42 protein-coding genes are annotated in these 55907 nt (G+C 70.5%); 27 read left to right on the top strand and 15 right to left on the bottom strand.

Features of this window, described 5'->3' with window-relative positions; translation table 11 throughout:
- From D7V88_RS42875 to D7V88_RS42530, 22 genes are all read left to right on the top strand, one after another.
- The coding region (locus tag D7V88_RS42875; RefSeq protein WP_158624983.1) for a hypothetical protein at positions 1–664 on the top strand (664 nt) is incomplete at its 5' end.
- A gap of 16 nt (positions 665–680) precedes the next feature.
- Positions 681–3008, top strand: a complete 2328-nt coding sequence (locus D7V88_RS03520) for a phage tail sheath C-terminal domain-containing protein (protein WP_158624982.1) — start codon at positions 681–683, stop codon at positions 3006–3008.
- Positions 3008–3571 carry a phage tail protein gene (locus D7V88_RS03515; protein WP_120539165.1) on the top strand — a complete coding sequence of 188 codons (564 nt, stop codon included), beginning with the start codon at positions 3008–3010 and terminating at the stop codon, positions 3569–3571. The genes D7V88_RS03520 and D7V88_RS03515 overlap by 1 nt, the downstream gene beginning before the upstream one ends.
- A 29-nt stretch (positions 3572–3600) precedes the next feature.
- Positions 3601–4092 (top strand): phage tail protein, encoded by a 492-nt coding sequence (locus D7V88_RS03510; RefSeq protein WP_120539164.1) that lies wholly within the window; start codon positions 3601–3603, stop codon positions 4090–4092.
- Position 4093: 1 nt separating this feature from the next.
- Positions 4094–4969, top strand: coding sequence for a hypothetical protein (locus D7V88_RS03505; RefSeq protein WP_120539163.1), 876 nt, complete (start codon positions 4094–4096; stop codon positions 4967–4969).
- An 18-nt stretch (positions 4970–4987) separates the two neighbouring features.
- A complete protein-coding gene (locus D7V88_RS03500; protein WP_120539162.1) occupies positions 4988–5203 on the top strand; it encodes a hypothetical protein in 216 nt (71 codons plus the stop codon).
- Positions 5200–5928 (top strand): hypothetical protein, encoded by a 729-nt coding sequence (locus D7V88_RS03495; RefSeq protein WP_120539161.1) that lies wholly within the window; start codon positions 5200–5202, stop codon positions 5926–5928. Before D7V88_RS03500 ends, D7V88_RS03495 begins: the two co-directional genes overlap by 4 nt.
- Positions 5929–5933: 5 nt before the next feature.
- On the top strand, positions 5934–6212 hold the full coding sequence (locus D7V88_RS03490) for a LysM peptidoglycan-binding domain-containing protein (RefSeq protein WP_147448589.1): 279 nt from the start codon (positions 5934–5936) through the stop codon (positions 6210–6212).
- Positions 6212–7399 (top strand): phage late control D family protein, encoded by a 1188-nt coding sequence (locus D7V88_RS03485; protein ID WP_120539159.1) that lies wholly within the window; start codon positions 6212–6214, stop codon positions 7397–7399. The genes D7V88_RS03490 and D7V88_RS03485 overlap by 1 nt, the downstream gene beginning before the upstream one ends.
- Positions 7399–7773 (top strand): GPW/gp25 family protein, encoded by a 375-nt coding sequence (locus tag D7V88_RS03480; protein ID WP_120539158.1) that lies wholly within the window; start codon positions 7399–7401, stop codon positions 7771–7773. Before D7V88_RS03485 ends, D7V88_RS03480 begins: the two co-directional genes overlap by 1 nt.
- Entirely contained in the window at positions 7770–11543 is a 3774-nt protein-coding gene (locus tag D7V88_RS03475; RefSeq protein ID WP_120539157.1) for a baseplate J/gp47 family protein, read from the top strand. The genes D7V88_RS03480 and D7V88_RS03475 overlap by 4 nt, the downstream gene beginning before the upstream one ends.
- Positions 11540–14086, top strand: coding sequence for a baseplate J/gp47 family protein (locus D7V88_RS45050; protein WP_120539156.1), 2547 nt, complete (start codon positions 11540–11542; stop codon positions 14084–14086). Before D7V88_RS03475 ends, D7V88_RS45050 begins: the two co-directional genes overlap by 4 nt.
- Entirely contained in the window at positions 14083–17724 is a 3642-nt protein-coding gene (locus D7V88_RS03465) for a phage tail protein (RefSeq protein ID WP_120539155.1), read from the top strand. Before D7V88_RS45050 ends, D7V88_RS03465 begins: the two co-directional genes overlap by 4 nt.
- Complete coding sequence (locus D7V88_RS03460; RefSeq protein WP_120539154.1) at positions 17721–25376, top strand: right-handed parallel beta-helix repeat-containing protein; 7656 nt, start codon at positions 17721–17723, stop codon at positions 25374–25376. The genes D7V88_RS03465 and D7V88_RS03460 overlap by 4 nt, the downstream gene beginning before the upstream one ends.
- Positions 25377–25402: 26 nt before the next feature.
- The gene (locus D7V88_RS03455; RefSeq protein WP_120539153.1) at positions 25403–25744 is read left to right on the top strand and encodes a hypothetical protein; all 342 of its coding nucleotides are present in this window, start codon (positions 25403–25405) and stop codon (positions 25742–25744) included.
- Positions 25744–25953 (top strand): hypothetical protein, encoded by a 210-nt coding sequence (locus tag D7V88_RS03450; protein ID WP_120539152.1) that lies wholly within the window; start codon positions 25744–25746, stop codon positions 25951–25953. Before D7V88_RS03455 ends, D7V88_RS03450 begins: the two co-directional genes overlap by 1 nt.
- Positions 25950–27137, top strand: coding sequence for a phage baseplate assembly protein V (locus D7V88_RS03445; protein ID WP_120539151.1), 1188 nt, complete (start codon positions 25950–25952; stop codon positions 27135–27137). The genes D7V88_RS03450 and D7V88_RS03445 overlap by 4 nt, the downstream gene beginning before the upstream one ends.
- Positions 27138–27141: 4 nt before the next feature.
- A complete protein-coding gene (locus tag D7V88_RS03440; protein ID WP_120539150.1) occupies positions 27142–27336 on the top strand; it encodes a hypothetical protein in 195 nt (64 codons plus the stop codon).
- Positions 27305–28915: a hypothetical protein gene (locus D7V88_RS03435; RefSeq protein ID WP_120539149.1), complete on the top strand. Its 1611-nt coding sequence runs from the start codon at positions 27305–27307 to the stop codon at positions 28913–28915. Before D7V88_RS03440 ends, D7V88_RS03435 begins: the two co-directional genes overlap by 32 nt.
- Positions 28912–31083: a hypothetical protein gene (locus D7V88_RS03430; protein WP_120539148.1), complete on the top strand. Its 2172-nt coding sequence runs from the start codon at positions 28912–28914 to the stop codon at positions 31081–31083. Before D7V88_RS03435 ends, D7V88_RS03430 begins: the two co-directional genes overlap by 4 nt.
- A 1237-nt stretch (positions 31084–32320) precedes the next feature.
- Positions 32321–33052, top strand: a complete 732-nt coding sequence (locus tag D7V88_RS03425; protein WP_147448588.1) for a hypothetical protein — start codon at positions 32321–32323, stop codon at positions 33050–33052.
- A gap of 31 nt (positions 33053–33083) precedes the next feature.
- Positions 33084–33302, top strand: a complete 219-nt coding sequence (locus D7V88_RS42530; protein ID WP_147448587.1) for a hypothetical protein — start codon at positions 33084–33086, stop codon at positions 33300–33302.
- Positions 33303–33331: 29 nt separating this feature from the next.
- Here the strand turns inward: D7V88_RS42530 and D7V88_RS03420 are convergent, their stop codons facing one another.
- Positions 33332–33736 carry a RidA family protein gene (locus D7V88_RS03420; protein WP_120539146.1) on the bottom strand — a complete coding sequence of 135 codons (405 nt, stop codon included), beginning with the start codon at positions 33734–33736 and terminating at the stop codon, positions 33332–33334.
- Between D7V88_RS03420 and D7V88_RS03415 the strand changes: the two genes are divergently transcribed.
- Positions 33735–34742, top strand: coding sequence for a LysR family transcriptional regulator (locus D7V88_RS03415; RefSeq protein ID WP_244237954.1), 1008 nt, complete (start codon positions 33735–33737; stop codon positions 34740–34742). The two genes, D7V88_RS03420 and D7V88_RS03415, sit on opposite strands and share 2 nt — an antisense overlap.
- A gap of 138 nt (positions 34743–34880) precedes the next feature.
- Here D7V88_RS03415 and D7V88_RS03410 read toward each other — a convergent pair whose 3' ends face one another.
- From D7V88_RS03410 to D7V88_RS03400, 4 genes are all read right to left on the bottom strand, one after another.
- The gene (locus tag D7V88_RS03410; RefSeq protein WP_208726086.1) at positions 34881–36107 is read right to left on the bottom strand and encodes a hypothetical protein; all 1227 of its coding nucleotides are present in this window, start codon (positions 36105–36107) and stop codon (positions 34881–34883) included.
- Positions 36108–36425: 318 nt separating this feature from the next.
- Complete coding sequence (locus tag D7V88_RS42870; RefSeq protein WP_158624981.1) at positions 36426–36578, bottom strand: hypothetical protein; 153 nt, start codon at positions 36576–36578, stop codon at positions 36426–36428.
- Between the two features lie 480 nt (positions 36579–37058).
- Positions 37059–38570: an ABC transporter substrate-binding protein gene (locus D7V88_RS03405; protein WP_120539143.1), complete on the bottom strand. Its 1512-nt coding sequence runs from the start codon at positions 38568–38570 to the stop codon at positions 37059–37061.
- Between the two features lie 173 nt (positions 38571–38743).
- Entirely contained in the window at positions 38744–39103 is a 360-nt protein-coding gene (locus D7V88_RS03400) for a hypothetical protein (RefSeq protein WP_147448586.1), read from the bottom strand.
- A 264-nt stretch (positions 39104–39367) separates the two neighbouring features.
- On the opposite strand from D7V88_RS03400, the gene D7V88_RS03395 reads away from it, so the two are divergent.
- The 3 genes from D7V88_RS03395 to D7V88_RS03385 all read left to right on the top strand — a co-directional run bounded on the left by D7V88_RS03395 (position 39368) and on the right by D7V88_RS03385 (position 42786).
- Positions 39368–41653 (top strand): hypothetical protein, encoded by a 2286-nt coding sequence (locus tag D7V88_RS03395; RefSeq protein WP_120539141.1) that lies wholly within the window; start codon positions 39368–39370, stop codon positions 41651–41653.
- A gap of 151 nt (positions 41654–41804) precedes the next feature.
- Complete coding sequence (locus tag D7V88_RS03390; protein ID WP_120539140.1) at positions 41805–42089, top strand: hypothetical protein; 285 nt, start codon at positions 41805–41807, stop codon at positions 42087–42089.
- Positions 42090–42357: 268 nt separating this feature from the next.
- Entirely contained in the window at positions 42358–42786 is a 429-nt protein-coding gene (locus D7V88_RS03385; RefSeq protein WP_120539139.1) for a tellurite resistance TerB family protein, read from the top strand.
- Positions 42787–42826: 40 nt separating this feature from the next.
- Here the strand turns inward: D7V88_RS03385 and D7V88_RS03380 are convergent, their stop codons facing one another.
- From D7V88_RS03380 to D7V88_RS03350, 9 genes are all read right to left on the bottom strand, one after another.
- Positions 42827–43402 carry a redoxin domain-containing protein gene (locus D7V88_RS03380; protein WP_120539138.1) on the bottom strand — a complete coding sequence of 192 codons (576 nt, stop codon included), beginning with the start codon at positions 43400–43402 and terminating at the stop codon, positions 42827–42829.
- Entirely contained in the window at positions 43402–43989 is a 588-nt protein-coding gene (locus tag D7V88_RS03375) for a protoglobin domain-containing protein (RefSeq protein ID WP_120539137.1), read from the bottom strand. Before D7V88_RS03375 ends, D7V88_RS03380 begins: the two co-directional genes overlap by 1 nt.
- Positions 43990–44083: 94 nt before the next feature.
- Positions 44084–44743 (bottom strand): MarR family winged helix-turn-helix transcriptional regulator, encoded by a 660-nt coding sequence (locus D7V88_RS03370; RefSeq protein ID WP_120539136.1) that lies wholly within the window; start codon positions 44741–44743, stop codon positions 44084–44086.
- 145 nt (positions 44744–44888) lie between these two features.
- Positions 44889–47189: a DUF4082 domain-containing protein gene (locus D7V88_RS03365; RefSeq protein WP_244237953.1), complete on the bottom strand. Its 2301-nt coding sequence runs from the start codon at positions 47187–47189 to the stop codon at positions 44889–44891.
- A 196-nt stretch (positions 47190–47385) separates the two neighbouring features.
- Positions 47386–48900, bottom strand: coding sequence for an FAD-binding protein (locus tag D7V88_RS03360; protein ID WP_120539135.1), 1515 nt, complete (start codon positions 48898–48900; stop codon positions 47386–47388).
- A 2-nt stretch (positions 48901–48902) separates the two neighbouring features.
- Positions 48903–49037, bottom strand: coding sequence for a hypothetical protein (locus D7V88_RS45045; RefSeq protein ID WP_279635976.1), 135 nt, complete (start codon positions 49035–49037; stop codon positions 48903–48905).
- A gap of 75 nt (positions 49038–49112) precedes the next feature.
- Positions 49113–49262 carry a hypothetical protein gene (locus tag D7V88_RS42865; RefSeq protein ID WP_158624980.1) on the bottom strand — a complete coding sequence of 50 codons (150 nt, stop codon included), beginning with the start codon at positions 49260–49262 and terminating at the stop codon, positions 49113–49115.
- A gap of 44 nt (positions 49263–49306) precedes the next feature.
- Positions 49307–52420 (bottom strand): protein kinase domain-containing protein, encoded by a 3114-nt coding sequence (locus D7V88_RS03355; protein ID WP_120539134.1) that lies wholly within the window; start codon positions 52418–52420, stop codon positions 49307–49309.
- Positions 52417–53313: a transcriptional regulator gene (locus tag D7V88_RS03350; protein ID WP_120539133.1), complete on the bottom strand. Its 897-nt coding sequence runs from the start codon at positions 53311–53313 to the stop codon at positions 52417–52419. The genes D7V88_RS03355 and D7V88_RS03350 overlap by 4 nt, the downstream gene beginning before the upstream one ends.
- Before the next feature lie 217 nt (positions 53314–53530).
- Here D7V88_RS03350 and D7V88_RS03345 point away from each other — a divergent pair, with 217 nt between their 5' ends.
- Positions 53531–54061, top strand: coding sequence for a dihydrofolate reductase family protein (locus D7V88_RS03345; protein ID WP_120539132.1), 531 nt, complete (start codon positions 53531–53533; stop codon positions 54059–54061).
- A 59-nt stretch (positions 54062–54120) separates the two neighbouring features.
- Here the strand turns inward: D7V88_RS03345 and D7V88_RS03340 are convergent, their stop codons facing one another.
- Positions 54121–55893: a serine hydrolase domain-containing protein gene (locus D7V88_RS03340; protein ID WP_120539131.1), complete on the bottom strand. Its 1773-nt coding sequence runs from the start codon at positions 55891–55893 to the stop codon at positions 54121–54123.
- Between the last annotated feature and the right edge of the window lie 14 nt (positions 55894–55907).

The raw sequence follows: 55907 nt of genomic DNA, 5'->3' as shown, positions 1-55907 counted from the left end.
CGCGCGGCTGGAGGCGGGGGAGGGCGTGGTGTGGCTGTCGGTGGATGGCGAGCCGCAGCCCCTCCTGGATGTGGAGGCCACGCCCGCGTCCCCTGTCGCGGCGCCGGGGGCCCCCGTGGCCGGAAGCGACATGGTGCTGACGCTGGGTGCGGACACGGGGACGCCGCTGGCGTTCACGGTGGAGCACCTGCACCTGATGGCGGAGCCCGTGGGGCCGTTGGATCCCGCGCTGCGCCGCTCCGTCACCGCCCCCTCGCGGCTGCGGCCCGGGGACGTGGTGGTGCTGGGCGACTGCGAGGACGGCTACCGCATTGGCAAGCGGCGCTTCCAGGCGCTGGCGCTGGCGGTGGACGGCGACGAGGTGACGCTCAGCCGTCCCGTGGAGGGCGGCTGGACGCGGGGCCGCACGCTGGTGTTCCAGGAGGAGTGCTTCTTCTTCCAGACCCAGTTGCGCCGCAGGGACGACCTGCTGAACCACCTGTACCGCTGCAGCGTGGACTACCGGGTGTCCGCGCTGATGGAGGAGCTGAACGCGCGCACCAGCGCCCGGCTCGTGGAGAAGCCACAGGTGGAGCTTGTCCCGCGGGGCGCTTCACGCGCCGCTGGCGGCCACCCGGGAACGTCGGTCACCGAAGTCGACACCGCCAAGCGCGGGGCCATCTGAAACCAGGAGGACGAACGTGCCAGAGCGATTGCATCCGGGCGTGTATGTCGAAGAGAAGAGTGCCGGTGCACGCCCCATCGAAGGGGTGGGCACCTCCACGGCGGCGTTCATCGGGCAGGCGGCGCGCGGCATCCCGGGAATGGCCTGGTTCCTCACCGGCTTCGCGGAATACGAGCGCGCGTTCGGTGGACACCAGCCCGGGGAGGCGGGGCTGCTCGCCCAGGCGGTGGAGGCGTTCTTCGATTCGGGCGGCCGGCGTGCCTACGTCGTGCGCGTGCTGCCGTCGGACGCGGTGACCGGCGCCTCCACGGCCCTGGCCTCGCGCGCGGGTGGCGGCCTCAACGCGCTCACCTTCCTGGCCCGGGGCGCGGGGGAGTGGTCGGAGTTCCTGCGCATCCACGTGGCGGACTCCACCAACTTCCCCAGCGAGGCGTTCCGCGTGGACGTCGTCTGGACGGAGGCCGGGGCCACCCGGACGCTGGAGACCTTCGACGATCTGCGCATGGATCCGTCCGTCGAGGACTACGTCGGCGAGCGCATCAACGACATCTCCCGGTACATCCGGATCCTCGACGAGTACCAGGTGAAGCTGGCCGCGTCGCCGTCCGGGACGGTGCTCGTCGCCGCCCAGGTGCCCCGGCTCAAGGCCCTCGTGCCGGTCAGCGGCAAGTACACCCTGTATGACGGCGCGAAGCTCCAGGTCGTGACGTCGGATGCCGCCCTGCCGGACGTGGAGCCCACGACGCTGGACATCCCCGTCACGCAGGCCCTGGTGGTCGCCGCCGTCCCGGCCGCGACGTTCAGCAATGGCAGGGTCCTGCTGACCGCCGCGGAGTTCAAGACCTTCCTCGGCAACGCCGTGACGGCCGCGGCGCTCACCGGCACCTTCGTCATCGAAGGCACGGACGCGCCGGAGATTTCCCTCAAGGTGGCCACCGGGCCCACGCTCTCCATCGCGAAGCCCGTCGCCCCGGCCACCGCCTATGATCTGGATGCGGGGGACCTCGAAATCACGCTCGGCACGCCGGGTGGAGACACGGACGTCCCCATCCCCATCCTCGCGGCCGACGACACGGCGGTGACGCCCGAGGAGCTGCGCGCGTCGCTCGCCGCCGCGCTCGCCGGCCAGGTCGCGTCGGTGGTCATCGCCTCCGGGGGCAACATCCTCATCACCGGCCTGCCTGGCGCGGCGGGCACCACCACGCTCGCGGTGAGCGGCACCGGCGTCACCGGCACGGCCACCGCCGGGGCCGCCGGGCTGACGTCGACGAACCAAGACGGCCTCCAGCTCTCCATCTCCGAAACGCTCCAGCCCACGGTGCCGCCCATGCTCCGGCTGCTGGGCTTCCCGCCGCGCGCGCGGGGCTACGCGGTGAACTCACCGGCCAACCCGCTGGTGCGGCCCACGATCATCACCCAGGTGCGCCTCCTGGGCGGCAGCGATGGCAGCACGGCGCTGGACACCTCCGACTTCGCGGGTGACGCCAGGACGCGCACGGGCCTGCATGCGCTGGACGGCGAGGACGTCAACCTGGTGGCGCTGCCGGGCAAGAACGAGGTCGCGTACATCTCCACCGGCATCGCGTACTGCGACAACCGGGGTGACTGCCTGTTCCTGGCGGACGGCCCCGGCGGCGTGGACAAGGACTTCGCCGTCGCCCCGGACGACGCCAAGCAGTTCATCGAGGGCCTGCCGTCGCGGTCCAAGAACTCCGCCATGTTCTACCCGTGGATCCGCGTGGTGGATCCGGTGGGCGTGGGCCGCAATCCCACGCGGCTCGTGCCCCCGTCGGGCCATGTCGCGGGCCTCTTCGCGCGCACGGACAACACGCGCGGTGTGTGGAAGGCGCCCGCCGGCATCGAAGCGTCCATCTCCGAGGCGCTGGGGCTCCAGTACCCGGTCATCGACGAGGAGCAGGACATCCTCAACCCGGTGAACCTCAACTGCCTGCGCCAGTTCCCCGGGGTGGGCATCGTGTCGTGGGGCTCCCGCACGCTGTCGCCGGATCCGGAGTGGCGCTACATCCCGGTGCGCAGAACCGCGCTCTTCCTCAAGGAGTCGCTGCGGCGCGGCCTGCGGTGGGCGGTGTTCGAACCCAACGACGAGTTCCTCTGGAGCCGGATCCGCAACGCCATCCAGGCCTTCATGCTGGGCCTGTTCCGCCAGGGCGCGTTCCAGGGCACCACGCCAGAGGAGGCCTTCAGCGTGGTGTGCGACCGGAGCACCAACCCGCAGGAGCTCGTGGACGCGGGCATCGTCACCGCGCAGGTGGCCTTCGCGCCGCTCAAGCCCGCGGAGTTCGTGGTCCTCGAAATCAGCCAGAAGAGCCAACTGGCCGCCTGATGACGACGCCCGTCCCCGCCAACGCGCGCAATCCGCTGCGGACCTACCGCTTCCGCCTGCGCATGGACACGTCCGCCGCCGGTGACTACGTGGCGGGCGTGCGCTCCGTGTCCGGGCTCACCGTCCAGGTGGGCGCCTACGAGGTGTGGGAGGGCGGCAACAACCTGCACCGCTATGCCCAGCCCCACAAGGTGGCCTGGGAGAACATCGTCCTGGAGCAGGGCCTGGCGGTGGACGACACGCTGGAGCGCTGGGCGCGCGCGGTGCTGGAGTTCGCGCGCACCGGCAAGGCGCCCGGCGAGGCGGTGAAGCGCGATGTCTTCATCGACCTGTGGGACGAGTACGCCCATCCCACCGAAGTCCCGGCGCCCGGCCCGGCGTCGGCGCGCATCCGCAGCTTCCACGTCCACAACGCGTGGGTGAGCAAGTACCACGCGCTGCCCAAACTGGACGCCATGGCGGGGGAGGTGGCGCTGATGACGGTGGAGCTCACCCACGAAGGCTGGGAGCCGGTGCCCCGTCCGTCCCCCACGAAACCCGCGCCGTCCACGACGCCTGCCTGACGTCCCCTGCTTCCTTCGAGGTGCCAGCCATGCCCCGATTCGTCGAATCCACGAAGCGAGATCCCTTCCGGAACTTCAACTTCCGCGTGCTCCTCAACAACGTGGAGGTGTACGCGTGCCGGAAGATCTCCGGCCTCACCGGCACCGTGGAGGTGGTGAAGTTCCGCGCCGGCAACAACCTGAGCTCCGTGGATGAGTTGTCCCCGGGCCGCGTGCACTACGACACCGTCACGCTGGAGGCGGGGCTCACCAACGACACGTCCTTCCTGGACTGGGCCACCCAGCTCATCCGCCACGAGGCCACCCCCGGCCTGCGGGCCGTGGAGCCTGAGTACCGGCGCACCGTGGAGATCCTCGTCTACGACCTGGACCAGAACAAGCCGGTGAAGAAGTTCATCCTCCACAACGCGTGGGTGTCGAAGTTCACCGCGATGTCGGAGCTCGCGGCGGAAGCGAACGAGATCCTCGTCTCCATCGTCGAACTCCAGCACGAGGGCTTCACCAGCGAGCCGGTGGCCTGACGTGCTCTTCGAGCCCCCCATCCCGGTGCTGCTGCCCCACGGCCTCTTCGACGAGGACGGACGGTGCCACCGCCAGGGCGAGCTGCGCCCGCTCACCGGCCGCGAGGAGTGGGCGCTGGCCCAGGCGGGCGAGCAGTTGGGCCCGCGCACCGTGAGCGCGCTGCTCGCTTCGTGTCTGGGACGGTTGGGGGCGTATCCGAACGTGGATGCGTCGCTCGCGGCGGCGCTGACGCGCGGGGACCGGCACCACCTGGCCCTGCACCTGCGGGCCCGGATGTATGGGGACCGGCTGATGCTGGTGGCGCGCTGCCCGGCGCCGGGTTGTGGCGCGATGGCGGACGTGGACGTGTGCCTGTCCGCGCTGGCGCCGGAGCGGCCGGACGCGGCCCCGGAAGTCCTTCGCGTGGTGCTGCCGGAGGGACATGCCGAAGTGCGCGAGCCGACGGGGGAGGACGACGCGGTGCTTTGGGATGTGGAGGGCTCGCGCGAGGAACGCTCCGCGCTCCTGTGGTCGCGGCTGGTGGAGGTGGAGGGACGGCCGCTGTCGCCCGGGGATTGGAGGGCGCTGCCCGCGAAGTCCCGGCACGCGGTGGCGCTGGCGCTGGCGGAGGGAACGACGGCGCCGGACCTGGGGCTCCTGGCGCGCTGTCCCCGGTGTTCGGCGTGGCTGGAGCTGGAGCTGGATCCGTTCGCGCTCCTGGCACGCGAGCTGCGGGGTGGGGCGGAGCGGCTGGAGACGGAGGTGCACGTCCTGGCGTTCCACTACCACTGGTCGGAGACGGACATCCTGGCGCTGCCCCGGTCGCGGCGGTGGCGCTACCTGGAGCTGCTTCGCAGAGAGCTGGACGGCCGTCCGCTGGTGGATGGCTGGAGCTGACGAGAGGACCCAAACGCCATGGCCCCACCCCCCGTGCATGGACAGGTCGGACTCACCCGCCGCGAGCTGGAGCGCGAGCTGGCGTGGATGCTGCGCACCATTCCGGAGGACCCGCGCGAGCTGGTGAAGCTGTTCACCCAGACGATGGTGTCGCTCATCGACAAGAACAACGACGCCATCGCCCGGAGCCTCGCCCTGCGTGAGGCGTCCGGTGACCTGCGGGGCAACGGATGACGCGCAACCTGGATCCGACGCTCCTCGCGTTCGATCAACAGCTCGCTCGGGGCATGCTGGTGACGCTGCCGCAGACGGCCGACGCCACGACGTCCGAGCCGAGCGTCCGCGCGCTGCGCTTCCAGTACAACCCGGAGACGGTGACGCGCACCCGTGCGGGCCAGTGGGAGACGAAGCCGGGCAAGACGCCGGAGCAGACCAAGGTCCTCACCGACGGGCAGCGCGGCGGCGGCCTGCACGCCAAGAGCGAAACCATTGCGTTGAAGCTCATCTTCGACGTGACGGAGGCGCTGCTGCGCGACCGCGAGTGGGCGGGCACGTCCGGCGTGCTGCCGGAGCTGGCGATCCTGGAGGGCATGGCGCTGGGCAAGGATCAGACGGGGGAGGAGGAGAAGAAGCCCGCGACGAAGCTGGTGTCGCTCAATCCCACGGAGCTGTTGCTGCTGCTGGGGCCGCGCAAGTTCCCGGTGATCATCACCGGGATGACCATCGTGGAGCAGCGCTTCGACACCGGGCTGTTCCCGCTGCGCGCGGAGGTGGACCTGCGCATGCGCATCCTGGAGGTGGGGGAGAACGCGGCCAACAGCAAGGTGGCCCAGGCCTTCAAGAACCTGAGGGATCAGCGGCTGGAGATGGAGGACCTGGCGGCGGTGAAGGGCGCGGACGCGCAGACCCTCATCGCCCAGGCGCTGGAGCCCGGACTCAAATCGAACGGCACGGTCTGACGGCCATGAGCGACCCCTCGTCCCGGAACAAGGATCAGCCGATGTACGCGGTGCCCCTGGGCGCGGGTGGCGCCACGGTGTCGCTGTACATGCCTCGCGTGGCGCCCCGTCAGGCCACGGCCCTGCTGCACAAGGTGGCGGCGGGGGACCGGTTGGACCTGCTCGCGCAGCGCTACTTCAGCGACCCGTTCCAGGCGTGGCGCATCGTGGACGCCAACCCCACCTTCGTCCCCGAGTCGCTCCTGGAGCCGGGCACGGTGCTGTTCATCCCGGAGAAGCCCTGATGGCGGAGCAACGCGCGGCGTTCCTCCAGCTATGGATCGACGGGCAGCCGATGACGGATGCCCGGGGACGGGTGTCGCGCCTGGAGGTGGACGAGCGCACCGACGACGCGTCGTCCTTCCACCTGTCGCTGGACATGTCGCCCACGGACGCCGGGGACTGGGACGCGCTGGCGGACGGGCGCTTCCAACTGCTCAAGCGCATCACCATCAGCTTCGGGCTGGGCGCGCCGGACAGCGAGGCGCCGGACGTGGAGGAGGTGGTGTTCGACGGGTACATCACCGCCGTGGAGCCGTACTTCGGCCCGTCGCGGGTGCCGGACTCGTCGCTGGAATTGTACGGGCTGGACGCGTCGTGCCTGATGCATCTGGAGGAGCGCACGCGTTCGTTCAGCGACCTGTCCGACGCGGGCATCGTCCGGCAGCTCTACGGTGAGTATGGCTTCGCGCTGGACGTGCAGGAGACGGCGCCGGTGCGGGATGCGGCGCGCGCGGTGGTGCTCCAGCGCGGCACGGACGCGGCGCTCCTCCGGTGGCTCGCGCGGCGCAACGGGTATGAGGCGTTCGTGGAGCGCAAGCCGGGCCCGGTGGGCGCGGGCGCCAACGCGGCGGCGGAGTGCGTGGGCCACTTCCACCTGCCCCGGCCAGAGGCGCCGAAGCAGCCGGACCTGTCGCTCTTGCCGCGCTCCACGCCGTCGGTCATGGAGCTCAAGGCGCGGTGGGAGAGCCACCGGCCCACGGAGCTGAGGGGCGCGCACATCGACGAGCGCACCCGGCGCATCCGCTCCGCCACGGTGTCCGCGCCGCGCTTTCCGCGCATGGGGAGCACCAGCCGCGCGGACATCCTGAAGGCGCGCATGGCGGCGGTGCTGCCCAAGCGGCCCGACGTGACGGCGGTGGGGTTGCAGTACGTGGACGTGCCGCACGACGTGCCGGAGGTGGAGAACCTGGCGTGGGCGGACTACCGCGAGGCGGACTGGCTGGCGGAGGCGAACGGCACGGTGCAGGGCCTGCGCTACGAGCGCATCCTCCGGGCGCGGCGTCCGGTGGGGCTGGTGGGGGCGGGCAAGCTGATGGACGGCACGTGGTACGTGCGCGGCGCCCGGCACCGCTGGGTGTGGGCGGAGGCCCTGGCCCGCTACGAAGTGGATGTGGACCTGGCGCGCGACGCGCTCAACGGGGTGGCGTGATGGGTCGCGGTCTGCACTTCCCCTTCCAGTTGGGAGACCTGGGCACGCCTCGCACCGTGGGGCCCGCGCAGGTCATCCGGCAGCAACTGGAGCAACTGCTCTTCACGCTGCCCGGGGAACGCGTGAACCGGCCGCGCTTCGGGTGCGGCGTGCAGAAGATGGTCTTCGGCGCGGCGAGCCCGGAAGCCGCCGCGGCGGCCGAGTACATCATCCGCCTCAACGTGCAGGAGTTCATGCGCGAGCAGGTGCGGCTGGACGCGGTGAAGGTGACCGCCGAGGACGCGACCCTCTACGTGGACATCCTCTACACGCTGCTGGCGACGGGCGAGGAGCACGCGGAGCTGTTCCGCCGGACGCTGGAGGCGCCTCCGTGAGCGCGCTCTTCCTGACGCTGCCGCTGGAGGATTCACTGGAGGCGGCGAACACGGCGTTGCAGACCGCGCCCCCGGGCGAGGTGGAGTGGGTGCTGCCCGTGGGCGTGGGCGTGCTCACCACCGACTTCGTCATCGGCTCGCCGGTGCATGCGCTGCGGCTGCGGGGCGGCGACGGTGTGACGCTGCGGCTCAATGGAGGGTCGCTCGAACTCACCGGCACGATGACGGGCCTGTCGGATGTGAAGGTCGTGGCCGAGGAGTCCGCGAAGGGCGTGGTCCTCAAGGGCGGGCGGGTGGAGGTGTCGGACGTGTCGGTGGCCGCCACGGCTTCGGCGGATTGCACGGCGCTGACGGTGGAGTCGCCCGACGGCACGGTGGTCATCGACTCGCTCACGGTGATGGCGTCGAAGGGCTCGGACGCGACAGGGCTGCGGCTCCTGGCGAAGGAGGCTCACCTCACCGGACTGTCCCTCTCCCATGTGGAGGCTTCATCCGGAGATGCCTTCGGCGTGCGGGCCGTCTGCCAGCGCTCGCAGTGGGCGGACGTGGCGGTGCGGGAGGTCCACGGCGGGCAGGTGGGCGTGGGCCTGGAACTCGCGGGCCTCTTCCGCGCGGACCTCTCCGGGCTCACGGTGTCGAAGGTCTCCGGCGCCCGCGCCGTCGGGGCCCGGGTGCTGGTGTCCCGCGAGGAGGGCGAGGGTCTCTCTTCGGTGGACGTGTCCGTCAGCGAGGTGGAGGCGCTGGAGTCGGAGTGGTGCGTGGGGCTGCTGGTCGGCTCGTCAGGGCCGCTCCAGGTGCGCGGCTTCACCGTGCGAGAGGTGTTGGGTGCGTTCGCGCTGGGCATGCTCGCGCTGGGTGGACGCGGCATCGAGGTGAGTATCGGGCAGGTGGAGGAGATCCTGGGTGGCACCGTGGCCACGGGCATGCGGGTGCTGGGGGGACCTTCGCTCCAGCCGGTGAGCGTGCGCGACGTGGAGGTGAGCCGCGTGTCGGCGGCGCCCGTGCCCGCGGATGCGCATCCGGGCCCGGCCTGGTCGGACTGGCTCCTCGCCGCGCTGGACTCCCTCGCGGGGGCGGTCTTCGGTCCGCTGACGCTGCCCGTATTTCCGTCGGTCGCGGACGTGGTGGGCCTGCATGTGGCCGCTCCGCTGGGGGGACTGGAGCCCGTGCTGGACGTGGGCACCCCAGGGGAAATCACCGTCGAGGACTGCTCGCTGTTCGTCATCACCGGCACCGCACTGCAACTGGAGGGCGGGCTGCGCACGGCGCTGGTGCGGCGCACCGAAGCGTGGACAGCCGTGCACGGGGGATGGCTCCAGGCGGAACAGCTCCTGCTGGCACAGCTCACCTGGCACCGGCACGCGCACGGGCTCCGGCTGGGGCCGGGCGAGGTGCGCGCGTATGACTCGCTCTTCACGGCCATCGTCGGCAAGCCGTTCGTGTTGGAGCTGGACGCGGAGCTGTCCGCGTCGCCCGCGCTCTTCGCCGAAGGGGCGGGGCCTCCGTTCCTGGAGGTGGGCCCGCTTCCCTACGTGACGCCGGGGACGCCGACCGTGCCCGCGGTGTTGCTCACCGGCAGCCTGCCTCCGCCGGAGACGGTGGACCTGCGGTTGGTGCCGGACGCGGTGGTCACTCGCGCCGCCGTGGCCGTGCCGGGGGACGGTCCTCGTGATCCGGCGCCCTTCGTCGGGGCGTGGGCTCCGGACGTGGTGCCGGGGTGTGACGTGCGCGACCCGCAGCCCCGCCCGTGGCTTCCGGCCCCGGAGCGTCCGGCGCCCGGCGCGCTGGTGGACTACCTGGCCCGGGATGCGCGCTCGCTGCTGGCGGTGATGCTGGAGCGGGCCCGCACGGTGATGGCGCCTTGGGAGGACCGGGGGCCGGCGGACTTCACCACCATGTTGCTGGAGGCCGTGGCTGCGCAGTTGGACTCGCTCGCCTATCAGCAGGAGCGCGCGGTGGTGGAGGGCTTCCTGGAGGACGCGCGGTTGCGCCGCTCCGTGGAGGACCATGCGCGCGCGCTGGACTGCACGCCGGACCCCGGCCTGTCCGCCACGGCGATGCTGCGCTTCCGGTTGGATGCGGAGGCGCTCGCGACGCTGGTGAAGGCACGGTTGGAGGAACTGGACCTGCCCTCGCTTCCTCCCGGCACCACGGCCCTGGAGTTCCTGACTGGAGGGGGCGTGCTGGAGCTTCCGGCGGACACGCTGGTGGCCAACAGCTCCACGCAGGAGCAGTCGCTGGTGTTCGTCACCGAAGCGCCCCTGTCGTACTTCCCGCGTCTGGAATCCATCCCGCTCGCGGAGTCGGTGCGGGTGGGGGACACCGGGGCCACGCTCGCGGGTGTGTTCCCGGAGCTGGAGCCCGGCCGGTGGCTGGTGCTGTACCGGGGACGCGGCGAGGGTGGGCACGTGGTGCGCGTCACATCGGTGGCGCTCGCCACAGACACGACCTTCGTCGGGTGGGATCCGCGCCGGCTCGCGACGGAGACCTTCCTGGCCCCTGGCGATCCGATACCGGGGCCCCGTGCGGTGGTGCTGGGCAACGTCGTGCCCGCGCACCATGGGCTGCCGGTGACGCCGTTGCCGGAAGGCTTCGAGTCGGATTCAGCGGAGCCCTTCGCGCGCAGCCTCGCGCAGTGGCGCGCGTTGCTGTCCCCCACCGTGGACGGCAGCCGTGAGCGCGAGGTGGTGCTGCCCTTCCATCCCATCAGCGTCCAGGCCCCCGGGTATCCCCTGCCGGGAGACGAGCCGAGGCGCGGCACGCCCCAGCTCCAGGTGAGCGTGGAGGACGATCCCTGGACGCTGGTGGAGGACCTGTCCGTGCAGGGACCGGGGGATGAAGTCGTCGTGCTGCGCGCGACCCCCAACGGTGGCGCAAGCCTCCGGTACGGGGATGGCATCAACGGCGCCGCGCTGCCGCCGCGCATGACGGCACTGGGCCTGTCGTTGCGCGTGGGGTTGGGCACGGTGGCCAACGTGGGGGAGGGCGTGCTCACGCGCCTGCTCCAGGTGCCGCTGGATGCCCAGCGTTCGGCGTCGGCGGGGGCGCTGCTCGACCAGTCGATGGACGACGTGCGCCTGTTGGTGCGGGTGGACAACCCGCTGCCCGCGGTCGGGGGACGCGATCCGGAATCGCTCGACTCCATCCGCTACCGCGCACCGGCGGGAGTTTCAGAGCCGCTGTCCGCCGTCACCGTCGAGGACTACGTGAGCCTGCTCCAGCGGATGCCGGAGGTCGCTGGGGCCTCCGCGCGGGTCGTGGCCAGGGATCTGCGCACCGTCATCCGCGTCACTGTGTTGCTGCGGGACGAGGACACGCTGGACCCGGATGAAATCCTGCGCCGGTGGGCGGGCGTGCGGCGGAGGCTGGAGGAGATCCGCCTGCTGGGCGTGGACGTGGAGGCACTGCCGCCCCGGTGGGTGCCGCTCGATCTGGACCTGGAGGTGGACGCCGCGCCGCATGCGCAGGCGGATGGGGTGCGCGACGCGGTGGTGGGCGCCATCGCGGGGGACGGAGGGTTGTTGGACCCGGACCGCTCCGGGCTGAACGGCGATGTGCAGCTCGCGGACCTGTACCAGGCGGTGCTGCGCGTGGCCGGAGTGACGGCGGTGCGGGTGAAGCGCTTCCGGCGGTTGGAGTCGCACGCGCCGGAGCGGCTGGCCGAAGGGGTCATCCCCATCGGTCCGGAAGAGGTGGCCACCGCGCGCGGCGGCTTCTGGCCGGGCTCCGAAGGAGTCCTCACGGTGCGCGTCTGCGGAGGGCTGCGATGAGCCGCGTTCCCGACGTGCATCAGGCGCTGTCGCACGAACAGCTTCGCACGCGCCTGGGTGAGACCGCGCGCGGCACCTTCACCCGCGGGGACGATGCGCCCACGTGGAACCCGCTCGCGTACGCGGCCCCGTCGTCGGTGGACCTGGGGCGCGGGATGCTGGACAGCGTGGCGCTCGCGCTGCATGTGCTGTGGACGTACCAGCAGGCCTGGTCGGAAGAGTGCTTCCTCGCCACCGCGCGGCTGGAAGGGTCCGTCTCCAAGCTGCTCGGGCACATCGGCTACCGGCCGAGCCCTGGCACGGCGGCGGTGGGGCTCCAGCACTTCCGGTGCAAGGCGAGCGTGAGCGGCACGCTGCCGGCGGGCTTCGCGGTGACGTCTTCCGCGCAAGGGGAGGAGCTGGCCGCCACCTTCGAGACGCTCGCACCGCTGCGCGTGCTGCCAGAACTCAACGAGCTGCGCGCGTTCATGCCGCCCCGCGCGGGCTCGGACTCTGGGACCGGGACAGGCGGGACGGGCACGGGCGGAACGGGCACGGGCGGAACGGGCACCGGAGGAACGGGCGGGAACGGGGGGACTGGCGGCACGGGAGGCACGGAGGTGCCTTCGGGCGAAGCGGGCGAGCCCGGGGCCCCTGCTCCCACGGGCGGCATCTTCGGTCCCGGCTCGGTGCTCGCGGGACTCCAGGACCGCATCGAGGTGCAGCGCCACGGACCGCTGGAGGAGCGGCGGGTGGCTCGCGCGAAACAGGACGCGCGCAAGCTGGCGTCGCTCATGAAGACGCTGGACCTGGAGGGGGACTCCGGCTGCAAGAGCACCCTCGACTCGCTCTGCGAGCAGCTTTGCGAGGCCCAGAAGGTGGTGGCCCAGGCGGTGCCCCCCGCCGGTCGTCCGGTGGGCGCGCTGTCCGAGTCGCAGGAGATCGTCGCGCGGCAGTTGCGCAACCTCCAGAAGCGGCAGGCGGACGCGCTCGCCGCGTTGGAGGAAGCCCTGGCGCCGTGCGCGGACGAAGACCCGGCCGCGCACGCGCGACGGTTGGACCGGATGGTCACGTTCCTGGATGCCTTCGTGAATGGCCTCATCCAGGAGGCGCGCGATCAACTCGTCCTCCTGAAGGGCAGCGAGGCGCTGAACCGCGCGGACATCGCCTTTGGCGCGGAGGCGGGGGTGGCCCGGCCGCTGGGCCTCGCCGGTGCCGGGGCGGACACGTTCTTCCTACAGCCCCTGACGGACGCCTCGGGGCTCTCCTCCCAGGAACCCCCGGTGCGGCCGGGCGACTGGCTGGTGCTCGCGGAGGACGTGGAGCGCCTGGGCCCCGCGGGCGCCAAGGGCACGGAGCGCATCTACCGCGAAGCGCTGCGGGTGCTTCGCGTGCGCATGGAGACGCCCGCCGGGCAGCGCACGCCGATGACGCAGGTGACATTCCAGCCGCCGCTGTCCCGCGCGTATGCGTTGGACCGGGTGGTGCTGCTGGGCAACAACACCCTGGTCAGCGAAGGGGCCACGGTGGAGGAGGTCGCCGAGCCCACGCTGGACCGGCGCACGGTGCCCCTGCTGCACGCTCCAGTGACCTGGCTGCGGGACGCGAGCCACGCGGGAGGCCGCAGGCCCGAGGTGTCCCTGACGGTGGGCGGTCGTGCGTGGCGACCGGTGGACTCACTCCTGGAGGCCGCGCCGGATGAGCCCGTGTTCGCGGTGGAGCCGTTGCCGGGAGGCGCCGCGAGGCTGCGGGTGGGCGGCCAGGACCACGGCGCGGCGCTGCCGCTGGGCGCGGAGGTGCGCGTGCGCTACCGCGTGGGCCGGGGCGTGGGAGGCAACCGGACGGCGCTGCGGCTGACGGCGATGGGCAGCCCCCATCCCTGCGTGGAGAAGACCTTCAACCCGCTGCCGTTGTCCGGAGGGACGGACTCGGAGGACCCGGCGCTGGCGCGGGTGCGGGGGCCCGCGATGGTGGGCGCGATGGACCGAGCGGTGTCGCTGTCGGATGTGCGGGCGCTGACGCAGGTCTTCGACGGCGTGCACCGGGCGAACGTGTTCCGCGATGGCGTGCGCAGTCGTCTGCTGACGGTGGTGGTGTCGGGACCGGACGGCGCGGCCCTGGGGCGGGAGGACCTGGAGGCCCTGGGCGCGCACCTGGCGGCGAGGGTTGCCCCTGGCGTGGAGCTGCGCCTGAAGAACCGGCAGCGCGTGGAGGTGCGGTTGCGGCTGCTCCTGCGGGTGGTGAAGGGCGCGGATCCGGTGACGGTGCTCCAGGAGACGCGCCTGCGGCTGGGGGTGGACCGGGATCCGGAGCGTGCACCGGGCCTGTTGGACGCCAACCGCGTGGAGCTGGGCGCGGACCTCCAGTTGTCGGACGTGTATGGCGCCCTGGCGGACATCGAAGGGCTGCGCTCGGTGGTGGTGCAGGGGCTGCATCACGAAGGCACGCCGCCGTCGCTCTCCGAGCGCATCACCGCCGCGCCAGGAGAGCTGCTCGGGTGGGCGCCGCCTTCGGGTGGAAGCGATGGCGTCGCGCTGTTCTACGAGGAGGCGCAGGACCCATGAGCCTTCCCTCGCAGCGTCTGCTCCAGCTCCTGCCCGGCCTCTACACGGCGCGGGACGCCGGCCTCGCGGACCATCCCTTCCTCAAGCTGCTCGCCGTGCTGGGCACGGAGCTGGACGCGTTCTCCTTCGCGGTGGACCAGCTCTGGGATGATCACTTCGTCGAACGTGCCGGGCCGCAGGCGCTGCCGCTGCTGGCGGAGCTGCTGGGCGCGAGGCTGATCACCGGCGACCCTCGCGTGCAGCGCGGCGTGGTGGCGCGCGCGGTGGCGTGGCGTCGTCGGAAAGGCACGCTCGCGTCGCTGGAGGAGATGCTGTCCGTCACCAGCCTCTGGGACGCGGAGGTGGATGAGGCCTTCCGATCGCTCCTGGAGACGCAGGACCTCAACGACCTGCTGCCCTGGCGTGGGCGCACCGCGGTGGTGTGGGATCCCATCGGCCTCGCGGACCCGCTCACGCGCCGCTCGCCCGGCATCGAACGTCCCCGCGACGGCGTCCCCGAACGGGGGCCGTTGCTGGGCGTGGCACCGGGCGAGACGTTGGATCAGGCCCTGCGCCGGTTGGGCCGCGCGGACGCGGGACGCAACGCCGCCTCGCCGCGCACGTTGGACCTGCTGGGCTGGGCCCGTCCGGACGTGGCCCTCATCCGCACCGCGCGCCTGACGCCCGTGGAGCTGGAGGAGGTGACTCCCGCGATCGTGCACGTCCTGCCCAACGGCTACCGGGGCTTCCGCGTGGATCCGCTGGACCGCGACGGACCGCTGGTGTGGCTCAAGCCGCTGGAGCGCGCGGACCTCACCGGAGGTCTCACCGCGCGGCATGAACCCGAACCCGCCTCGCCCGCGACGGGCCGCACGGCGGCGATGCTGCTGACGCCCACCGCGCTGGCGGAAGACGCGGACGCGGCCGAGCGGGCGGATGCCCTCACCGTCTCCGTGGATGGCATTCCCCTGGTGGGCCCGGAAGCGCTGCCGCTCTTGCGAGGCCCGCTGCCCACCGCACCCGTGGGGCCTTCGCCCACGCTCCGGTTCGCGGACCGGGGACGGCCCTCGGCGGGAGACCAGTGGCGCCTCACGCTGCTCGCCGCGCGTGAGGACTCGGACACGCCGCTGCTGTCCACCGTGCTCGAACCGGGCGCGCCGAACATCGTCACCATCACCCCGGAAGCAAACCAGTCCCTGGGCGGCACCACGGCCGCGTTGCTCGTCGAGCGCTTGAAGGGAGATCCGCGCCTGCGCGACACGGATGGCACGTGGCGCACGCTCACCTCCGGCATCCGCCTGGGCCTGCCCCGGAGCAACGCGGTCCGCGTGCTGCTTGCGGGAGTCCCATGGGTGGCGCGCATCGAACAGCACCTCGCGGACGGGAGCCTGCGCCTCGTCCGCTTCGATGCGAGCGGCGACGGTGGGCCCTGGCAGGCGGAGGAACTGGTGGGGGCCCTGCCTCCGGATGGGCCGGGCATGGCGGTGGCGGCGCTCGCGGACGCGCTGCTGCTGGTGGCTCCGGATGGCGCGGGGAAGCTGGGCGTGTGGTCGGTGACGGGCCTGGACGGTGCCACGCCAACGGCGACCCGGCTGGACACCCCGAGTCCACGACAGCCGGCGGCGCGATGGGCCCCCAGCCTGTGCGTGCGCGGGGGGCGGCTCTTCATCTTTGGCGGAGACCTGGGCGGTGCGCCCACCGGGGACCTGTGGTCGCTCCCGGTCGCGGGCGGCACGTGGCGTCCGCATGCGGTGCGCAACCGCCAGGAGCGCAAGGCGGCCACGCTGCTCGGCACGCCGCAGGGACTGGTGCTCGTGGGCGGAGAGGCCGTGACGGGGGAGCTGGCCGTGACGGTGATGGGCTGTGACCCCGCGTCCGCGAGTCCCGCCTGGCGTCCGCTGGCCCCGCTGCCCATTGAACCGGGACTGCCCGGGGTGCTCGTGGCCCGGGAGACCGCGACCGGCGTGGAGGTGCTCGTCTGGGCGGACACGCCCCGGCCCCGGCTGTTGTCGCTGACCTCGGGTGAGAGCGCCTGGGTGTGGGGCGTCCTGGAGGCGGACGGCGCGAACCCTCCGATTCCCGGTCAGGCGCTGTACGCCGACGGGCGCGTGCTCTTCGTGGACCCTTCGCCGCTGCCCGCGTCGGAGGTCGTCTTCTCGCTGGGGGGACGCGGCTACCTCGCGTTCCTGCCGGAGCTGGCGCTGCTGCCGGATGAGTTCCTGCGCTTCAACGTCGCCAATGACGGCGCGGTCTTCATCGAGCCTCGTCCGGGGCAGCCTCTTCCGCTGGATGCGCGACCCGGCGGCGCGTACCACGCACGGGACGCCTCGCGGTCCGGTGATGCGCGCCGGTACTCGGTGCCCGGTCGTCTGCGGCGTCACCCGTTCCGGCTGCGTCAGCGCAGCCTGGGGCCATGGGGCGCGCTGGCCCCGAGCAACGCCGACGGCATCGTGGCGGTGGATCCGCGCCTGGGCCGCATCGTGCTCCAGGACGATGCTCCCGAGGGCCTCGTCACCGTCTCCGCCCGCGTGGGCCGGGGCGCGTCCCTGGGCGCCGGCCTGCTCACCCCGGATCGTCGTCCGCCGGACGAGTGGGCGGAGCCGGACCTGCCGTTCCCCGAGCCCCCGGATCGCCCTGGCGATCGCTCCGGCACCGGGCGTCCCGTCACGGCGTGGATCTCCCCGTCGCGCGCGGGAGGCGTGCTCGCGGCCGGAGATGTGGAGCGGCCCATCGTCGCCACGCTCGCGGAATGCCTGGGCATCGGCACGCCGCCATTGGTGGGCATCATCGGGTCGCCTCGACTTCCGCCGGAGCGTCTGTCCCTGGGCCTGGAGTCGGGCCTGTCCCTCTTCGCCGCGGACACCGGCGCCGCGCCCTGCATCGGCGCGGATGAGCACGGCCTCTCGCTGGCGCTCTACCCGGGCTTCGGTGGCGGCGCCGACACGCGCGTGTGGCTCGCGGGGTTGTGGCTCACCGGGCGGTTGGACCTGGTGCTCGCGCGAGGGCAGGCGGACCTGCGCTGGTGCAACCTGGGCGCGCCCGGGCAGGTGGGACTGTGGATGCCGGGTGGTGGGCACCAGGACATCAGCGCGCGCCGCTCCCTGCCTCCGGCCGACGTGGAGCTGCGCCTCTACGGCTGCCTGGTGGGCGCCATCGAGCTGCCACCCTGGGTCCACCTCATCGCCGCGGGGTGCACCTTCGATGCGGGCAGTCGCGAAGCCACCGCCATCCGAGCGGCTGGCGCGAGCGTGAGGCTGCGGCACTGCACGGTGCTGGGCGCGACCGAGGCGGGCGTGCTGGAGGCGTCTTCCTGCGCCTTCGCGGGCGAGGTGCGCACGGACCGGCCGGACCTGGGCTGGGTCCGCTACAGCCTGCTGGGGCGCGGGGGACAGCCGCCGGTGTCGCACCAGTCGCGGGTGCACACCGTGTCGTTCCAATCCAACCGCCAGACAGAGCCGGGCTACCTCGTGCTGGCGGACAACAACGGCCCTGACGCGCTCCGCGCTTCCGAACGCGGCGGCACTCCGGGCGCCCACGGCGAACGCTCCGACCACGAGCGTGAACTCTTCGCGCGCACCGACGACAGCATGCCCATTGGCGTGACGCCGTTCCACGCCGACCGCACCCAAGACGACCTGACCCGGATGAGCCGATCATGACCGTGAAAGCGTACACCTCCAGGTCCCGCTTCGACGAAGCCCGGCGATTCTCCGGCGTCTATCAGCAGATGGGGCGCATGAGCCTCGACGCCGACCACAACGAGGAGGTCCGGCTGCGCACCGTGGACGCGCGCCGCCGCTCCGCCGACGTGGCCAACGGTTCGCCCGACGACGGCTTCCGCATCGTCGATACCTTCCTCGTGGACCCCATCGGCAACGTGCTCGGCTGGGCGGGTCAGGGGCTGCCCGCGGACGACGAGCGCGTCATCCCGCGCGAGCTGCGCCTGGACCGCTACGACGCGGAGACGCTGCCCTTCGTGGTGCGCAGCCGGGGGCACGTGGCGCTGCGCCGCACGCTGCCCACGCCGCTGGACCTCACCACCGTGGTGAGGTCGGACGGATCCACCTTCAGTGCCTCCGCGCTCGTCATGGGCCTGCGCTTCGAGCGTCCCCCCACCGACGATGAGCTCGTGGACATCCGCGTGGTCGTCGCGGACACGGACGGCCGCGAGGCCATCCTCTCCGCCGGCCTGGGCCAGCGTCCCTCCGGGTGGCACGACGTGCGCTTCCCCGTCGCCGCGCTCGCGGGCGTGGACGCGAGGAGGGTGAAGTCCTGGGGCGTGCTGGGCCTGCCTCCGGTGGCGCGGACGTGGGTGTCCGCGCTGCGCGTGGAGGACGCGACGCTGGGCCCCGATGTCGTCATCCGGGGCGGCGATGGGACGCTGCCCGGAGCGGGCCGCCTGCTCCTCGACGGCGTGCGCGTCTTCCTGGAGCGCGACCTGCGCTACACCGCGCAGCCGGACCTGCCGGAGGCGCCCCCGCTGGCCGCGCTGCCGGCGGACGGCAGCCGTCACCACTTCTTCTTCCTGGACTGCTGGGAGGTGACCACCACCCGGTACGACGACGTGTTCCTGGACGAGCCGGCGCTGGACGGCCAGGACACCACCGTGCGCCTGCGGCTCGTCTCCCAGGTGCGCGCGCTCCAGGGGCTGTCCAACACCGGCGCGGAGGTGCTGCCCACGCCGACGGGTGGGGGACGCCTCACGACGAACATCCCGACGGGCGCGCTGCCGGACCGCTTTCCGCCAGAGCCGTTGGATCCGTGCCGTGACCGCTGCCTCTCCACGGAGAATGCCTCCACGGGTGAAGGCTACCTGGGCACCGACAACCTCCACGTCCGCGTGGAGCTCTTCAAGGGCGGGGAGCGGCCGGTGGTGCTGTGGTCGCGCGACAACGGCTCCACGGTGCTGCCGCTCACCGCGCCCGCCTCCGCGGATGCGATGACGCTCCAGGTGTCCCCCGCGAGCGCCGCGAAGCTGCGGGCCGGCGACCTCATCGTCATCGAGGACCGTGTCACACGGCTCCAGCCGGAGGGCGAGCCGCAGCCGGTGCTGCGGCGGCTGCGCGGCGTGCAGGCGGACACCGGCAAGCTGGAGCTGGCGGACGCGAGCGCCGTGCTGACCACGGACCCCGTGCCGCTGCCGGTGGGGGGCACGCTGGGGCGGGCCTTCACTCCGGCGCAGGGCGCGCTGGTGCGGCGGTGGGATGGCGGCGACCTGCTCGTCACCGGCCTGCGCTACCGCTTCTCGGATGGCATCACGCTGGCGTTCTCCGGCAGCGGCTGGCGGGCGGGGGACTACTGGTCCTTCACCGCGCGGGTGCACGCGGCGGACGGGGCGGCCCGGGGAGTCGTGGAGCAGCTCACCGACGCGCCCGTGCATGGCCCCGTGCACCACTTCGTGCCGCTGGCCCGCGTGAAGGGCGGAGCGACGCGCGTGTTCGAGGACCTGCGGCCCCGCTACCTCCCGCTCGCGCAGGTGAGGGACCGGCTCGTGGAGCTGTCCGAACGGGTGACGGGCCCGGGCGTCTTCACGGTGGTGGTGGGCGACGGCGTGCGCAGCTTCGGCGACATCGACCAGGACATGCTCGAAGGCATCACCGGGGACGAAGCCCTCCAGGCGGCGGTGGACCGGCTGAGCGGGCAGGGCGGCTCCATCTTCGTGCGGGCCGGCCGCTACAAGCTGGAGCACCCGGTGCTCTTGCGCAACCTGTCCTCCGTGCACCTGCTGGGGGACGGGGACGCCACCGAGCTGCGCACCCAGGGCTCCGGCGGCGCGTTCTTCGTGGACCGCTGCGGCCTGCTGGGCGACGTGCGCATCGAGGACTTCCGGTTGGTGGAGGCGCCCTTCGAGGACGTGGTGATTGGCGAGCCCCGGCCCTCCCTCCTCACGCCCACCCCCCGCGTGGCGACGACGGACGGCCTGCGCTTCGTGCCGCTGCTGGAGGTGGACGACGACCGCGTGCTGGAGACGGACGACGTGAAGCACCCGTCCGCCGAAGCCGACTTCGTGGACGTGGTGGCCGAGCGCATCAAGGTCCTCGTGCCCGGCCAGGGCCGCGCCGCGGGTTCGGTGGTGGCGACGCTGGTGCAACTGCGCAAGCTGCAACGGCTGCACCCCGGCAAGCCGCTGGAGGACGTGCCGCAGGCAAAGCCGCTGCTGGAAGCGCTGGAGACACTGCCGCACGGCGTGGTGACCCTGGCGGACTCCCACGGCGTGTCGCTGCGCCGCTGCCACCTCCAGGCGAACCAGGCCGGCAGCGAGGCGACGGGCGTGCTGGTGACGGGCACCTGCTCGCGGATCATCATCGACGACAACCGCATCGGCGCGGCCACCGGCATCGCCGTCGCACCGTACGCGCCCTATCTGGCCGAGCGCTTCCTCGCATCCTTCCCGCGCGCGGGCCTCTTCATCGACACGCTGTCCATCACCAGCAACCGGCTCCAGCCGCTGGGCGAGGCGACCACCGGCATCCACGTGGCGGACGGAACGCTGTCCGGCGTGGAGGTGCGGGGCAACCGCGTGCAGGGCTTCCACGTGGGCATCCTCGTGCAGGACCTGGCGGAGGGCGGCGCCACCGGCCCGGTGGACCGCGTGCTGGTGGCGGAGAACCAGGTGCTGGGCTCCTCGGCGGTAGGCATCCAGGTCGCGGGCGACGGCGTGGACGTCGTGGGCAATGAAATCCGCAACGCGGCGTCCAACGGCCTGTTCCAGGTGGGCATCCAGCTCTCTGGTCGGGGCCTGCGCGTGCGCGACTCGTGGATCGCACTGCCCGCCGTGCCCGCCGCGTCGGTGCTGGGCGTGGTGGCCGGCATCGTCGTGGGAGATGGCCTGGATGACGGCCAGTCCAACGGCCGCCCCGCCGTGGACGTGGAGGTGGTGGACAACCGCATCGAGGGCGCGGGCGAAGCGACGCCGGGCTTCGGCATCCTGCTGGGCGGACCGCAGCCGGTGTTCGACGTGCGCATCCGGGGCAACGTGGTGCGCTCGCTGGGCGACGCAGCGGTGCGCGCCTGGGGCACGGGCGGCGCGGTGGGGCGCATCCGCGTGGAGGACAACCGCTTCGAACAGGTGGCCCTCGCGGACGTGCCATCGCAGACGGACAACACCCTGGCCCTGTCCCGGTTGGATCCGGGCCTGGAGACGAAGCTGAGCCCGGCCGCGCTGTCCCGGCCCCGGCCGTTGCTGGAGGCGCTGGTCGCGAACGTGACGCCCCGGGTGCGCGCGCCCCTGGACGCGACGCTGCGGTGGTTGGAGCGGCTGACGCTGCGCGGAGCGGTGGTGCTGGCGGGGGTGGAGGAGGCCCACGTGAGCGGCAATCGGCTGCTCCAGGTGGGGCGCACGGTCGCGTACGGTGAGCCCGGCCTGGAGGACGCGGAGGTGCGCGCGGCGGGCATCGCGGTGGTGTCCGGCCAGGGCCTCACCGTGGAAGCCAACGAGGTGGAGACCCTCCGCGCGCCGGTGCGCAAGACGGCGGTGCCGCCGGTGAAGCCGCCAGTGAAGCTGCCACCCATCGCCGGGGTCCTCCTTCAAATGGGCCTCGCGCCGGCCACCGTCCGGCTGGAGCGCGGCGATGTGCACTCCGCCGTGGTGGGCATGTACGCCACCGTGTTGCAGTACACGGGGGCCGACGAGGACGGACGCCAGCAGCTTGGCCGGGGCCTCTACGGTCCGCTGGACACACTCGCGCAGCAGTTGAAGGACCTGGGCGGTACGCCCGCGACCCTCACGGAGATGCTGGTGCGCGAGGTCGCGGAGATGCGCGCGGCCCAGGGCTACGAGGACCACACGAAGACGTCGCACGCGGTCCGCTCGTCGCTGGCCCGCGCCTCCAGCTTCACCGCGCCGGATGACCTGTCCCAGGACGCCTGGGACACCGTGGCGCAGTTCGACCTGGCGACCGTGTCCGGCAAGGAGGCGGTGGCGAAGACGGCGGACCGCATCAAGGGCTCCCTGGATGTCCTGGTGCAGGGCCTGCCCGACACGGTGAAGAAGCCGCTCCTGAAGGCGCTCGCGGAGGTGCAGGGCGAACCGGACGACCTGCAACGGATGGTCGCGCTGTCCGCGAACCTGGCCCAGGTGGCGCAGTTGCGCGAGGTGCAGGCCCAGAAGGCCCGGCTGCCCGTCATCGGTGAGGCGGTGGGCCCCCGGAAGACCATCATCGGCACCTTCGCCACCAGCGCGCTGGAGCAGCTTCCGCGCAAGGGCCGCTCCATGGGCGTGAAGGCCAGCGCGGACGTGCTGCTGCAACTGCGCCAGTCCAAGGAGGCCCTGGCGGATCAGCTCAAGGACGTCAACCCGCAGTTGGCCCAGCAGGTGGAGACGGACTACCGCGACGTGGAGCGCACGGGAGGTCAGGCCCGGCCGGTGGAGCGGCTGCGCTCTACCCTCAAGCAGGTACTGGAGTTCACCCACGGCGTGGTGGCCCCGGTGGAGCTGTCCGTGGAGGACGCGGAGCGCGTGACGGCGCAGGGCCGCACGGCCACCATCGGCCTCTACACCGCGAACCTGGATCGGCAGGCGGCGGGCCTCATCACCGAGTCCGAGGACACGGTGGAGAAGCAGTTGCGCTCCTTCAGCACGGCCGTGGGGCAACTTTCGGAACTGGTGAGCGGGGATGCACAGTTGTCCGCGTTCTCCACCCAGGCGCATCAGGCGGTGCTCGCCGCCATCGCGCAGCCGCAGAAGCGCTCGGAGCAGGTGGCCATCGCGCGAGGCCTGTTGGATCGCATCCGCGTGCAGACGCTGGACGTGCTGCCGATGCCGGTCGCGCTGCCTCCCACCGGGTCGGTGTGGGCGGATCCCCTGGACCGCAGGCTCGCCGCGCTGGGCGCGCTGGTGCTCGCGGTGCGAGGCGTCCCCCCCGGGAAGGTGCTCACGGAGTCGATGGCGCTCTATGTGTCGCACTACAGCCGTGCCCTGGACATCGTGGGCATCGACGGGAAGCTCCGGGAGAGCATCCTGCAACGCATCCGGGAAGCCATCCAGCGACTCACGGGCAACGAGCCGGGCGACGCCCCGCGCCAGGCACTGCACCAGCTTGCGAGGGAGCCGGCCGATCTCGCCGCCGAGGCCGTGGGCAAGAGTTCGGGGTCGGCTTCCGCCAAGGCCGGCAGCTCGGTGACGCCGGAGCTGGAGGCGACCGCGGTGCTGCTGCGGGCCTCGGAGCAGGGCCTGAACCCGGCCGAGGACGACGCGTCGCGCATCGCCCGGCTCCAGGAGTACCTGCGACAGCGCGCCACGAAGGTCTCCGCGTCGCTCGTCGTCATCGTCACCGGCATGACGGACCTGGGCGGCATCCTGGACGTGCTGCGCAAGGGCCTGGAGCAACTGGCGCGGGGCGAGGCGCCGGATCCAGGCGACCTGGTTCCGCCCGTCTTCGACACCTTCCCGCAGCCCGCGGATGGCCTCTTCCTGTCGGGCGTGGGGGGCCGGGTGAGGTTGTCCGGCAACACCGTGCGGGACGCTGTCACCGGCATCACCGTCCTGCCCGCGTCGGGGCACGTCATGACGGAGTCGGAGGTGCAGCCGGGCTCGCTCCTCGACGTGGAGGGCAACCGGCTGGAAGGGTGCGCGGTGGCGGGCCTCGTCCTGCGGCAGGGGCTGGCGGTGACGGTGGTGGCGGACAACCACTTCTTCGCGTGCGGGGGGCTGCCCACCGCCGGGGACCCGGGCCTGGGTCAGGCGGTCGCCTCCTTCGCGGGCTCCGGTGAGCTGGTGGTGCGCGACAACGTCTTCCTGGAGAGCGGCAACACGCTGGCGCAGGCGCTGCTGCACGAGGTGGCCATCGACTGGCGCGGCGAGGTGGGTGTGCGCGGCAACACCGTGCGCCACGAGGGTGGCGGCGGAGGGGGCACGGGGGTGCTCGTCGTCACCGACACGCTCCCGGAGGATCTGGTGGCGAAGCTGTCCCGCGTGCCCTTCCTGGCCTCGGATCCTCCGCCCAAGGTGGACCTGCCCGGACGCTCCGTCGCGCCCGCGACGCTGGCCCTCCCGGTGAATGTGCTCGCCGGGGTGCCGCGCGCGGAGGACCTGGTGCAGCTCGGCTCCCTGAAGCAGCGCTTCGCGGCGGGGCCGGTGCTCAACCGCCCGCTCACGGTGCCGTCCCAGGTCTTCGTGCCCGCGAAGAGCGCCAGCACGGCGGCCTCGCGCTACCTGGACGCCGCGTTCGCGCCGGTGCAGTCCGCGCTGCTCGACTTCCTCATCAAACCCATCCCCATCCTGCCGCTGCCCCAGGTCCGGTCGCTGCGAGGCGTGCAGGTGGAGGGCAATGACATCTCCGCCAGGGGCCCGGCGCTGCTCGTGCTGGGCAATGGCGGGCCGGTCATCTCCACCACGGTGTCCGGCAACACGCTGCGCAGCGCGGGCGGCGTGGGCGCGGTGTACCTGCGCCGCACGGACTCCACCGTCTTCAGCGGCAACCGCTGCGAAAGTCTGGACACGGTGAACGTCGTCGTCCTGCGCGTGGGCCGCGCGCCGGTGACGTTCACCGGCAACGTGGTGCTGGGCGCGGAGCCGGTGACGCCGGCCCTGCCGCCCGTGCAGCCGCCGTGGACGCTGCCCTCGGATTCGCTGATCCTCCAGATTCCGGTGGGAGGGGGCACCTCGCTGGGCGTGCCGCTGAACCAGGAGCTGCTGCTGGGCGGCCTCCAGCGCCGCCGCGACGTGGCGAGCGACGCCTTCTCCACGCTGCTGGCGGAGATGGTCACCGCGCCGGCCCCGCAGGTGGGACCGGACGGCAAGCCCCTCAGCGCGGACATTCCCACCCGCGCCGTGGTGGACCGCCCCACGCTGGAGGATGTGCGGGCGCGACTGCCGCAGGGAATCGATCTGCGCATCAGCGCCCGGACGCTCTACGGCATCGCGGAGCCGATGGACGACTCGCCCACGGCGGCGCTGCGCACCCTGGTGGACCGGGTGGCGCTCCACGTGGAGAAGCCGGAGGACGTGCAGGGCCACGTGCGCTCCGTGCTGGCCTCGGCGGAGGGAGATCCGAAGAAGGCCCTCCAGCTCGTGGACAAGAGCGTGCTCGGCATCGATTCAGCGGCGCCCACCGTGAAGCAGAGCATCCTCAACGTGTCCGTGCTGCACGAGGTACTGGCGGACTCGTTCTACAGCGGAGGCAGCGTGGGGGGCCCCACGCCGGTGCAGGACGCCACGGTGACCGCGAACGTCCCCGCGCCCCCTCCACCGGATCCGTATGCCCACTCCGTCGTCATCCTGGGGGGCTCGCGCGTGGCGGCGGTCGGCAACGCGACCACGTCGGGCGTCCACGTGCAGGAAGCCGACTCCGTGGTGGAACTCAACCCGTAGCGAACAACGCCAAGGACACCCCCACCATGCCTGACGCTTTCGCCCTCAATGGCCGTGTCGCCCTCCAGCGCAACGCGCTGCCGGAAGTCACCCTCTCCACCACGCCGGATGCACCGGACGCGAAGGTCGCGGCGCTGTCGAAGCTGGCTGGCACCCGCGCGAAGCTCGACGTGGACGTGGCCGTGCTCAAGGCGCTGGACGGGCGCTCCTCGCGCCTGCCGCCGGTGGCGCCCCAGCCGGTGAAGCTCCAGGACCTGGTGCGCGCCGCGCGCCGAAAGCTCGCCACGGAGCGCCAGCGCGAGGTGGGTGTCTGGGTGGACACGCGCGTGAAGCTGACGACGCGGCTGGTGACGGCGTTGGAGGACTGATGCGCAAGCTGCTCGAAGCCCGCATGGGGCAGCGTTGCTACCTCTTCACCACGCTCGGCCAGGTGTACGTGGGCCTGGTGGTGGAGCTCATCGACGACGTCGTCCACCTCACGGGGCCGGACGGCACCACACCTGTGTTCATCAACCTCTCGGACGTCTCCGGCGTGCGCCAGTACGACGAGGACAATGATTTGGGGACCGCGCGATGATTGAACAACTCCTGCAACAGCTCATCGAACGGACCGAAAGCCGCTACTTCGGCAAGTACCGCGGCTACGTGTCGAACGTGGAGGACCCCAAGAACCTGGGCCGCATCCAGTGCGTGGTGCCGCGCTTGATGGGGGACGTCGCCACCGGCTGGGCCATGCCCTGCACGCCCTACGCGGGACCGGACCAGGGCCTGTTCATGGTGCCGGACGTGGGCGCCGGCGTCTGGGTGGAGTTCGAGGGCGGCGACCTGTCCCAGCCCATCTGGAGCGGCATGTGGTGGGGCGAGCCGGCCCTCGCGGACCTGGGCCAGCCGGACTCCACCGCGCGCGTGGCGCCCGACACCAGCGAGGTGCCCAAGCACGACTACCCACCCCAGACGGCGGTGCCAGGGGTGCGGATGCTCAAGTCCGCCACGGGCCACTACATCGTCCTGGATGACAGGCCCGAATCCGCGCGCGTGGAGATCCACGACCGGCAGGGCAACCGCATCATCCTGTCGTCCGAAGGGCTGGACCAGCTCATCAGCAACGAGCGCACGGTGAACGAAGGCAACCGCTCCGCGGAGGTGGACGGCGACGACCGCCTGGAGGTCGCCGGCAAGCAGGAGGAGACGGTGGATGGCAGCCACACCCGCGACGTGGGCGGGGACGTGACGCTGCACGTGACGGGCTCGTTGACGGAGAAGGTGGACACGGCGGGCTACTCCCGCGAGGTGGGCGGCAAGGGCCTGAAGGAGACGGTGGGTGGCCCGCGCGAGGACCGCATCCAGGGCAGCCACACGCGCACCGTGTCGGGCGCGTCGCAGGAGACGGCGGTGGGCGGCTACGGGGTAACGTCCGGAGGCAACGCGCAGATCGCCGCGGGCAAGGCGGTGAAGATCGCCGCGACGATGCCGGACATGCCGGGGCCGTCACTCAACGCCGTCTCCATCGACGCGCTGATGGGCAACGTGTCCATCAACACCATGCTGGGTATGTGCCAGGTGGGGGGCATCTCCGCCGTGTCGCCGATGGTGCTGGGAGACGGACTGGCCATCCACTTCACGATGCTGGCGCAGATCCTCAAGGCGGTGAACCCGATGACGGTGGCCGCGTACGGGCCGCTGCTGGACGTGTGGGCCGCGATGACGCCGATGCTGGACTGGTCCTACTTCGGCTTCGTCAAGCGCATGCCGGTGGGGTGACGCGATGAAGCAACCCGGCTGGAGTCCGCTGGATGCGGCGGTGCTGCGCGAGCGTCTGGAAGAGGTGAAGGCGCTGCTGCTCCAGGCGGCGGCGGTGGGCGTGGCGCAGGACGCCGAGCGGCTGGAGAAGATGTTGGAGCTGGAGCAACGCACCCGGGAGGACGCGCGTGGCCGACCCCACCGACGCCGATTTCGCTGAGCTCCACGGCGCGCTGGAGGTCTGCTGCGCGGAGCTCGCGAAGGCGCTGGAAGAGGCCGAGGGAGGCGACGGCACAGGCACGTCCGGAGGGCCCTCGTGGAAGCCGCTGGTGCTCGCGGCGCCGCCGGGACTGGAGCAGTTGGTGGGCATCATCCAGCCGCCGCTCCAGGTCATCATCGCGGTGCTCCAGTTCGTGCAGGCGCTGCTCCAGGCGCTGGCGGCCATCCTGCTGGGGCTGCCGGATCCATTCCGGGCGCTCATCCTGGCGGCGTACGCGCTGCTCAAGGACATCATCGACGACCTGCTCAACGCGGGCGCGTACCTCTACGCGGACGCGCCGGGCATCGGCCCCACGGAGACGAACCTCGCGGAGACGGGCTTCATCCCGAACCTGCCGAAGGACTTCAAGGCGGGGTTCGCGCTGGAGCGACCGCCGGTGACGCCGGATGCCTTCTCGCGCTGGGCGGGGCGGTTCACCGCCTCCTTCGACGACCCGGGGGACGACGCGCGCCCGGTGGTGACGGACGGCGCGCCGGTGCAGGCGGTGTTCATCGTGATGGCGGCGCCGTCGCTGGATGCGCTCCGGCAGGCGCTGTACCTGATGGGCAAGCTGTTCAACATCAGCGCCTTCAAGAAGGCCTTCGAGAAGTATCCGAAGGGCGCGGTGGATCCCCGCCGCAGCCGGGTGCGAGGCCGGTCGGTGAAGCCGGACTGGAAGTCCGCGCGCATGCGCGACCTGTTTCCGGACCTGGAGAAGCTGCTCATCCTCCCGGAGGCGCTCAAGTCGCTCCTGCTGTCGGTGGACAACCTGGCGGGGCTCATCAAGAGCCTGGCGGCCGCGATGCAGGACAAGGTGCAGGTGCTGCTGAAGCTCGCCCAGGCGGTGCAGGCCGTGGTGGACCTGCTGGACGCGCTGAAGTCCGCGGGCATGTACGCGCTGCCGGTGTCCACGCGCGGCGGGGTGGCGGGGCTGAAGCAGGCCTTCCTCCAAGCGCAGAACCGGCCTCCGGGCGGCTACGTGGGAGGCATCTGCCTCCTGGCATCCGGTCCCAACCTGGCGAAGGCCGCCCTGCTCTGGGAGCTGCTGGGCCAGACCCCGGCCATGGAGCTGGCCGAAGGGAAGCTCACGCTGGAGGACGTGGCGCAGCAGCTCGCGGAGAGCAAGGCGGCGCAGGTGCTGGAGGCCAGCGGCAAGGAGGTGAAGGACGCCTGGGGCAACCTCAAGACGGAGAGCCAGGCGCAGGCGGACGCGTTCGTGAAGGCGCTGGAGAAGGCCCCGGCCGGCTTCGCGGAGGCGGTGGGGCGCACGCCCCAGGAGCTGGTGGACGGCGCGCGTCGGGCTCGCTCTACGTTGGTGGAGGTGCTGGAACAGTCGAAGGAGCAGTTGCCCACGTCCGCGAACATCGAAGCGGGCATCGCCGCGACGAAGCAGGCCCAGCGCCGGGGCGGACGCTCACTGGCGATGGGCTTCGGAGGACCGGGTCCGTCGGAGCGCGCGCCCAGCCCGGCGCCCCCGGTGGCGGCGACGCCTGCTCCGTCGGATGCGTCCGGGACGCCGAAGAAAGGGAGCGGTCCGTGAGCGCGGTGAAGCGCCTGAGCATGGAGCTGGACGGCTGGCAGGCGGCCTGGAAGCAACTGGATGCGTTCCTGGACCGGGTGGAGGGCGCGGCGGATCAGGACTCGCCGCACGTGCAGACGGTGTGCGCGCTGTTGCCCGTGTTCAGCGTCATCGAACGGGCCCGCCGTCGCGCGGTGGGCATCGCGCTGTCGCCAGCCCTGCCGAGCGCCCCGGGAGGCGCGGGCCTGCCCGGGCTGACCACCGCGGCGCTCGTGGGCGGTGAGCAGCGGCTGCCGGGTGTGGAGGAGCTGGAGTTCGCGGTGGCGACCATCGGCACGAACGCGGACGGTGAGCTCACGGGGGCGTCGATCCTCGCGGGCACCGTGACGTTGTTCGCGTTCCGCGACGAGAAGCACGGCGGCGAGGTGGCGGTGCGCGTGCCCACGTATGACTTCGGGCCGCTGCTGGCGAGCGGCACCGTGGACGAGGCCATCGACGCGGGACTCTTCAGCACGGACCAGCGCCGCGCCGCCGCGGAAGGGGACGCGGCGGAGATGACGACGTGGACCGGGCTGCGCGCCACGCGCCGGGGCGAGCTGACGACGACGGCGGAGACGGTGCCGCTGAACAGTGTGTTGGACGGGCTGAGCACCTCCTCGCTTTCCAGCGCGTTCGACCCGGTGGCGTCGGGGGCCGCGACCTGTCGCGATGAATGTCTGGCGGACCGCGGCGTGCTGCTCCAGGCGAAGACCACGGTGGAGGAGCAGGGCGCGGACGTGGCCCTGACGGATGCGCTCCAGCGCGCGGCGGATTCGCTCCAGGGTCAGGCGACGGACTACGGGACGGTCGCCACCGCGCTCCAGCCGCCGCGCACCGCCACGCACTCCCCGACGGCGCTGGCGGACCTCCAGGCCACGCTGCGCCGGGCGGATTCACCGAACCTCCCCGGTCAGCTCTCCATCGAGATGACGTTGCTGGACGTGGAGGCGGGGAGGGGGATGGACGACGCGGTGGCGGTGCGGCTCGCGTATCCGGACGGCTCGCTGCGGATGCTGCGGACGTTGGAATGGTCGCTGCGCTTCCATTGGGTGTTCCGTCAGCGGTGGTTCGACGCGCGCAACCGCGCCGTGCTGGCGCCGCTGCTGCGCCAGGTGTTGAAGCCGTTCTGCGACAGCCTGACCCGGGTCCTGGCGGGGACGTCCACGGGGATTCCGTTGGTGGGCGCGGTGACGGTGGCGAAGGACACGCCCACGCAGGCGACGGCGTTGTCGGTGACGCCCACGGCGGATCTGACGAAGGTGCAGGCGGGGCACGTGGCGCACGTGGGAGGCGAGCGGCCCACGCTGGCGATCGTGCTCGGCTGGGAGGTGAAGGGGGGGCCGCCCGGGGACAAGCGGCTGCGCATCACGCCCCTGAATGTCTCCATCGCCACGGACGCGAAGCTGCCGGGCGTGGCGGGGCTGGTGAGGAGCGGGGCGACGGTGAGCGGGAGCGCGGTGTCGCTCGGCACGCAGGAGTTGCTGGAGGGGCAGTCCGCGGCGGGCCCGCAGGCGGACGGCGTCGTGCAGGAGGCCATCGTGCTGGGGACACGGCTGACGTTGCTGTTGGGGCAGGGGGGCAATGCGCTGGGGCTGGTGCCGCCGACGGTGCCCGCGCCGTATCCGGGACAGACGTTCAAGCTGTTGCCGCCGGTGGAGGTGGGCGCGGCGCGGCTGTTCCTGGACGGAATACCGCTGGCGAGCACGTCGGGCTCCACGAAGCCTGTTCCGGTCGCACGGCCGGGCGAGCTGCTGTTGGTGCGTGGCGCGGACGATGAAGGCACGTGGTGGCAGGGCGTGGCCCAGGTGGACACGGTGTCGGTGCTCACGGGGGCGGCGGCGCGGGAGGAAGACCCGGTGACGGTGACGCCCACGCCGGTGTGCTGCGGGGATGACGAGGAGGTGGTGGTCATCACGCTGCGCGACCTCCAACTGCCAAAGGCGCTGGTGCGGGACGTCACGTTGCGGCGCGACTTCAAGGGCTTCGGAGGCCCGAGCCTCGCCACGGGAGTGATGCTGCCCATCGAGCTGGATCCGGGCACGGTGAACGTCACCGTGCAGGACGGCGGTGTGACGAAGACGGTGCTGCGTGATCCGGAGCTGCGGGTCGCGGCGGCGGTGCTGAAGACCTGGCTGGGAGTTCCGACATGAGCGATCCGCGAGACGATGTCTACGCGGTGGCCGCGCTCCTCACGGAGCTGGACCGCGTGCTGCATCCGCTGGAGCGTGGAGAGGGCGGAGACTTCAAGGTGGATCCGCCCCTGCCACCGTCCCTGCCCGCGCCTCCGTCACCGCGACAGGGAGGGGAGGGCGGACGCTCGGCGAAGACCGAGTCACGCGCGTCGGGGCCCAGGGCCGCGCTGTCGGTGGAACCTCGCGGCGTGGCCACGGGGAAGGCGCCCGCGTCCGTGCAGCCTGTTCTGGCCCGTGCTCAGTCAATGCCGGAGGCCCCCGGTTCCCTGCGCCGCCGCGTTCCTCGCCCGGAGCCGACCCTGGAGGGAGCACCGAAGCTCCAGCCCACGCCCGGCCCCGGGGTCGAAGTCACGGGTGGAAGCCAGGACGCCGAGAGGGGGCCCGCTCTCGTGGAAGGGGTCCACGAGGTGAGCACGGAATCACCCGGAGTCATGCCGCCTCTGTTCTCACGGCGCGAGCAGGACGCTCCGTCCGTCACGCCTGCCCGCGCGAGCTTGAGAGGTCCCGAAGCACGGTCGACCGAAGTCCCTCGCGCCAGGGGCACGTTGTCGGAAGCCGAGACGCCGCGAAGGACCCGGGTGCCGCGCCCGCCCAGCGCGGTCCTTGAAACACAGACAACGAGCCAGCCCCTTCGCGCACGCGCACCCGAAGAGACGGTGCGTCGTGACCGGGTGTCCCGTACCCGTTCCCCTGCGCCGCTGCTCGCCCCGGTCGAATCAGGTCCTTCTCTACCGCCGCGGCCTCGCCGGAGAAGGCCGCATGCACCGACAAGGGACCTGCCGCCGTCGGCCCTGGGCGAACGCACCGTTCCGGTCCTGACGGGTGAACCAAGGCATCGGCCAGGGCTGACGAAGCCCGCAGCCCACTCGCCGCGGCCTCCACCGTCATCCACCCGGGACTCGCGGACGCCTCCACCGCCTCCAGTCCGGAGCACCGGTCGTCCCACGCCGGAGCCCGTGCGAATCGAAGTGAAGGCCCTGGTTCCACCCCTCGGAGCCGAAGCAGCGCCTCGGGAAGTGATGCTGGAGGAGGAGCGCTCATGGGCGGAGCCACCGGACCCTGAATCAGATGCAGGCAGGGAGGTCTTCTTCGTGAATGGCCGGCGGGTGACACGCGAGGATCACGAAGCCCTTCAGCAGGCCGAACAGCGACTGCGGCGAAGGATGACGGGTCGGTCGCTGTGGCGGAGGCGGGGATGAGCGGCCTTCCTCCCCGGCAGCGATTGGGACACCTGCTGCGCTCGCTCTCGAAGCACCTCCCTGGCCAGCTTGATGGGCTGCTGTTGAACGCCCGGTTCACCGACGGTGCCGCCGCGCTTCAAAGACTGTCGGACCCCGCGCACCTGGAGAGGGCATTGGTCCGCATGTCACCTGAAGAAGCCGGGTGGCTCGCGGACGTGCTGACGGAGCGTTGGCGCCAGGTCGCGGACCTCCAGTTGGAGCCGGAGGTGGCCATCGTCGCGCCGGATGAACTCTGGATGGGAGCGGAGCCGGTGCGGGTGCCGCTGTCACTGGCGGCGGTGGGGCTGGATGACGGCTTCGAAGCACTCTGGGAGGGCGCGGTGTCGCAGGCGGCACCATCGCCCCGGGCGACGCTCCTGGCGAAGCCTCCCGAAGGCACGACACCGGAAGTGGCGCGCGTCCGAGCCCAGGTCCGGGCCAGCGTGAAGGGCCAGCGCTGCGTGCTCGTCGCGCAGGCGCAGGTGGTGCTGCGACGGCCGTCGGTGGTGGTGAGCGATGACCGGCGCCGATTCCTGGCGCAGGACCAGGCGGGACGTCCGGCGGTGGGGTGCCGGCTGGAAATCGGGACGGATGTGCATGTCACCGGCCCGGGAGGGCTGGTGGATCTGGAGGCTCCCGCGTCGCCCGGACTGCTGCTCAAGGTGGAAGGGATTCCCGCCGGTCGGATCCCGGGTCCGCGCCCATGACACTCACGATGGATGGCGAAGGAGGCAATCGATGAAGACGATGACCCCTCAAACCAAACGGACGCCGGAGCGCAAGCCGGCCACGACCCGGCCTGTCACGCCCACCCAGCAGCCCGCGACGTCGTCACCTCGCACCCAACTGGGAAATGCGGCGGGGCCCGCGATGAAGACCGCGTCCGGCGGCGCTTTCAAGGCAAAGGCTCCGCCCACCGTCGCTCCGAATCCCAACGTCCGACTGCCGAAGAAATAGTCGGCAGGGAGCGGAGGTTGCCGCGTGGCTCAGTCCACGACCGCAGTGGCTTCAATCTCGACGAGCACGCCCGGTTCGAAGAGCACGGAGACGCCGATGAGCGATGCCGGCGCAGGCACGAACTTCAGCTCCCCGGCGACCCGCTCGATGCCGGCGGCGAAGTCGGGCAACAGCTCGCGCTTCCAGTCGACGACGTAGAACGTCAGTCGGACGACGTCCTTGAACGTCGCCCCGGCAGCCGTCAGGGCGATGGAGACGTTGCGCAGGGACTGCGCCACCTGTCCGGCCAGGTCCCCCCGTGCGACGAGCTGCCCCTCGGCGTCGTACGCGACCTGCCCCGCGATGTGCACCTGCCGGGTCCCGGTGGCGATGGCCACCTGTCGGTACATTTCGGTCTTCATGAGTCCGTCGGGGTTGAGCAGGGTTACGGGCATGGGTGCGCTCCAGGGGTTCGAGTCGGGTGAAGATACCGGGCCCATTGACGAACGGCGTTCCCCTCTCCAGCGACGCGCGAGCTACAACCGGAAGCCATCGATGAAGCGCGCCAATCTGGATGAAATCTTCGCCTTCATGTCCGTCGTGGACGCGGGCAGCTTCGTGGGCGGCGGCCGGGCCATCGGCTTGACTCGCTCCGCCGCGGGCAAGGCCTTGGCCCGGCTGGAGTCCCGCCTGGGTGTGCGCCTGCTCAATCGCACGACGCGCCACTTGAGCCTCACCGACGATGGCCGTGTGTTCCATGAGCACTGCCAGCAAGTCCTCGCGGCCCTGGACGAAGCGGAAGCCAGCGTCGGGCAGCGCACGGGGATTCCCCGAGGGGTCTTGCGGCTCACTGTGCCCGGCGCCTTCGGCAGACTGCATGTCCTGCCCTTGCTGCGGGACTATCTGCGCAGGTGGCCCGAGGTCCAGGCGGAGGTGAGCTTCACCGATCGCGTCGCGGACATCATCGAGGAGGGGTACGACCTGGCCGTGCGCATCAACGGGACCAGCACGGATACGCGTCTGGTGTCCCGGCTCGTGGCGCAGCACCGGGCCATCGTCTGCGCAGCCCCCTCCTACCTCGACGCGCGCGGCGAACCGGAGACGCTGGAGGAGCTCGCGGAGCATGACTGTCTGCTCTTCAGCAGCCGGACGCGACGACAGCACTGGCGGCTGCGCCAGGAGGATGGCGCGTGGGTGACGATAGAGGGGCGAAGCCGCTTTCGTCTCGACAGTGGCGAGGCGATCCGGGATGCGGCGGTCGCGGGGTTGGGCATCGCCTATCTTCCCGGCTTCCTGGTCGACGAAGACCTGGCGGGCGGCCGCCTCAAGGCGCTGCTGCCGTCTTGCGAGACGGGGGTCGTTGGGATCATGGCCATCTACCCGAGCAAGCGTTACCTGCCGGCGAAGGTGCGGCGCTTCATCGACCTGATGGTCGAGCAATGGGGCGCGAAGTCGCGCTGACGCCGCGTGGCGTCCTCGGCTCCAGGCCCGAAAACAAGACCCCGTGGCTCCGAGCGGGCGCCACGGGGTCATTCATCTCAAGGGGCTGCTCTCTTCGAACCACGGGCCCGGCTCACCGTCAGGCAAGCCGGACCGCGGTCACGGGGTCTGGAAGGTGTCGAGCGAGGGGCAGTAGGTGGCGTACCCGTGTCCGGTGAGGGCTCCGTCCACGTAGAGGCCGTTTACGTCGAAGGCCACGAAGTGCGACGCGGGAGGGGTGCCGGCCTTGGCGCAGGTGGGGCAGAGCGAGGCCGCCACGGGCGTGAAGGTGAAGTTCGTGCTGTGGTCGAAGTAGTTCGAGGAGAGCCCGCCCTCCAGGTCGACCAGTGTCGCGCGCGGCTCACCGGCCGCGGAGCCTGTCTGCGGCGTCGCGTCCACCGGGACCTTCACCGCGTAGACGCTGATGAGTTGCGGCGGGAACGACGAGTCCGGGGACGGGCACTCACCCGGCGTGCCGTTGTTGAGTTCGATCCACAGCTCCCACGGCTCTCCGGGGGTCGAGGGCTCCTCGTAGCCGAAGAAGGCGTTGGTCAGGACGCGCTGGTTCCCCTCCATTTCAATCAGCGCGGAGGTGTCCTGGCAGGTGCCTTCGCAGACGGTGAAGGGGTCGGTGCCCGCGTCGGGCGTGGTGCCCGCGTCAGGCTCGGTGCCCGCGTCGGGCGTGGTGCCCGCATCCGGCTCGGTGCCTGCGTCAGGCGTGGTGCCCGCATCCGGCTCGGTGCCTGCGTCAGGCGTGGTGCCCGCATCCGGCTCGGTGCCCGCGTCAGGCGTGGTGCCCGCATCCGGCTCGGTGCCTGCGTCGGGCGTGGTGCCCGCGTCCGGCTCGGTGCCTGCGTCGGGCGTGGTGCCCGCGTCCGGCTCGGTGCCTGCGTCGGGCGTGGTGCCCGCATCCGGCTCGGTGCCCGCGTCCGGTTCGGTGCCTGCGTCCGGTTCGGTGCCTGCGTCGGGCGTGGTGCCCGCATCCGGCTCGGTGCCTGCGTCAGGCGTAGTGCCTGCGTCGGGCGTGGTGCCTGCGTCAGGCTCGGTGCCCGCATCGGATTCAGTGCCCGCGTCGGATTCAGTGCCCGCGTCGGACTCGGTGCCTGCATCGGACTCGGTGCCTGCATCGGACTCGGTGCCTGCATCGGACTCGGTGCCTGCATCGGACTCGGTGCCTGCGTCGGGCGTGGTGCCCGCGTCCGTCTCGGTTCCCGCGTCGGACCCGGTGCCCGCATCAAGGCGCGTGGGCGGCGTCGGAGGGCCGCTGTCGGAACCACAGCCAGAGAGTATGGGAGCGGTCGCGAGTGAGACAATCAACAAGGGGAGAATCGAGAGTCGCAGTTTCATGCCGGGGATTGTCTCGGGTTCCCTGCGCAGATGCGAGCGGAACCGGCCCGCTACGTCATGGACGAGGCCCGCTCACATGGCGACGCCATCCCCGAGGAACACGCTGAGTGGCCCAAGCCGTGGAGATGACCAGGCTTTTCCACGGAACCCCATGCTTCCCCGGAGGCGGGTCCTGCGTCCGCGCCCTTGTCGAAGCCTTCCGGGGCGAAGGGCTCCGTCGGACACGCGCTCCACGCGCCAACAGGTTGTTGCCAGCCCCATGCGCTGACGCCAGCGCTGCCCGACATTTGTTACAGACAGTGAAATACCCGCGCTCCACTACAGGGGAATGAGGGAGGCCCGGTTGATATCGACGGCGTCCGTCTCATCGCCTGGCCAGACTTCGTTGGCCCGGAAGAGCGTGCCCTCGGGCGTGACGAGGAACCAGGCGTAGGCAACCGAGGGATCGTCCGCGGGAGGTGAGACAATCACCTCCTCGCCGAGCAGGGTCGCGACCCGGATCGCGACCTCCAGCGAAGTGAGCCCTGGGGCCCCAGGGGGGGCGTGAGGTATCGGCGAAGAGGGTCACATCCGTGCGGAAGCCAGCGGACCGGAGTGTGACGATTCAGAAAACCAGAAATGGGTTGTCCGGACGTGCGAAGGGGGCGCCCCGTGCACGGTGAACAAGAAGAGCGAACTCTGTCTTGGCGCCAGGAGCGTGGGACACGATGTCCAACTGGAACAACTCAAATGTGAAGGCGGGACGACTCAGGCCTGGTCGCGTTTCTAGCGCCGCTTGAGGATGCCAATGCGTGCGTCGCGAAGTGCGAGTGGCGCAACATGAAGGCTTCCAGCGGCAGGGGCTGCACTTCCTGGAAGGAAGTGCAGCCCCAACTTCCGCGTGCACCTTCGTGTCGACCGGAAACAAGTGCTGCTACACGACCGTGCCAGGCTCCTTACAGGCTGAAGCGTCTACGGGCTGAACATGCCGGTGAGCACGCTGGCGCGGCCTCGAGGCAGCGCGCGCTTGAACGGGCTCGTCGCGAGGTCCGAGCCGGGCTGGTACCAGCTCTGGATCTCCGCGAAGTACGTCTGGCCCGACTGCAGCACGCCCGGGGGCAGGTACACGCTCTGGAGATCCGTGTGCAGCACCGCCACGCGCGTCGCGGTGGTGGAACCGTTGCTCGTGCCCAGCCGGAAGATGTTCACCACGTAGTTCGTGGCCGTGCCGACCAGCGGCTTCGACCAGCGCAGCGAGGCGTCGGTCCCCACGCCCGTGAGGTTCTGGAACGCGCCGCGCGTGTTCACCAGGGGTGCCTGCACCGGCCCGACGAGGGGCTCCACGGGCGCGGCGGTGAACGCGCTCGCCTCCTGATCCACGCGGATGTCCACGCTCAGGGTGTAGGGCGTCGCGGTCCCCAGCGCGTAGCTCTTCGTGAAGCCCGCGGCGGCGAGCGCCACCTTCTGCCACGTCGCCGGGAGCGGGTTGTTGTAGGTCATGCTCCCCGTGACGATGTCGGTCCGCTGCGTGTCAGGATTGAGCTTCACGAGCAGTGGCTGCCCGCTGATGGACGCGAACGCCGAGCTCAGCGCGGCCGGCCGGGCGGACATCCAGATCTCGTTGTACGTGCTGACCGCGCCCGGGTTCACCTGGGTGCGCATGGCCTCGAAGGCCGAGCGTCTCCAGTCCACCGCGAAAGTGCCTGTCGCGACGGGCTGGGTGAAGGTTCCGCTGACGGTGACGGGCTGGCCCTCCACCTGCGTCATGCTCGTGTTGAGCACCTTGTGCATCGCGCGGTAGGGCACTCCATTCGCGCTCGTCTGCAACCGCATCTGCGCCAGGGAGAACACATCCCCGAGGCCGCTGTCGAGCAGCACCGGGTTGAGCATTTGGGCGTAATCGAAGATCAGCCCGGAGAGCGACGTGGCGCCCGCCAGGGGGAACCCCGTGACGCCGCCATTGATGTAGCCGAACGCGCCCGGGTTCAACGAATACATTTCCAGGTAGTCCCCCGGCTGCCAGGGAGACAGGCCGGTGGCGGACACCGTCACGGGGGTAGGCAGCGAGACGAAGCTGCCATCGCGGCCCCACTCCGTGGAGCCCAGGTCGAACGCGCGGCCGGTGCTCACCAGGTAGCGCGAGCCCAGCTTCAGGTAGATGCGGCCGGAAGGGACGTTCGGCACGGAGAGGGTGCCGTCCGCGGAGCCCGTGCCCGGATAGGCCGTGAACGCCCCCGTTGTTGAGTCCCGCGTGTATGCCACCACCGACGTGGCGGACTGGTCGTATGGCTTCGTCTCGTTGCCCGACGCGGCGACGAAGGTGACCGGGCTGGTACCGGTGACCTGGGTGATCAGGCCTTGGGTGACCTGGGAGGTCGCGTCCGTCGATACGGAGGAGTCCACCGCCTCGGCCTCGTCGAGCCCCGCGCAGCCGACCCCTGTCATGCCGACCAAAAGCCCGAGGGAAATCAATGACATGTTCATTGTGAAGGCCACCTTTTTGGCGACGCCCTGAATGGCGCCGCGCAGGGAGATTCATACCAAGTCGGTCTGACATTTCCGGGAGCGCTTCGATTCCAATTTTCCCTCGGAGCTGTGAAAACAAACGCGCCATTCCTGGATGGCGTCGCGGACGAGGGCCGTCAGCGAAGGTCGAGTCAGAGGTCCGTGATGGACGTGAAGTGCTCGGCGGAAGCGAGCGACGCGGTGGAGGCGTCCGCCTGTCCGCCGACGGCGAGGACGCGGCCGTCGAGCAACACCGTGGCGGTGACCAGCCCCCGGCCATCCGCCAGCAGCGTGGCGCTGTGCTTCGTGCGAACCGAGGGAGCCGCACTGGCGCTCCGCCAGGCGTCGCCGTAGCGGACCTCCAGCCTGGGGCGCTTCGTCGCGCCCGCCACCTCACGCGGGTAGCAGTAGGTGTCGTAGGAGCCCGGGTTGTAGAGCTGGAACGAGCTCCGCCGGTCGGAGGCCTCCATGGCGCTCTGGACGACTGGAACGAGGCCCGGATCCTCGTTCACGCCTGCCTTGCCCCCGTAGTACCCGACGTACGGGTACCAGAGGAACCCAGCGAAACCTCTCCATCTCGCCGAGGGACTACCGGAAGCGGTTCGCGACATAGGAGGGGCGCATGTCCACACCTCCCTGGGTTGTTTCCGTGAAGCCACGGGCGTTCCAGTGGCGGTGCGGCGAAGCGGATGCGGTGCGTCCTCGCGACGGGTCCGTGCCCGGGCTAACCTCCGAAGGCGCTTCCATTTCCGATTCGTGAAGGGCCCGGAGACCTCATGAAGTTCTTGTACAAGTGCGCTGTGTGCACCAGTGAAGTCTGGCTGGACAGCGACAACGCCACGCACTGCGCGAAGCCCGCGCGCCGCGTCATCAGCCCAAGCCGGTTTTCGTACAAGAGCGACAAGTACAGGCAATCCTATGTCCCGCTGGAGATTCGCTCCACCGACACCATCAAGACGCTGAGCTCCCAGTACAAGAAAGCCGCCAGGGAATCTCTCAAGCAGCTCGCCTACGGGCAACACCTCAGTTGTTCCGGTGACCGCTACGGGATGTTCTATGCCCTGAGCCTGTTCAAGGATGCCGCGGTCGCCTTCTTCTGTGCCGCCGACCGGGCCTCGGTGGACAAGATGCTGGCCTTCACCGAGTTCTATGCGAGCGGCATGGAGGGCCTGGACTGCATTGGCTACAAGATCGTCCCGATCTTGACCCACGGCGACGCCGAAGCAGCCGCCTCGAAGCAGTTCAGGCTCCTCGAAGCCGAGTTCGAGAAGCAATCCGGCCTCTGGTCGAAACAGGAAGCGGGGTTCACCGCCAGGAGCGAACTGCTCCAGACCAAGAAGCTTGAGCACGCGGCTTCCCGACCGGCGCAGATGGACGAAGACGCGCGGAAGGTCTTTGTATCCAGAGAGAGCTACATTGACGATCAGATCGACACACACCAGACCCGATACAACAAGGCCAAGAAGGGCTACAGCGCCGCGAAGCTCCAGTTGGCCAAATTCTATTGGGACACCACCAAGATCCAGAACCGCTTCGCGGAGGAGCTGGAGACCCAGCGCTACCACGCTCCTTTTGTCTGGTCGAACCTCGACGACTTCACCTGGAGGGGTGGAAACCAGCTCTACTCGGACGCCTCGGAGCCCAACAATATCTCCAGGTCCACCGGCCTTTCGGCCGTCGCAAAGCTCCTCCAGCCCCATCCCGAACTGAGGGTCGTTACGATCGGGAAGAGCCACATGCACCTCAACATGCTGCTGGAGAAGGTGGGAGGCCACACGTTCGCCGCGGCGACGAAGTTCGTCGGGACGACCTTCCTGAGGCGTCTGGGCGCCCAGGCGGTCAGCAGCATCGAAGGGGAGGTCAACACGTGGAGCCGGCGGATCATCAACAACTACCGGCAGCAGCACCCCTCATCGACCGCCACCATCAAGCTCCTCCTGGTGTGGGTCCGAGGGTTGAACCCGACGGAGCGCCAGGGCGTCCAGGGCCTCAAGAGGACGTCCCATTGGGATGCGGACGAGTCTGTCTATCAGTTCTCCCCGCACAACCACGGCACCATCAACTCGGGCGCCAAGAAGAATCCTCACCACGTCATGAACGTGCAGATCTTCAAGCAGGTTTCGGAGATCTGTGAATCCCTCAGTGGAAAGCACACCCATGTCATCCCTGTCGCCATTGGCGACATCCTCTACGAGGACATGTACGATCCGCTGAGCCCCCGCTACATCGACCGGACGAACCTCGACCATCTGATCGAATACTGGGAGCGTGCCCCCGACGCGCTGAAGGGCCAGGCCTCCATGCTCAAGCAGCGGACGTTCCTGCTCGCGTTGTGGAAGAGGTTCGAGATCATCCAACTGGGCGTGCGCTCAGGCATGTTGGAGTTCCTGGCCTACAATGGCCTCCCCACGGTCTATCTGGAGCGCGCGGTCGACTGCCTCGACCCTGAAAGCGGCGCCCCTCGCATCAAGCAACTGGCCTATGAACTGGAGGAGTTCTACAGCCCGAGTCTCACGCTGCCCAAGCTCCCCTGGTTCCGCATGCAGCATCAGGTCAACGTGGGCCTCAGCCAATACACCAAGGCCACCCGCTACAACCCCAACGTCCGGGGCCCCAAGAGCATGACGGGCATCAACGAGTCGGCCATGCTGGGGTATTTCAATCAGGCGGAGGTGAAGACGCTCAAGCTGGGCCTGCAGAACATCTTCCAATCCATCTGGGCCAAGAGGATTCGGGCGGCCGTGCCTGAAAAGATCCAGTTCACCATGAAGGATGTCGAAAGCGGTGAGTTCGGACTCCTGGACGACCGGTACGGAGCGCCGCCGCCCGTCAAGGATCCGCTCGCGAGCAGGGTTGCGACGTTCGAAATCGAGGACTGGGATCCGAAGCTTCCCAATCTCGTTCCGGACTTCCTCATTGCCCGGGGCGTTCGCAATGGTGACATCATCAATGTCAACGGGATCGAATATCGGGTCCGTGAGCTCAGGGAGATGAAGGAGCCGACCCACGACAACGCGATGGGCAAGGTTCTCTACGCCAACGTCTATCACCGAGGTGGCTAGGGGATTGCCTTCGTGCGGGTCCGGAGCCGGTTCAACCGGATGTGTCAGGCCGCGTATGCTGGCTTCTCTGGCTCCACAGAGAATCCTGTTTTTGTCTGGACTCCCTGATAACGTCCCGTCCCGCTGGGATTCCGACAACCGGGAGCGATAGATGAAGACCTTGAAGCGCGGGCTGTTGCTGGCGACCTGTCTGCTGGGGGCCGTGGGCTGTGGCGTGGAGACCCCTGACGAGGGCACTCCGCAGACGGAGGACACGCAGGAGGTGTCCGCCCAGGCGTCCTGCATCCCCGGGCAGACGCGCACCATCAAGGTCGGCTGCTGCACGCCCACCCTGGAGCGCCGGCAGAACCAGATCTGCACCAACTCGGCGGGTTCCTGGAGCAACTCGGGCACCAGCTACTGTGGTGGCTCGACCCTGAACTGCTACGGCGGCTGAACGACGCGTCCTGGATGCTGCTTCCGCCCATGAGCCCACTGCGCGTGTGGCTCAAGCAGGAGGGCTGAGCCCGCCTCCGGGCCGCAGTGCCCGACCCTCCGCCGCCGACTCAGGAGGAGGGTCCGAGGATGTGCGCTCACGCCTGGGCACGGACGAAACCGTTTTCGATCCTCGCGGGCCCCCCTTATCCTCCGTCCACTGAACAGCCGGCTCCGCGTCTGTCCGTGATTTGCCGGCCCGCCGCGTGCCTGCTCACCCAGGAGACGACATGACGCGCGAGTACCCTCAGGAGCAGTTGCTGGCGTTCGTCCAGGCCATGGCCAACGTGGCGGCGAGCGATGGCCGCATCACCGAGGATGAGCGCCAGCAACTCGATGAGGTGGTGCTGGGCATGGGCCTGTCGCCCCGCGACGAACAGGTCGCCGCGCTCATCGAGGGGGAGTTCCAGAAGCCCGGCCGCCTCTCCGACATCGTCAGCAAGATCGAGATTCGCGAGCTGCGCGTCTCCCTGCTGCGCATGCTCGTCGAGGTGGCATGCGCCGACGGAGAGGTCGCGGCCGAGGAGCGCGCGTCGGTGAACGAGGCCGCCAAGGCCTTCGGACTCGACGCGTCGGTCACGGACGAACTCATCGACTGGGCGCTCGCGTCCATCAAGCTCGAGCAGCGCGAGCGCGAGATCATGGCGAAGCTGCTCTGAGGCTCCTCGCCTTCAGGGATGCAGGTGTCCGGCCGCTGGGTCAGCCCGGCGCGCCGCCCGAAGGAGCAGCGCAGCCGTTGTCGTCGCAGGCCGCGGCGGGAAGCACCTGGGGTGTAGACCGCTGCGCACCGGACGCTGAACCCGTACGGGCCTCGAGCAGCAGGGTCTGCAACTCGGCGCCCAACTGCAGGTCGTCGTGAACACCGAAGACCTGTCGGCGAAGACGCCCCTGCGCGTCGATCAGGACCGTCGTCGGCGTCCCCTGCATTGCGTACGCTTTCATGGTCCGCGGGGTGGACTCGCCGCCTTCGCCCGGTGCGTCCACGCCCACCGGGAACTTCACCCGGTATTCGTGGAGGAACGCCCGAAGGGAGGCGAGCTTCATGGCCTCGTGGTGCTCGAAGACGGTGTGCAGCCCGACCACGACGAGCGGGGCGCCTGCGAAGACTTCCGCGACGCGCTGTGCCTGCGGAATGCCTCGGGCGACGCATCCCGGGCAGAGCATCTGGAAGGCGTGGAGGAGGATGACCTTGCCGCGGAGTCGCTCGAGCGTGAGCGGCTCCGGCGTGTTGAGCCATTCGGTCGTCCGCCAGGCAGGTGCGGGGCGCAAGAGCATTAGAAGTCCCCGTCCTTGACGTAGGGGTGGGCCCAGAGCGTCACCTGCAACAGGCACGACTTGACCCACGCGGCGTACATCTTCTCGACGTCCTCCGCGGAATGGCCCTGCTCGGCCAGGAAGGGGCGCAGGGTGAAGGTCACCGGGAAGATGAGCGCGAACAGGTTCCGAAACGGCACGAGGTCCGTCGAGGGGGCTCCGTCCGTCTTGTTCTTCTTCACGCGATGGTGGCGCAGACCGATCTCGTGCTGGTAGTCGAGCCAGGCCTGGTCGTACTGGGCCCGCGACGTGTCGAGAATCCACTGGGCGAAGCGCTTGCGGACCGGGGCAAGGTAGTCGCCCAGGGGCTTGCCGTCCGTCTTGCCTGAGAACGAAGCGAGCAGGTGCGGCTGGCTCCCGACAAACCCGTACCAGACGTCGAGGATCGCCTCGACGCGGCCCTTCACGATGTCGTGCGACATGCGGAGATACTTCACGTCCTCTTCGCCAAGGAGGACGCTGGCCTTCATCTGTTCGAAGTCGGTGAGGGACACCGGCGAACGCGAAACGACCGGGGTGCCATGGGTATAGCCGGGGATGTTGCTCATTGCTTCATCTCCTTCGTGGAGCAAGGCTCCGCTGTAGCCGTCGGCCGGAATGGCCGCGGAATCTGTGTTCGCTCATGCCTGAAACGAAAGGGCGTCAGCCGCGACGCATGAACTGCTCCCAGAGCTCTCGTCGCGCCGTCTCCGCCGCGAGCTCATGCTCCGGGCAATCGAGGCGCAGTTGGTCACTGGAGAGCGGCGCGTCCACGAAGGCGCAGTGGTGCGGCGACGGGCCTGGGCGCACGCGTGGACGGAAGTGCTTGCAGGTCACGCACATGCCGTTGATTGGAATGAGCCCCTGCTCCTGGAGCATCCGGATCATCTTGACGATGCCCGCGAAGAACGCGCGCTGTTCGTCCGGAGCGAGGTCCGCGACCGCGTCCGCCATGAACTCCGGCCACGAGCGAGCGCGAGCCCCGAGTGAGGCCCCCTTCGGCGTGGGCGCAAGGAGACTGGCGCGCGGGTGCCTCGGGTCCGCGGACCTGGTCACGAGCGCCTTCTCGACGAGGACGCGGACCGAATCACTGATGGTGGGAAGCGTCACGCCGAGGCGTTCGCTCAGCTCCTTGCCGGAGAGAGGCCCGTTCGCCACCAGCGCGGCGAGGATCTGCCCCTGCGTCGCGGACAGGCCCGCCTCGTTCGCCTGCTGCCAGGCCTGCTGCTTCATCGCGAGCCCGATTTTGTGCAGCCCCATCGCGATGCGCGCGGAGATTGGCTCGCTGTTCTCGTCAAAGAACTCCGGTCGCGTCCCAGTCATGCACTTGATCTAAGTTAGGAGTCCTAAGTTGTCAAGGCAGCCTGCCCACCGTGGCGGGCGAGACGGGAGCGCGGCATTCCCAACGCCTGCCTCCGGTGTGGAGGCAGGCGCAGGGAGCGGGGTGGGGCACCCCGCGCTCAAGGGCTCAGGGGAGCGGCGACAGCTCGATGTTGTCGAAGTTCGTGTCCCAGCCGTTCGACGTCGCCAGGGTGACGTACGGGCAGGTGCCCTGCCAGTTCGTCACCACGTGGGTCACCTGCCCCTGCGTCAGGGTGAAGGTGCGCGTGGGCTGGTTGAAGCAGCTCACGGTGAGCGTCGCGCCCGCGTCCCAGGTGAACGCGTCGAGTCCGACGACGGTCCGCGTCCCATGGATGCTGAGCTCCCCCTGGTACATGCCCGCGCCGTTGAACGAGATGCTCTTCGTGGTGAACCCGCCCCAGGGCGACGCGAGGTACCAGTAGTTGTACACGAAGTAGAAGGGGCCGTGGATGCCGGTGATGGGCCCGTCCGCGGCGTCGAAGGTATCGAAGGTGACCACGTTCGTCGCGGGGCCGATGGGGATGCTCAGGGTGCTGGTGTTGTTGCCCGGGACGTTGTCCGTCTCGGAGGCCGTGACGGTCGCCTGGAACTGGAACGTCCCGGCGACTGAAGGCACCAGCGTCATGCGGATGACGGCGTCCTGCCCGGCGGGCAGGCTCGTGATGTCGCAGTGCATGATGTTGCTGACCCAGTAGCCGCACGTGCCCACCGACGCCTGCGGTGAGAAGGCGTAGGGCGCGAGCCCTGCGGGAACGGGAATGTCGAACGAGAGGTTGGTGGCCGCCCGCGTGCCGTGGTTCGTCACCGTGACGTCATAGGAGAGCGCCTGACCCCGGACGCCCGACCCGGTGGGGAAGTCGTGCTGCACGGACAAGTCGACCGGGGACGCGTCGCCCGTGGCGGGCACGAAGGCCACGTCCACCCAGAAGTGGGTGTTGAGCCATGCCTCCGTGGGGAAGGCGCTGCCGTTGAGGTTGCGGACGCCGTTGCCGCTGGCCGCGACGGTGGACGGCGCGTGCAGCGGCGGCACGTCCACGCCCGCGGTGTTGAAGTAGTACGGCGTGATGGCGTAGCGGCCCCCGGTCGCGAAGTACGACACGACATAGGTCGTGTTCGCCGCGACGCTCACCGGCGTCGGGAACGTCAGCTCCCGCCAGCCGAAGCTGCCCTCCCCGGGCGTCTGCGCGGTGGTGCCCAGCAGCGTGCCGGTGGCGCTCCACAGGTGGCCCACGTGCGGCCCTGTGTCGCCGCTGGCCTTGTAGTAGCGCACCTTCGTCACCGTGCCCGCCACGTCGGTGCGGAACTTCAGGCCCACCTCGGTCGGCGTGGCGTCCGCGTTCTCGTACTGCGGGTCGCCCGTCACCACGTTCCACAGGCTGCACGGGTTGCAGGTGCTGCTCTCGAGCGTGGTCGCGGTGACGGTGGCGGACGCGGGGCCCACGTTGCCGGCGGCGTCACGGCCGCGCACGGTGTACGTGTACGCGGTGGCGGGCGTCAGGCCGGTGTCGCGGTAGCTCGTGGTGGTGCCGGACAGCTCCGCGAGGAGCTGGCTGCCCCGGTACACCAGGTGCGCACGCGCGTTGCCTCGCGTCTCGCCGATGCCGTCCACGGAGGCGTACCAGGTCAGGTCGATGGCGGTGGGCGAGTTGGGCGCCGCCGTGACGTTGGTGGGGGCGCTCGGGGGCGTGGTGTCGTTGGGCTGGAAGGCCACGTCCACCCAGTAGTCCGGGTGCAGGCGGTCGTCCGTGGTGTCAAAGGCAAGCTCGGTCCGGAAGTCCGCGAGGGTGGTCTTTCGTTGCACGCCGACTCCGGCGCGCAGGGCCCGCTCCGAATTCCATACGTCCAGTCCCTGCACCGTCGCGAGGACATCGAAGCGCGGGCCGAGCGCGGACTGGCCGGTCACCCAGAACGTGTGCCGGGTGTCGGAGAGGCCGTCCGCGGAGAGCACGTCTCCCTCCAGGCGCGCGGAGACGCCCCATCCGGCGGAGATCTGGATGTCGCCCCGGGCCCGCATCGTCCTCAGGGCCTCGGCGAAGAGCGCGGAGAGGTCCACGCCGCGCTCGGAGACGTCTTCCTCCGCGTCCCCGGGCGCGGCCACGCCATGGCTCTCCAATGCGGCCGCCACCCGTTCCGGCAGGGGCGAGTTGAGCACGGGGTCATGGGGGTCGTGGAGCGTCGTGCGGAGGCCGAAGCCCACGCGCCAGGCGTCCGCGCCCGCATCGTCGGAGATCACCGCGGCCGACAGCGTCGTCTTGGTCAGCACCCGCATGAGCCGCCCGGCCACCGAGTTCGAGCGATACCTGGAGAGGCTCCGGATGCCACCCCCGAAGAGGAAGTAGGGCGCGATGTCCAGGCCCAGGCCCGGGCGGAGCGCCCCCGGGCCCCGCGAGGCGAGGAGCGTGGCCATGACGGCTTGGGCGCCGCGCCCAGCAGCACGTGCGTGGGCGTCTCATCCAGGGCCACGAGGGCCGCGGACTCCGGGACGTCCACGTCGAGCACGAAGCGGTAGAGGTTGATGTTGTCCTGTGCAAGCCCTGGCCCTGGCCCCAGCAGCGCCCCCACACCGAACAGCAGCGCGAGCCCCCGCCGGAGGCCTGGGGCGCTCACGCGAGGCCCAGGGTGCGCAGGTAGTCGTTGGCGAAGGTCGCGCGCAATTCAGGGCGGTGGAGCAGGGCTTCTCGCGCCCTGCGCCAGGTCCCGATGCGCTCCGGGCCGTACATGCTGCGCACGCGCGCTCCGTCCAGGTCGTTGATCTTCCCCCAGTGCAGTGTGTACGGCACCTGCCGCGCGGTGAGCTGCTCCCAGACCTTCTGACAGAATGTCTTCGTGCGCGCCGACGCGGCCCCGTCGATGTCGAGCACGCACGTCATGGGCGCGTGGTGGGTGAACGCCAGCGGGGCCTTGGACGGCAGGGCGTAGCGCAGCGCCAGCAGCCCGGGGAAGGGGTACTCATGGTTGATGGCCATGGCGGTCTCCACGGTCTTGCGCACCTGGCCGAGCGGGATTCCCAGCGCGCTGCCAAAGGCCTTTCCCCGGGTGGTGGTGTCTGTGAACAGCTCCCCCGGCGTCCCACAGATGTTGGAGTACTCCCCGTAGAAGCGGTCCAGGAGCTTCGCGAGGACGGGAATGGTCAGGTCGGAGACCTTGTCGGTCAGGACGCCGACGATCTCCAGGGCGCTGTCGCCTTGCGTCAGCTTGCCGCCGGGACTGGGAGACTTCGAGCCCGGAGGGCACTGGGCATGCTTGTACATCGACGTGACGTAGGCACCGCCCTGGAGGTCGTTGGGATTGATGACGACCTGGAAGTGATAGGGCTTCTGCCCCGAGGGGCCCGGGAGCTGGACCCCGGAGAAGTCGAGCTGGTCCATCGCGCGCCAGAGGCCCTCGGTCAGGGGCATCCGCTGGCGGAACGCCTGGAGGTGGTAGAGGTCCTCGACGACGATGAGGACGCCATGCACGATGCCGAAGCTGCCCAGGCTCACGAGCGCGGCGTTGAACAGGGCGTCATCCCGGACGAGCTCCGCGCCAAGCTGCTGGGGGATGTCATCGCTGATGGTGGGGACGCTGGCGCGCTCCAGCCACACGTGCCGCTCCGGTGAGACCACGATGTGGAGGCCGGCCACGAAGTCCTGCATGGCCCCGAAGTCCAGGGAGGAGCCGTGCGTGCCCGTCGCGATGGCTCCGGCGATTGTCTGCCCATTGCTGGCCCCGGAGGTCGGCAGGGCCTTTCCCATCTTCGCCATCAGGAAATGGTTCAGCTCCGCGATGGAGTTGCCGCACTGGACGAAGAGGAGGTTTTCCCGCGAGCCCGCGTAGGACGGATGGGTGCGAGGGGAGGGGAAGAGGTAGTTCAGCGGCTTGGTGTTGACGAGGATTCCGCTGGTGGCGGGAGCGGTGGAGAAGGACCAGCCGGCACCCAGCGCACGCAGCTCCAGGCCTTCCCGGAGGGCACGGGCAATCAAGCGCTGCAGGCCCCGGGTGGTATCGGCATAGCCTTCCGTCGTGGACTGGGAGGCATCGGCGTTCCACACATCCACCAGCAGCTCCAGCTTCTGGTTGTAGGTCTGGTGCCAGTTCTGCCATTGCTTCTGGTGGCTCTCGTGGAGGATGGGGGGCATGGCTAGTCCACCTCGCCCGGCGTGGAGGTGAGGGACCCCAGCTCACCCGGAGACGGCTGGGCCTTGGCGCAGCGCCACTCCACCCGTTGCGGCATCGCGATGCCCAGCGTCACGACGCTGATGAGCGCGAAGCCCACGTTGGTGCTCTGGGTGACCTCCGCGAGCGCCTGGCCCTGACAGTTGTCGACCCGGGGCCTCTCCTGGACGAGCCCCTAGGCCAGCGACCAGAGGACCTCCCCCTCGGGCTCGGTCGCCCCACTCCCCGCATGTCCGGGCGCCTGGACGCGATAGTGGGCACAGGCCGGAGCCAACGCCAGACACAGCACCGCGGCCAGCCGCCACGAACCGAACATGGATTGCATGCCCCCCACTTTCAGGCCGGAGGGTAGCCCTCCCCCCGTAAGCCTCAATCGCTCGCGCGGGGGGTGGGAGTGATGGGAGGTGGATGGGAAGGGTGAACTCGACAGCGCCCCAGTTCGGCCCGGGCCTCCGCCGTCTCCTGGGCATGGGCCTTGCGCCACACGGCCAGCTCTCCCCAGGCGCGCCGGGCCTCTTCGCAGGCCTCTTCCACCGCGCCCGTCAGCCGGAGCGCCCGCGCGAGCCGGCGGCGCACCCTGGGGACGCGCGCGGAGATCACCTGCCGCGACGTGAGCACCTCCAGCGCGGTCCGCAGCGGTGCAAGGGCCTCGGCGGGTTGCCCTCGCGCGAGGTGCACGTCTCCCAGCAGGAGCAGCGCCTCGATGCGCTCGGACGATGAAGGCCCCAGGTCCCGCTCCATGCTCGCGAGCGCCTGCTCCACATGACGCCGGGCCTCGTCCACCCGGCCCAGGAAGAGGAGGGCCTCCGCCAGGGCGCGCAGCCCCGCGCCATCCACCTCGCCCCGGGCGAGCAGGGGCTGCTGGAGCAGGACGCCGCGCGCATGGAAGCCTCGCGCTTCGTCCGGACGCCCCAGGAGGCGCAGCAGCCTTCCCACTTCGTGTACGTCCAGGGCCACCTCCGGGTGGGAGGCGCCATAGACGCGCTCGCGATGCGCCAGGACGCGCCGGACGTGCTCCAGCTCTCGCGCACGCTCGCCCTGTTCTCCCAGGACGCCGAACCGGTTCGACGCCAGCCCCATCAGCACCGGGCTGCCGGCCTCCACGCTCTTGAGCGCCAGGGCCCAGCTCTCCTCCGCGGCCTCCCGCGCCTGGGCCGCGTGTCCCCACTCGAAGTAGACGAGGGCCAGGTTGGACCACGTCCGGGCCACCGACAGGTTCTCCTCGCCCAGCGTCCGGCGAAGGATTCCGAGCGCCCGCTGGAGGACGGCCTCGGCCCTCGCCAGTTCGCCCAGGAGGGCCAGCGTGCCCCCCAGGTTCGCAAGGGCGCGTCCCGTGTCCCGGTGCGCCGGACCGAAGTGCTCCTCATGCAGCCGCAGCGCCTCCTCCTGCCAACGCTTCGCCTCCAGGAGCCGCCCCTGTTGTTGGGCCAGCAGGCCCAGCCGGCCGCTCAGCTCCGCGTGCGCGAACGTCTGGCCCCGCGCGCTGGCGGTCTCCAGCGAGGCCCGCAGCAGCGGCTCCGCCTCCGTGAAGCGGCCCTCCTGCTCCAGCAGCTCCGCCTGCATCTGGTCCAGCAGGGTGTCCAGCTCGGCGTCTCGCAGCGTCTCCGCCACGGCACGCGCGCGCTGGAGGAAGGGCCATGCCTCCGGGGGGCGTCCCAGGCCGTACCCGTGCAGCCAAGCCTGGGAGAGCAACATCCGCGCGAGCACGCCCAGATGCCGCCCCGCTTCGGCCGCCAACGCGCCCCGGGCCAGGGATTCTTTCGCGTCCTCGAACGCTTCCGCGTCCTCCTGCAAGCGAGCGCAGAGGTGGTGCGCCTCCGCCTCCAGGGGCCGGTGACGGGTGGCGAGCGCACGCTCCCGGGCGGGCAGCGCGATCCGCAGCGCCTCGGGGGTATGGCCCGCGAGCAGCTCCGCGCTCGCACGCGCCAGCTCCGCGCGCACCGCCTCCACCTCCGCGCGGACCCCCGGGTCTTCTGGAGGAGACACGGCCTCCTGCAACGTGCGCACATCCGCGCAGCGGCCCATGCCAGGGAGCGAGGCCCCCAGCCCGAAGCCCCGCTCCACCGTCCGCGCGTCCGCGCCCTGGAGCGCCACCGTCAGCCGTGACAGCTCTCCCAGCCGCTGGTCCAGACACGTCATCCGAAGCCCCAGCACCGCTTCGGGCTGCTCGCCGAAGACGCGAGTCGCCTCGCACGCCGACTGATGCGCGCGTGTCCAGTCCTGCGTCCACCGCTCCAGCGTGGAGGCCACGGCCTGGAACGAGGCTTCGGCCGCGGGGTCTTCCGTCCTCAGGAAGGCCTGGTGCGTGGACTCCCGCACGGACGCGTCCCAGATGCCCGCGAGGTGCCGCTCACTGCCCTGGCAGGCTTCTGCCGGCGTCGCCGCTGAATGCCCCAGCACGAGGAACCCCAGGCCCACCAGTCCTCCCGCGAGCACGGCCGTGGCGGCGCTGCGCTTCCAGGCCCCCACCTCCCGCGCGAGGCGGGCCCGCAGCACCTGCATGGACTCGAAGCGCCGGGACGGGTCCACGGAGAGTCCGCGCCGGACCACGGCCTTGAGCCACGAGGGCACGTCCCGTTTCTCGGGACGCACCTCCTGGCGCAGCATGGACGCCAGCAGCTCCTCGCGCGTGGCGCCCGCGAAGGGCCGCTGCCCGTTGAGCGCTTCGTAGAGCGCGACGCAGAAGGCGAACTGGTCGGAGCGGGCATCTCCGCGCTCTCCGCGAAGCTGCTCCGGCGCGCCATAGGCGGGGGTCCCCAGGAATGCCCCGGTGACGGTGAGTGGCGCTTCGCCGGAGACGAAGGCCCCGTCTTCGCGAAAGGGCCCCAGCGCTCCCGTGGCATTGGACAAGCCGAAGTCGGTGATGCGTACCTGTCCGTCGCGCGTCAGCAGGACGTTGTCGGGCTTGAAGTCGCGGTGGATGATGCCCAGCGCATGCGTGGCCGCGAGCCCCTCCGCCGCCTGGATGAAGCGCGCGAGGATCTCCCGGCGCGCTCGTGGCTTCTCCAGAAGCCACCGTCGGAGCGTGCCTCCCTCGACGAGCTCCATCACCAGGAAGAGCTGCCCCTGGAACTCCCCCACGTCGTGCAGTTGGGCGACATGGGGGTGCGACAGCCGGGCCATCGTGCGGGCCTCGCGCTCCAGCCGCTGACGTGCCTGGGCAAGAGAGCCCTCCCCGAGCCTCGTGAGGTTCAGCAGCTTGAGCGCCACCTTGCGGTCCAGCTCCGGATCATGGGCGGCATGGACGCGCCCCATGCCCCCTTCGCCAAGCAGACCGAGCACGATGTACCGCCCCACGCGAGCACCGGAGACGAGCAGTCCCGTGTCGAACAGCGGAGGAGGCAGCTCCAGCCCGCCCAGTGCGGCGAGCACGCTCCGGCACTCCGGGCAGCCGGTGACATGCTGGCGCACGACCGCCGTGTGCTCGGGGTCCAACGCGCCGCTCGCATAACCCGAGAGCGCGTTCTCGTCCGGGCAGCTCATTCGCGCTTCGCCAGCAGGCCGGAGAGGCTCAGGTCCAGCCGTCCATGGATGGCGCGCATCAGGCTGTCGACTTCCGGTTCGGGCAGCGACAGGCGTTCGGCGAGCGCGCGCCGCGTCCGCTTCTCCAGCCGCGTCTGCACCGCGGAGAGCCGGCGTGAGAGGGTGGACTTGTGCAGGCCGAACAGCGCGCCCATCCGCTCCAGGGAAAGTCGCTCGACGAAGTGCAGCCGCAAGAGCTCCCGGTCCTCGTCGTCCAGCGAGGCCACGGCCAGGATGAAGGCCGCGCGAACATGCCCCCGGGCCTCCTCCCGGACGAAGCCCAACTCCAACCCACCGGGCGCGGGGTGCGCGGCGAGCACCTCGGCCTCCACATGCGACGCGTCCCCTTGCGCCTTGCGCATCCGCAGCGCGAGCCGCACCGCGGAGATGCTCACCCAGTGCAGCAGCGGGCCCAGGCCCGAGTAGCCGAGCAGCCGTGAGGGGGCCTCCGCGCGAGGCATCAGGAGGTTTGTCCGGAGCACTTGCAGCACTTCGTCCACGAACACCGGCGAGGGATGGATGCGGGACAGGGGAGCGCGCAGCTTGAGGAAGACCTCCCGCTCCAGGAGTGCACGGGCCGCCGGCAGCCCCTGGGCGCAGGAGAGCGCGAGCGCGAGGTCCCGGACATGCAGTCGCTCCAGCGCGAGCATCGGGTCCTCCGCCCCCGAAAGCCGGGCCCCGAGGTGTCGCGCGAAGTCGTCCGGTGCGGGCGCGGCGTCGTGGAGGGTCGCGGCCTGCGAGAGGGCACGCTCGACGGCCTGCCTGGCTCCCGGCGCCTCACGGAGGAGGGCGGAGGAGCGCTCTCCGGAGGACTGCAACACCGTCTCGAAGGACTCGGAGTCAGCCCCATGCATCCCAAGCACTCCCGACATCAGGCCCACGGGTCGATGGGGCCGGGGCCACGTCCCTGCATCTATCACGAAGGCCCACGCGCACTGAACGCCACGCGCGGGTGGGAATGCGCGCCGCCATCCCCCCGGTGGGCGGCTGTCCGGACCGCCACGGTCTGGGCTGCGGCTGCCCGTCGGGCTGTCTCCATCGTAGAGTACCGAGGAAGGGAGATTCCTTGATATGGCGCAACTCGTCTTCGGAATGAACCAGTCGTTGGACGGCTACGTCGACCACATGGCGTTCGGGCCAGGCCCCACCCTCTTTCGTCACTTCATCGAGCAGACTCGCGGCCTGGCTGGCAGTGTGTACGGTCGCCGCATGTACGAGGTGATGCGTTATTGGGACGAGGATCGCCCTGAGTGGGGCGCGGCGGAACGCGACTTCGCAACGGCCTGGCGGAGTCAACCGAAGTGGGTCGTGTCACGCACGCTGAAGTCCGTCGGCCCCAACGCCACCCTTGTCGCGAACGACCTCGAGGCGACAATCCGCAAGTTGAAGGCTGAGCTTGATGGAAGGATTGACGTTGCAGGCCCGGACCTGGCGCGAAGCCTGACGGACCTCGGTCTCATTGATGAGTATCAAATCTACCTGCACCCCGTCGTGATTGGTTCCGGCAAGCCCTTCTTCGCCGGCCCTCGGCCGCCACTCCGCCTGAAAGCCAGCGAGCGAATGGACGGGGACGTGATCAGGTTGGAGTACGTTCCCGCCTGACCCAGACCTGGTTCCACTCGCTCCTACCGAAATAGGCTCTAGATCGCGGCAGGTAGTGCCTACGGGCGCGCTGCCGCGAGGATGTAGCGTGGCAGCAGGTCCTCCCGGAACTGCTTCCACAGCGCGAACTGGCCGTAGTTGGCGCCGGTGAAGGCCACCGTCAGGCCCAGCTCGGGAACGACCATGATGTACTGCCCGCCGTTGCCGCCCGCTTCGTACTCCGCGTAGACGCGGTCTCCGACCTTCAGCTCGTGGCGCCACCAGGCATAGCCGTACGTCCTGCCCGGGCTCATCTGCGCGTGGCGGGCCGTGGAGCGCTCCACCCAGCTCCGGGGGATGACGCGCCGTCCGTTCCAGACGCCGCCGGACAGGTAGAGCTGGCCCAGCTTCAGCGCATCGCGGGGACGCAGGTAGAGCCCGCCGCCCAGGTATGCGTCGCCGTCGGGCGTGAGGTTGATGTGGTGGCGCCGCATCTGGAGCGGGGTGGCCACGGCGCGCTCGAAGAGTTCCGGCAGCCAGGTGCCGGTCGTCTGGTGCAGGACGCCGCCCAGGAGGTTGATGCCGGCGGAGCAATACACGGCCTGTCCGCCGCCGGGCTCGCGGGCCATGGGCAGGTTCAGTGTGTACGCGTACCAGTCCGACGGCTGGTCCTGGAGCGTGTTCTCATTGCCAGGAGAGCTGTCGTCGTTGTCATCGCACGCGAGCCCCGACGTCATGGTCATCAGGTGCTCCACCGTCATGCGTGCCTTTCGGGGATCCTCCGTGGGGGTGCCGGGGAACAGCGAGGACACCAGCGTCTCCGGCCGCAGCTTCGCGCCCTGCTGGATGGCGGCGCCCACCAGCACCGGCGCGAAGGTCTTCGACGCGGAGCGCAGGTCGTGCGGACGCTCCGAGTCCTGGCCGTGGAAGTACTCCTCCACGACAAGCTTCCCATGGCGGGCGATGAGCAGGCCCTCGATGACTGGCGTGGGCGTGGGGCCCGGCTGCGTGTCGAGGATGCCCTGCACCAGGGCGCGGATGGGGGCCTCGTCCATGCCCACCTCCGCGATCGAGGCCGTCGCCCACCCGTCGCCATCCGCGGTGGGCTTGCGGTAGGTGTAGACAGGCTCCGCGGGTGTGCGCGGGTAGAGGCCCACGGCCTGGTCGCGGTCGCGGCGGGTGAGCTCGAATTCTCCCAGGAAGAGGACGTTCAACGTCAGCTTCCCGGCGTCCGCGTCATACGTGCCGTTGAAGCGCATCCCCCCGGGCCGCGTCTCGATGAGCTGGACGTCATGGCCCTTCAGGGACACGCGGAAGGCGGCCTGCCGCGCGAGGTTCTTCTCCGGGTTGCGGAGGATGGCGTGGATGGCGCCGTCCGGCATCTCCTGGATGAGCAGGTAGAGCGTGAAGCGGTCCTCCAGGGGCGTCACGTTGCCGCGCCACACATCCTTCTGGAGGGCGTGCAGCTCGACGGGCGTGGCGTAGCGGACGCCGCCCACGAGGGCGCGCGGTTGGAGCCAGTGCCCGAGGATGCGCTTCCCGTCGGCTGTCAGCGTTCCACGAAATCCTCCCTGGCCTCCGGGCAGGGTGAACGTCAGCGTCTGCTTCTCCACGCGCCCCAGGGCGGAGTAACCCCCGATGGACGCGCGCCATCCCTCCGGCGCACGGAAGAGGGTGAGCGCGCCCTGGAGTTCGGGACCGTAGTCGCGGCTTCCGCCCCAGATGCCCACCAGCGCCTTCGCGGGGTCCCCCGCGTCGGACGACGAGGGAGGCTGCGTCCGGCCAGGGCTCGCGAGCAGCAAGCCCCCGAGCAGGGACAGGCCAAGGAACCGCAGGGCGGAGGAGGGGGGCATGAAGGGTCCTGGGG

The sequence above is a fragment of the Corallococcus terminator genome (assembly GCF_003611635.1).
GTDB classification, from domain to species: domain Bacteria; phylum Myxococcota; class Myxococcia; order Myxococcales; family Myxococcaceae; genus Corallococcus; species Corallococcus terminator.
Note: the sequence above shows the minus strand (reverse complement) of the source record. Positions and strands in the feature narration are given on the sequence as shown.

Coding starts and splice junctions, on each gene's coding strand:
- D7V88_RS03515 (WP_120539165.1), top strand. CDS start 3,008: ATGACGACGCCCGTCCCCGCCAACGCGCGCAATCCGCTGCGGACCTAC.
- D7V88_RS45050 (WP_120539156.1), top strand. CDS start 11,540: ATGAGCCGCGTTCCCGACGTGCATCAGGCGCTGTCGCACGAACAGCTT.
- D7V88_RS03500 (WP_120539162.1), top strand. CDS start 4,988: ATGGCCCCACCCCCCGTGCATGGACAGGTCGGACTCACCCGCCGCGAG.
- D7V88_RS03460 (WP_120539154.1), top strand. CDS start 17,721: ATGACCGTGAAAGCGTACACCTCCAGGTCCCGCTTCGACGAAGCCCGG.
- D7V88_RS03455 (WP_120539153.1), top strand. CDS start 25,403: ATGCCTGACGCTTTCGCCCTCAATGGCCGTGTCGCCCTCCAGCGCAAC.
- D7V88_RS03390 (WP_120539140.1), top strand. CDS start 41,805: ATGAAGACCTTGAAGCGCGGGCTGTTGCTGGCGACCTGTCTGCTGGGG.
- D7V88_RS03365 (WP_244237953.1), bottom strand. CDS start 47,189: ATGGCCACGCTCCTCGCCTCGCGGGGCCCGGGGGCGCTCCGCCCGGGC.
- D7V88_RS03510 (WP_120539164.1), top strand. CDS start 3,601: ATGCCCCGATTCGTCGAATCCACGAAGCGAGATCCCTTCCGGAACTTC.
- D7V88_RS03445 (WP_120539151.1), top strand. CDS start 25,950: ATGATTGAACAACTCCTGCAACAGCTCATCGAACGGACCGAAAGCCGC.
- D7V88_RS03340 (WP_120539131.1), bottom strand. CDS start 55,893: ATGCCCCCCTCCTCCGCCCTGCGGTTCCTTGGCCTGTCCCTGCTCGGG.
- D7V88_RS03425 (WP_147448588.1), top strand. CDS start 32,321: ATGAGCGGCCTTCCTCCCCGGCAGCGATTGGGACACCTGCTGCGCTCG.
- D7V88_RS03395 (WP_120539141.1), top strand. CDS start 39,368: ATGAAGTTCTTGTACAAGTGCGCTGTGTGCACCAGTGAAGTCTGGCTG.
- D7V88_RS03420 (WP_120539146.1), bottom strand. CDS start 33,736: ATGCCCGTAACCCTGCTCAACCCCGACGGACTCATGAAGACCGAAATG.
- D7V88_RS42865 (WP_158624980.1), bottom strand. CDS start 49,262: ATGCAATCCATGTTCGGTTCGTGGCGGCTGGCCGCGGTGCTGTGTCTG.
- D7V88_RS03345 (WP_120539132.1), top strand. CDS start 53,531: ATGGCGCAACTCGTCTTCGGAATGAACCAGTCGTTGGACGGCTACGTC.
- D7V88_RS42530 (WP_147448587.1), top strand. CDS start 33,084: ATGAAGACGATGACCCCTCAAACCAAACGGACGCCGGAGCGCAAGCCG.
- D7V88_RS03375 (WP_120539137.1), bottom strand. CDS start 43,989: ATGAGCAACATCCCCGGCTATACCCATGGCACCCCGGTCGTTTCGCGT.
- D7V88_RS03410 (WP_208726086.1), bottom strand. CDS start 36,107: ATGAAACTGCGACTCTCGATTCTCCCCTTGTTGATTGTCTCACTCGCG.
- D7V88_RS03450 (WP_120539152.1), top strand. CDS start 25,744: ATGCGCAAGCTGCTCGAAGCCCGCATGGGGCAGCGTTGCTACCTCTTC.
- D7V88_RS03490 (WP_147448589.1), top strand. CDS start 5,934: ATGAGCGACCCCTCGTCCCGGAACAAGGATCAGCCGATGTACGCGGTG.
- D7V88_RS03380 (WP_120539138.1), bottom strand. CDS start 43,402: ATGCTCTTGCGCCCCGCACCTGCCTGGCGGACGACCGAATGGCTCAAC.
- D7V88_RS03495 (WP_120539161.1), top strand. CDS start 5,200: ATGACGCGCAACCTGGATCCGACGCTCCTCGCGTTCGATCAACAGCTC.
- D7V88_RS03355 (WP_120539134.1), bottom strand. CDS start 52,420: ATGAGCTGCCCGGACGAGAACGCGCTCTCGGGTTATGCGAGCGGCGCG.
- D7V88_RS03415 (WP_244237954.1), top strand. CDS start 33,735: ATGGGTGCGCTCCAGGGGTTCGAGTCGGGTGAAGATACCGGGCCCATT.
- D7V88_RS03485 (WP_120539159.1), top strand. CDS start 6,212: ATGGCGGAGCAACGCGCGGCGTTCCTCCAGCTATGGATCGACGGGCAG.
- D7V88_RS03350 (WP_120539133.1), bottom strand. CDS start 53,313: ATGCATGGGGCTGACTCCGAGTCCTTCGAGACGGTGTTGCAGTCCTCC.
- D7V88_RS03440 (WP_120539150.1), top strand. CDS start 27,142: ATGAAGCAACCCGGCTGGAGTCCGCTGGATGCGGCGGTGCTGCGCGAG.
- D7V88_RS03480 (WP_120539158.1), top strand. CDS start 7,399: ATGGGTCGCGGTCTGCACTTCCCCTTCCAGTTGGGAGACCTGGGCACG.
- D7V88_RS03385 (WP_120539139.1), top strand. CDS start 42,358: ATGACGCGCGAGTACCCTCAGGAGCAGTTGCTGGCGTTCGTCCAGGCC.
- D7V88_RS03405 (WP_120539143.1), bottom strand. CDS start 38,570: ATGAACATGTCATTGATTTCCCTCGGGCTTTTGGTCGGCATGACAGGG.
- D7V88_RS03360 (WP_120539135.1), bottom strand. CDS start 48,900: ATGCCCCCCATCCTCCACGAGAGCCACCAGAAGCAATGGCAGAACTGG.
- D7V88_RS03370 (WP_120539136.1), bottom strand. CDS start 44,743: ATGACTGGGACGCGACCGGAGTTCTTTGACGAGAACAGCGAGCCAATC.
- D7V88_RS03465 (WP_120539155.1), top strand. CDS start 14,083: ATGAGCCTTCCCTCGCAGCGTCTGCTCCAGCTCCTGCCCGGCCTCTAC.